Here is a 57,051-nt window from a genome sequence, read left to right on the forward strand (position 1 = left end):
GCGTGCTGGTCTCGCTCGCAGCGCTCGCTGTGCTGCCCTGGCTGCTGCCGTCGCAGGCGCTCGCCGTCAACGTCCTGATCTACGGCGTCGTGGTGATGGGCTACAATCTCCTGTTCGGCTACACCGGGCTGCTGTCGTTCGGCCACGCCGCCTTCTTCGGCACTGGCGCGTATCTGACCGGCATCGCCATCGGCCGCTGGGGATTGCCCTGGTTCGCCGCCGTGCCGCTCGCCATCATGGCGAGCACCATGCTCGCCGCGCTGATCGGAACGATCTCGACGCGCACCCGCGGCATCTATTTCTCGATGGTCACGCTCGCGCTGGCCCAGCTCGTCTATTACGTCGCGTTGCAGGCGTCGTCCTTCACCGGCGGCGAGAACGGACTGCGCGGCTTCACCGTCGACCGCATCAATCTGCTCGGCTGGCAGATCAACTTCCTCGATCCGGTCAACAAATACTACGTCCTGATGGCGTTTGCGGCGTTGGCGCTCTGGGTGCAGTCCCGGATCCTCAACTCGCCGTTCGGCGCCGTTATCGAGGCGATCCGGGAGAACGAGCAGCGGGCGCGGGCCTGCGGCTATGACGTCGAGCGCTGCAAGCTGATCGTGTTCATGCTGTCCGGCGCGATCTCGGCGATCGGCGGCTGCATGTCGGCATTGCATCTGTCGATCGTCCCGCTGGATATCCTGCACTACCAGACCTCCGGCATGATCGTGATGATGGTGCTGCTCGGCGGCGCCCGCAGCTTCTTCGGGCCGTTCATCGGCGCGGCGACCTTCCTGATCCTGGAGGATGTCGTGTCGCTGTGGACGCCGCATTGGCAGATCGTGGTCGGCGCCATCTTCGTGGTGTTCGTGCTGTTCCTGCCGAAGGGCATCTGGGGCACGCTGCTGGACGTCCTGCCGTTCGCGAGGGAGCGGCGATGAGCACCGCACTGCTGCAGGCCGAGGGCATCGGGCGCCGCTTCGGCGGCTTCACTGCGCTGGAGGGCATCTCGGTGTCGTTCGCCAAGGGCGAACTGACCTCGATCATCGGGCCGAACGGCGCCGGCAAGAGCACGTTCTTCAACATCCTCTCCGGCACGCTGTCGCCGAGCATGGGCACGTTGAGGTTCAAGGGCCGCGAGCTGACCGGATTGCCGCAGCACCGCTTCGTGCACCAGGGCATCTCGCGCTCGTACCAGATCACCAACATCTTTCCGGACCTGTCGGTGCACGAGAACGTCCGGGTCGCCGCGCAGGCGATGCGCGTGAGCTATGACATCTGGCGCCGGCGCGCCGATCTCGTCGAGCTGAGCGAACGCGCCGATGCGGCGCTGACGTCGGTCGGCTTGATCGGCAAGCGCGGCGAGCAGGCCAAGTATCTCGCCCATGGCCAGCAGCGCGCGCTGGAGATCGCGATCGCGCTGGTGTCCGAGCCGGAGCTTTTGCTGCTCGACGAGCCGACCGCCGGCATGGGGCCGGAGGAGACCAAGGAGATGGTCGCGCTGCTGGAGCGGCTGGCCGAAAAGCGCACGGTGCTGCTGGTCGAGCACAAGATGAAGATGGTGCTCGGCCTGAGCCAGCGCGTGATCGTGCTGCATCACGGCCGGCTGCTGGCCGACGGCAAGCCGGAGGACATCCGCAGCAATTCCGACGTGCGCCGGGTCTATCTGGGACAGAGTGAAGGCTATGGCTGAGACCGCATTGCTCGAGCTCGATCGTGTCCAGGCCTGGTATGGCGCCAGCCACGTCCTGCACGGCATCTCGCTGCGCGTGAACGAGGGCGAGGTGGTCGCGCTGGTCGGCCGCAATGGCGCCGGCAAGACCACGACCTTGCGCACGGTGATGGGACTGATGCCGAAGGCCGAGGGCCGCGTGCGCTTCGCCGGCCAGGACCTGCTGCCGTTGCCGGCGCATCGCCGCTTTCATCTCGGCCTCGCTTACGTGCCGGAGGAGCGGCGCATCGTGCCGGGCCTGTCGGTGCGCGAGAATCTGCGGCTCGGGCTCGTCGCGGCCAAGGCCGGCATCGATGAGCGCGCGGCGATCGCCGAGATCGCCGAGACCTTTCCGCGCCTGCGCGAGCGGCTCGACCAGGAGGGCGTCACCTTGTCCGGCGGCGAGCAGCAGATGCTGGCGATCGCGCGCGCCTTGATCGCGCAACCGCGCATGGTGCTGCTCGACGAGCCGTCGGAAGGCATCATGCCGGTGCTGGTCGAGGAGATGGGCGTGCTGTTCCGGCGGCTGCGCGACCAGGGCAAGACCTTGCTGCTGGTCGAGCAGAACGTCGAATGGGCGCTGCGACTGGCCGATCGCGCCGTCATCATCGACCAGGGCGAGGTCGTGCATGAGAGCAGTGCGGCGGCGCTGCTCGCGGACAAGGACATCCAGGACCGCTACTGCGCGGTGTGAGTCAGCGCTCCTCGGGCGGGGGCAGTTGCGGCAGGCGCGCGAGGCTGACACCCGCAGCTTGATGCTGGAACATGCGCGCGAGCAGGTTCGCGGCTTGCTTGGCGGCATCGGCGGGCGGCAGGCCGCCTTGCCTGACGTTGGAGATGCAGTTGCGCTCGGAATCGACGCGGCCGCGGCGCGGTAGCCACGTGAGATAGAGGCCGAGCGAGTCGGCGGCGCTGAGGCCCGGGCGTTCGCCGATCAGGATGATCGAGGCCGACGCGCCGAACAGCTCGCCGACGTGGTCCGCGAGCGCGACGCGGCCTTGCGACGCCACGATGACGGGCGACAGCCGCCGGCCTGTCGCCGCGAGCAGCGGCAGCAATATCTCGAGCACGGGCAGGGCGTTGACCTGCACCGCGCGGCTGCTCAGCCCGTCGGCGACGACGATCGCGATATCGGCCGGCGGGCGCGGCTCGGAGAGCAACGCTTCCGAGGCGGACGAGAGCAGGCGGCCTTCGTCGGGGCGCTGCAGATAAGTGGCGCGGTCCGTCGCGCGGCTGTGCACGGCGAGCGCGGGCCAGCCGCGCGCGGCGATCTCCGCCGTGAATTGCTCGGCATCGAACGGCTTGAGCACGGCATCGCGTGCCTCGGCGTGCGCGGCCTGAAAGGCGAGATGCGCCGATGTCGGCAGGCCGGGGCCACAGCGTCCGAGGGCGATGCGCGCCTCGGTGTAACGCGACAGCCAGGTCCAGTCGTCGGATGACGATGTCGCGAGCGTCTTGTCGTCCGTGCCGCTCATCACTTGGCTCCCAGCAGCGGCAGCGCCGGCATCAGACGCGCCGGCTCGAAACGCAGCTCGCCTCGTGCATCGCTGATGCCGGTCGCCGCCAGCCAGGCCTCGAACTCCGGCGCGGCGCGCTTGCCGAGCACCTTCCGCACATAGAGCGCATCATGGAACGAGGTGCTCTGATAGTTCAGCATGATGTCGTCGGCGCCGGGCACGCCCATGATGTAGGTGCAGCCGGCGACGCCGAGCAGCGTCAGCAGCGCGTCCATGTCGTCCTGGTCGGCCTCGGCGTGGTTGGTGTAGCAGACGTCGCAGCCCATCGGCAGTCCGAGCAGCTTGCCGCAGAAATGGTCCTCCAGGCCGGCGCGCATGATCTGCTTGCCGTCGTAGAGATATTCCGGGCCGATGAAGCCGACCACGGTGTTGACCAGCAGTGGCCGGTAGCGCCGCGCCACCGCATAGCAGCGCGCTTCCAGGGTCTGCTGATCGACGCCGCAATGGCCCGATGAGGACAACTCGCTGCCTTGCCCGGTCTCGAAATACATCACGTTGCCGCCGGCGGGGTAGCGCCCGAGGCTTTCGGCCGCGGCGTACGCCTCGTCGAGCAGCGCCAGCGTGATGCCGAAGCCGCGATTGGCCTCCTCGGTGCCGGCGAGCGACTGGAACACGAGGTCGACCGGTGCGCGGCGCTCGATCGCCTTCAGCGCGGTCGTGACGTGGGCGAGCACGCAGGACTGGATCGGTGCGTTGGAGGCCAATCGCAACGTCTCGATCATGTCGAGCAGCCGCATCATCGTGTCGGCATCGTCGCTCGCGGGATTGATGCCGATGGTGGCATCGCCGACGCCATACATCAGCCCGTCCAGGATCGAGGCCGCGACGCCCTTGGGATCGTCGAGCGGATGGTTGGGCTGCAGCCGCGTCGACATCGTTCCCGGCAGGCCGATGGTGCAGCGGAAGCGGGTCACGACCTCGCATTTGGCTGAGACGGTGACGAGGTCCTGCAGCCGCATGATCTTGCAGACGGCAGCGACCATTTCAGGCGTGAGCCCACGCGACACGGCAGCGAGCATCGCCGCATCGGTCGCATCCGACAGCAGCCATTCGCGGAAGGCGCCGACCGTCAGACTCGCGACAGCAGCGAAGGCGGCGTTGTCATGCTGGTCGACGATCAGCCGCGTGACCTCGTCGCTCTCATAGGGAATGACGGCCTCGTTGAGGAAATGCCGCAGCGGCAGATCGGCAAGCGCCATCCGCGCGGCGACACGCTCGGCCGCATCCTGCGCCGCGAGCCCGGCGAGCACGTCGCCCGAGCGCAACGGCGTTGCCTTCGCAAGCAAAGTGCGAAGGTCGCCGAAGCGATAGGTCGTGCCGCCCAGCGTGTGTGAAAAACCCATGAGCCTTCTGTCCTGTGTCCTCACGCCGTCCGGTCATTATCAGCGGCAAATGTCGTCATCACAAACCGCGTGCTGCCATCCCACACCTGTAAGCACCAAGCGCGCGAAGGGGAGCATGTGCTCAAGCAATCTGCCTTTCTCGTAGGCATCTGCTGATTTGCACGACATATGCGCAATCAACGTAGACGCGGTTCCACAAATTTGCAAATAATCACTCAAATCCACAATCGGACGCGCGGGATCTAGCCCGCGCCGCAGCTTATGAGGGCATGACGATGTTGCAGCTGTTGAAGGGTGTTTCCGCAAGTCTTGCTCTGCTCATGTTGAGCGCGGTCGCGCAGGCAGGGACGGTGACGGTCTACACCGCGCTCGAAGAGGACGAGATCGCCGACTACGTGAAAGCGGCCAAGACGGCGCTGCCCGATGTCGACCTCAAGGTGCTCAGGCTGTCGACCGGCGATCTCGGCGCGCGCATCATCGCCGAGTCCGGCAATCCGCAGCATGATGTGATCTGGGGCTGGGCCGTCACCAACATGCTCGATCCGCGCATCACGGCGCTGCTCGAACCCTATGAGGTGAAGGGCGCCGACAAGCTGCCGGCCTCCGCCAAGGGCACTGATGCCAGCTGGTTCGCCGCGACCGGCTATGTCACCGCGTTCTGCGTCAACACGGAGGTGTTGAAGGCGAAGAATCTGCCGATGCCGACGTCGTGGAAGGATCTCACCAACCCCGTCTACAAGGGCGAGGTGGTGCTGCCGAACCCCGTCTCCTCGGGCACCGGCTACATGCAGATCGCCGGCATCCTGCAGTCGCAGGGCGAGGACAAAGGCTGGCAGTTCCTGAAGGCGCTCGACGGCAACGTCGCCCAATACATCAAGTCCGGCTCGCGGCCGTGCAAGGCGGCGCGCGGCGGCGAGTTCGCGATCGGCGGCTCGCTGGCCTTCGCTGCGATCAAATCGATCGAGGAGGGCTTTCCGATCAAGATGGTGATCCCGACCGACGGCGCCGGATACGAGCTCGAGGCGTCCGGGTTGATGAAGTCGGCCAAGAACAAGGCCGATGCCAAGCGCTTCCTCGACTGGACCTTGTCGCCGGAGGCGGCTGCGCTCTACACCAGCTACAAGGAGCTCGTGACCATCTCCGGCACCGCGCCGTCGAAAGCCGCGCAGACCGCAGGCTTCCCCGCCGACGTCGCCAAGGCGGTGTATCCGATCGACTTCGCCCGCTCGGCCAGGGAGCGCGACGGCATCCTGAAAAACTGGCAGACCAGCATCGGCCGCTGAGCGGGTGATCCTATGACGCTTGAGCTCGACCGGCTGCACAAGACGTTCGACGATTTCACAGCGCTCGACCGCATCTCGCTGAAGGTCGAGGGCAGCGAGTTCGTCTGCCTGCTCGGGCCGAGCGGCTGCGGCAAGACCACGCTGTTGCGGATCATTGCCGGGCTGCTGACCCAGGACAGCGGCCGGCTGCTGCTCGACGGCCAGGATCTCAGCGCGGTGCCGGCGCGCGAGCGCGGTTTTGGCATCGTGTTCCAGTCGTACTCGCTGTTCCCCAACATGACCGTGGCCGAGAACATCGGGTACGGCATGCGCATCCGGAAAGTGGAGCGCGGCAAGATCGCCGCACGCGTCGCCGAGCTGCTGGAGCTCATCAAGCTGCCGCATCTGGCTGACCGGCTGCCGTATCAGCTCTCCGGCGGACAGCAGCAGCGGGTGGCGCTGGCCCGCGCGGTGGCCGTGGATCCGCGGCTGATCCTGCTCGACGAGCCGCTGTCCGCGCTCGACGCCAAGGTGCGCGCCGATTTGCGCGTCGAGATCCGCGAGCTGCAGCGCAGGCTCGGCATCCCCACCATCATGGTCACCCACGACCAGGAGGAGGCGATGATGCTGTCCGACCGGATCGTGTGCATGAATGCCGGCCGCATCGAGCAGGTCGGCGCGCCGCAGGAGCTCTACCTCAAGCCGGCGACGAAGTTCGTTGCCGACTTCATGGGCAGCAGCAACCTGCTGCCGACCGACTGGGTGCGCGACGCCATGCCGGCGCTGCTGGCCTCGCGTCCCCAAGGCGCCGATGCGGATTTCCTCGCGTGCCTGCGACCCGAGCATGTCCGGCTTCAACCTCTCGCGTCCGGTGAGGCGCGGGTGGTCGACGTCACCTTCCTCGGCAACATCAGCCGCACCCGCGTCGCCTGGAAAGGCCGTGAGCTGATGGTGCAGACCGCTCCTGTCGACGGCGTAACGCCGGGCGCCGCGGTCGCCGTGTCGGCCGATGCCGCCGGCTGCGGCTGGGTGCGCGCGTGAGCATCGCCGCCGTCGAGGTGGCCGAGCGCGCCGGCTTTCGCCTGCGGCGTTCCGGCAATGACCATCTGCTGATCGCCGCCGCCATCGCGCTGCCATGCCTGGCGCTGCTCATCTTCTTCGTCTTTCCGCTGGCGATGATGTTGTGGCGCAGCCTCGTCGCCGATGACGGCACGATCGGCTTTGCCAACTATCTCGCGCTCGCACGCACGCCCGGCATCCTCAAGGCGACGCTCAACAGCCTGACGCTCGGCCTTGCGACGACGGCGGTCTGTCTCAGCCTCGGCTTCGTGCTGGCCTATACGATGACCCGCACCCGCGTTCCCGGCGCGCGCATCGTCTCCGCGGTGCTGGCGCTCCCGATGCTGGCGCCGTCGCTGGTGCTCGGCCTCGGGCTGATCTTCCTGCTCGGCCGCAACGGGCTGATCAGCGGCATGCTGGGCAAGCGCATCGACATCTACGGCTTTCCGGGCCTGCTGATCGCCGACGTGCTCTACGCGCTGCCGCAGGCGGTGCTGATCCTCAAAGCGGCGCTCGCCCATGCCGATGCGCGCTACTACGATGCCGCAGAGGTGATGGGGGCCGGGCGCTGGCGCCAGTTTGTCGACGTCACGCTGCCGAACGTGAAGTTCGGCCTGCTCAGCGCCGGCTTCGTCGTGTTCACGGTCACCATCACCGATTTCGGCAATGCCGCGGTCATCGGTGGTGACTATGCGGTGCTGGCGACCGAGATCTACAACCAGGTCACCGGGCAGATGAAGTTCGGCATCGGCGCCGTCGTCGGTCTCCTGTTGCTCGCGCCGACCGGCATCGCCGTCTATATCGAGCGGGTCGCGGCGCAGCGCCAGTTCGGTGGCGGCGCGGAAGGTGCCGTGCCGCCGCAACTGAGCTTTGTCCCGGCGCGCGACATCCCGCTGTCGATTGTGACAGGCCTCGCGACCTTGTCCGTGCTCGCCGTGATCGGCGTCGTCATCTATGCGAGCTTCATGCGTCTCTGGCCGTATCGGCTGACGTTCACGCTCAAGCATTACGACATCACGCTGAGCGGCGGCTATGCGCCGCTGTGGACGTCGCTGCTGGTGTCGCTGTTCGCTGCGGGCCTCGGCACGTGTCTCCTGTTTGCACTGGTCTATGGCATCCGCCGGCTGCCGTCGTGGCCCGCCAAGATCGTCTATCTCGTCGCTGTCATGCCGGTCGGCGTGCCCGGCCTCGTGCTCGGCCTGTCCTACATCTTCGCCTTCAACATCGCGGGATCGCCGCTGTCGGTGCTATACGGCTCGACCTTGCTGCTCGCGCTGTGCAACTTCTATCACTACCACACCCAGGGCTTCCTCACGATGGTCACCGGCATGCGCGCGGTGCCGCCGGCGCTGGAGGAGGCCGCGACCTGCCTCGGCAGCGGCGCTGCGCAGGTGCTCGCCAACGTCATCATTCCTGCGATGTCGCCCACGCTGGTCTCCGTCTTCTTCTTCCTGTTCATGCGCTCGATGGTGACGTTGTCGGCCGTCATCTTCCTGGTGACGCCGTCTCTCGGCATCGCCGCCGTGTCGGTGATGCGGCTCGACGAGGCCGGCTTCGTCTCGCAGGCCGCGGCGTTCTCGACCTGCATCATGGCGGTCGTCTGTACCGCGGCGCTCGTCATGCAGCTCGCGCTGAAACGGCTGGCGCGCGGCGGGCGCCGATGATGCTCCAGGAGGACCGCCACCAGCGCATCCGCGCGCTGCTCGCCACCGTCGGCCGCGCCACCACCGACCGCATCGCGACCGACCTTGGCGTCTCCCGCGAGACCGTACGCCGCGACGTGCTGGCGCTGGAGGCGCGCGGCGAGCTGCGCCGCGTCCATGGCGGCGTCGCCGCGATTGCGCCGGAGGCGGAGCCGCCGATCACGGTGCGCGCCCGCGTGCGACTGGCCGAGAAGACGCGGATCGCGCAGGCCGCGGCGCGCATGGTCAGCCCGGGTCAGACGCTGTTTCTCGACGTCGGCTCGACGGTCTCGATCCTCGCCCGCGAGCTCGCGACCTTGTCGGGGCTCACCATCGTCACCAACTCGTTCGAGGTCGCGACCATCATCGGCAGTCCTCCGGGCGAGCGCAGCAACCGGGTGATCGTGCTCGGCGGTGAGCTCGGCAGCACCTTGCCGGCGACGTTCGGCTCCACGACGGTCGCCGAAATCCAGCGCTGGCAGGCCGATGTCGCGCTGCTGTCGCCGGTCGGCATCGACCATCGCTACGGCGCGACGAGCTTCGACATCGAGGAGGCGAACGTCGCCCGCGCGATGGCGGCCGCCGCCAAGCGCGTGCTGATCCTCGCCGACCACAGCAAGATCGGCCAGACCAGCCGCGTCGCCTATTGTGCGCCCGACCGTATCGACAGCCTGATCACCGACGCGCGCGCCGCCGATGAGCCCGCGCTCGGCGCACTGCGTGGGGTGGTCGGCGAGGTCGTGATTGCCTGAGGCGCGCTGCCTGGGTGTCGCGTCGGTTGCGCTTGGTGCTGATGGCGCTAAGGTCGCGCGCCGAACGATCCAAGCCAGCCGAGAGGGAACACAATGGCGCGCATTCGCTGTATCACCGAGATGGGCATGGGCGTCGACGTCCACGGCCGCGACGCCACCAAGGCGGCGAAGCGCGCGGTGTCGGATGCGATCCGCCACTCCAGCCTCGGCTTCTTCCGCATGGTCGGCAAGACGCCGCAGGACATGCTGGTCGACGTGACCATCGCCGTTCCCAATCCCGAGGCGGTCGACACGGCTGCGGTCGCCAAGGAGCTGCCTTATGGCACGGTGACCGTCACCGCCGTGAAGGGCGGGCTGGAGATTCCCGCCGAGGCCGGCAGTGACGCCATCATCATCGCCAATGCCGCGGTGCTGGTGCATCTCGACGACGGCAAGTGAGCTTTCGCGCATCATCATGTGCGTGTCGTTCTGATGTGAATGTCAGACAGCGGAGCATGTCGTCGCGTTTCCGCGATGCCAGGCCATCCGGGGCATGTCCGGACGCTGGCCCTCTCTTGAACGGAGGGGGCAGGGAAGAGCGGGTATCCGCTGGACCCCGCGGACCCCGTGCGTGAAGACGTGCACGGGCGTCGCTCCAACATTGTCGTCGCTTGCTATTTGTCGAACTCATTCCATCAAATTTTTGCCAGTTTCAGACGCCCGCGACCGGGCTTTGTCTTGGCAGGGTCCTGTCAGGGTCTTGGCAGCGGAGTGCGGCTCCGCCGCGATTTCGCCTCTCGGTTTCCAAGAGGTGAATGAATTCAGTTGATCTGGCGGAGATCAGCCGGAAACGGCGATGCTGACGCATTGAACAGCTTGCAAACGGTGCAGGAGCCGTCGTCGCTGCTTGCCGGTATCACAACCTTGAGATGTGCAAAAACAACTAATAACTCATAGGATGTTGTCGTCTCCGAGGCATTCGGCTGGAGGCAAACGCAGGACACGAGAGGCTGGAGGAGATCAAGGTCTCTTGATGGCCCTATCGTTCACGAAAGGAGACATGGTCATGTGCTTAAGCTCCGCGATCCACATCGGTCGTCGCCAAGTCATCGGGACTTTGATCGGGCTTGGTGTCATTGCAACGAGTGCCGATGCGGCCTTTGCCGTCGACTTGGCATTCAGCCCTGATTGCCGGACGTTCTCGGCGATCAATGTCACGGCGCCGAACACCGGAATAACTTTCCGGAAGAATCCGAATAGTCCCACGACGCGTGCTGCCACCGCGACAGTGTTTCGAATCAATACCGCAAGCAATATCGTTATCCCCGCGGGTGGGGCGTCGTGCTTCTATGCCGTCGTGGGCAACGACAGCTATTGCTTTCTTGCTCGCAGCTCGCCCGCCATCGCCAACGTCAATGCGGTCCCAGGCACCAACGTTGCGGCAGCCCCCGCGTGTCAGTGATCCCGGCTGATGCGGTCGGACACAAAGAGGGGATCGTCGCAGCCATGACCCGCACGGCGCGGCAGACGAGTGCGGGACTAAGTCGACGAGCGGTCGGTCTCGGCCTTGGAAGGCCGTGCCGGCCGCTGTCCATGGCCGCTTTCAATTGGTCCTCGAGCCACAAGCGAATGGCGCGGGTGTCAGGTTCGCAATGAGCGGCAGATGCTCTTGGCGCCGCATCGCTCGGCGTTGTTTCCTGCGGGAAAAGGTTCCGGCTGATGATCGGTGCGGACCGCGCACGAACGATGAGCGGATTTGCCCGCCGTACAACCAAAAGAAGTATTAAAGAAGAATGATTGGATATAGGTTGGTGCACCAGGTTGTTGTTGCCTCCGGGATTGTTGCGGCTGGAGGCGACCTTGGGAAATTATCGGCGGAGAGAAGATCAACATGACCACCATTACGATCAATGTCATTAATGAGAGCCCCGAGCTGCAGAACTTTTTCATCTTTCAGCAGCCGGCGGTGGAGACGGTTGGACAGCAGGTCTATGCGAATAGTCTCGATAGCCAGGCTGTGTCGCCCCACACCACGTCGGACGCTCATCTCACATTCTTGATCGGGGATGTCGACTGCGAGCAGGTCATGATCTTCTACGTCCAGACAGGGACATATTCCGCCGGGACCGTCGTGAACGTCACGGACGCGTCGATCAATGCGGCGGTGTGCGATGCGACGTCCGGAGACACGACGTTCGACGTGACCTACAATGCCGATGGAAGCTGGAGTGTGCGGGCCATGCCTGTGGGAGAGGCGGCCAACAGTGCGTAAGGCTGGCGCGTGAAGGCGGGGCCGTGCACAACCGTCGGAGTGACATGATATCGCGCGCCGACATTGAGAGGCAGAACGCCTATCTCCTGCGACAGCAGCACGACTTCCGCCGCGCGGCTGACATCGTGACCGATGCGCTGGCCGCGTTCGAGGAGATCGCGGTGATCGGCTCGGTTGCCAAGCCGCGGTGGAAGCGACGCGGTGCCCGTCGCGTGCAGCCGCGTCAACCTCATTGGCTGCCCTCACTGATCCACCGCGCCAGTCCCTCCGCCAGCCCATCGAACATCGCGCGGATCGGCGGGAGGTCCTTCTGGTCCTCGTGCACGGCGAGCCAGCAGTCGAGCTTGAAGGCGACCTGGTCGGCGAGCACCGGCACCAGTGCTGGCTTGCGCTTCGCCATCGCCGTCTGCATGCCGCCGATGCCGAGGCCGGCCTCGATCGCGGTGACCTGGGCGACATCGGAATCGGTGCGGTAGGAGAAGAGCTCGCGCGAGAGCGGCAGTTGGGAGCTGGCGACCGAGCGCGCCGAATGATCGTCGCGGTCGAAGCCGATGACGTGATGCGCCTTGAGCGTCTCGATCGTGTCGGGCAGGCCGAAGCGGGCGATGTAGTCGCGGTGGGCGTAGAGGCGAAGCGGGATGCGGCCGAGCTTGCGCGCGACGAGGCCGTCCTGTTTCGGCCGGATCATGCGCACCGCGATGTCGGCGTCGCGCCTGAGCAGATCGTCGGTGCGGTTGTTCAGGACGAGCTCGATAACGATCTCGGGATAGCGCTTGCGGATGCCGGCCAGGATCGGCGGCAGCACGAAGGTTCCGACGATCTCGCTCGCCGAGATCCTGACCACGCCGCGCGGCTGCCCTGCATCGCCGCCGGTCCTGGCCGCGCGCACCAGCGCCGCGAACGCCGCTTCCATCGCCTCGGCATACGGCACCAGGGTCGCCGCCGCTTCGGTCGGCAGCAGGCCGGCCTGGGAGCGGGTGAACAGCGCGACGCCGAGACCGGCTTCGAGCTCGTCGATGTGGCGGCCGATGGTCGGCTGCGTCGACCCGGTCGCCCGCGCGGCCGCGGACAGGCTGCCCCGCCTGACGACGGCGAGGAACGAACGCAGCAGGCTCCAGTCCGAGGGTTCGATCATATAAAAATGTATAGCATCTCAAGAATGTTTGGCAATTTTCGTTTTGGGACAATCGGAGGAGATTGCAGGGACAGCAGGAGATCGATCCATGTCCCACGACACCAATGTCCCCACCGTCCTCATCCTCGGCCTAACCGGCGCGATCGGCGGCGCCGTCGCCAGCGCGCTGGCCCGGCGCGGCTTCACCATCCGTGCGCTGACGCGCCGGCCGCCGGCCGAACGGCCGTCCTTTGCCTTCCCGGTCGACTGGCGCGACGGCGATGCGCGCGATGCGGCCTCCGTGCTTGCGGCTGCCGAGGGCGCCAGCCTGATCGTGCACGGCGTCAATCCGCCGGGCTATGCGCGCTGGCGCGAGGATGCGCTGCCGATGCTTGCCAACACCATCGCGGCGGCGAAGGCGGCCGGGGCGACGATCGTGTTTCCGGGCAACGTCTACGTCTACTCATCAGCGTCGCCGGCGGTGGTCAGTGAAACGACGCCGCGGCAGCCGACGACACGGAAGGGGCAGGTGCGGCTGGAGATGGAGGAGATGCTGGAGCAGGCGGCGCGCGACCATGGCGTCCGCGTCATCGCCGTCAGGGCGGGCGACTTCTTCGGCCCCGGCGTGACCAACTCCTGGTTCGCACAGGCGCTGGCGAAGGGCGGCATGCAGGCAACGTCGGTGCAGCGCCTGACGCGGCCGGGCATCGGCCATGCCTGGGCGTACGTGCCCGATCTCGCGGAGACGTTCGCGCGCCTCGTCGACATCAGCGCCGAGCTGCCGGCCTACACGATGCTGAATTTCACCGGGCACTACGATGCGACAGGGCATGACATGACCGACGCAGTCCGCCGCGTGCGCGAAAAGCCCGACCTGCCGGTGAAGCCGTTCCCCTGGATCATCCTCTGGCTCGCCGCGCCCTTCATAGGCTTCATGCGCGAGGCGATCGAGATGCGCTGGCTGTGGAAGCAGAGTCTTGCGCTGGATAACGGCGGGCTGGTCGGGCTGCTGGGACAGGAGCCGCATACGCCGCTGGATGAGGCGGTGAAGGCGGCGCTCGGGAAGTCCGGCTGAACGGACTGTCGTGTTGGTCACGGGCGGACTCCGGGAAAGCCGTTAACGGACCGCGTTGCTTGCTGCGAACCGCTACGGCGGTGACACGTGCTTCCTCGATCTCGCGGCGCCCACGGCGTCCGAGCTATGCGGGTCGTTTCACCCTCGAAATGCCGAGGGCGCAGGGAATGCCGGGCGCTGGCCGCACCCATGGCCCGCCAGCGAAAGAAAATGCTGGCGGCAGGTACCACAGGTTCAGCCGAGACATCCCGGCATTCCCCGCGCGACGGTTTTACGGCTTATACGTCCTCTCCCCGGGGACCGGCTGTCTTGCCCCCGTCACGAATGGATCATCGTCACCATCCGCTTGGCCTCAGCACCGGGAGGCCAGGACCCTACGATTTCGCCGACGCACAGTCTCGTTCGTCCGCATGACCAGCATGCTGCGAGACCCGCGCGCCCATCGCATCCCACCCCGCGTGTCGTGACGATCGCGAAACGCCCCTCGTGCCGAGGCGGGACGGGCACATACAATCATGATTTTCGGAAAAGCGGAAGCGCGATATTTTTCGCGGCGGGACTGGACACGGGTGATGTCGTTGCCGCATCGCGCTAAATGAGATTTTCCGAGCACGAGCGCCCGGCGCTGATCTCGCGGCCATAGGACCAGCCCTGGGAGGCCAAGTCGCCCGTCGGGTCGCACCGCTTGTCCTTGGGATGGCCGCCCTTCGAAGGATTGACGCCGGCGGTAAAAATGCGGAAACACGCATCAGGACGCATGGTTTGGTTTATTCGCTCGACAAGTGAATTGCAGGGGTGGGGACGGGGCATTGACCAGCTTCTATGAGCGGCCGATTCTCAATTCGCCGTATGCTGCGCCGCAGTGGCACCATCCGATGGACGATCACGGCCAGCCACTCGATGGGCCGCCGCGGCCGGGGCGCCGGCCGTCGCGGTTCATCGTTCCCGTGCCCGCGGCGCGGAAGAAGGCGGCTAGCGCGCAAGCGTCGCTGGAGCTCGAGACCTACAGCGAGAATGCGCTGATCAACGAGATCCGCGGTCACGTCGATTCCTGGCGCAGCTTGCGCAATCCGGCCGATTGGGGCGTGACGTCGGCGACGCAGCGGCTGCTCGAACATTGGCGGCACCACGAGTTCGTCGGTCCGCGACCGTTCTTCTGTCAGATCGAGGCGGCCGAGACCATCATCTGGTTCACCGAGGTCGCGCCGAAGCGGGCCGCCACCCGGAAATTCCTCGATGAACTGCGCAAGGCCAATGACGAGGCCAACCCGGAGCTGTTCAGGCTGGCGCTGAAGATGGCGACGGGCACCGGCAAGACCACGGTCATGGCGATGCTGATCGCCTGGCAGACTGTCAACGCCGTGCGCAGGGATTCCAAGGACTTCTCCCGCGCCTTCCTGATCGTGGCACCGGGCATCACCATCCGCGACCGGCTGCGCGTGCTGATGCCGAGCGAGCCGGACAATTACTACGAGACGCGCGAGATCGTGCCGCCGGAGATGCTTCCGGACATCCGTCGCGCCGAGATCGTCATCACCAACTATCACGCCTTCCAGCACCGCGAGACGCTGTCGCTGAGCAAGGTCGCGCGCAGCTTTCTGACGGGCAACGCGCCGGAGCCGATCAAGACCACCGAGACCGATGCCGAGATGCTGAAGCGCGCTTGCGAGAAGCTGCTGAGCTTCGAGCGGGTCAATGTCATCAACGACGAGGCGCATCATTGCTATAGGCACAAGCAGGGCGAGGACGAGGAGGGCGGCCTCACCGGTGAGGACAAGAAGGAGGCGGCCGAGAACGAGGAGGCGGCCAGGCTGTGGATCAGCGGCATCGAGGCGCTGAACCGCAAGCTCGCGAAGGGTGTCCGCGCGGTCTATGATCTCTCGGCGACGCCGTTCTTCCTGCGCGGCTCCGGCTATCGCGAGGGCGTGCTGTTTCCCTGGGTGGTCTCCGACTTCAGCCTGATGGACGCGATCGAGAGCGGCATCGTCAAGTTGCCGCGCGTCCCAGTCACGGACAATCTGGTGCAGACCGATGCGGTGGTGTACCGCGATCTTTGGAAGCATGTCGGCAAGGAATTGCCGAAGACCGCCGCTGGTGCCAGCAAGCTCAGTCCGCTCGACCTGCCGAACATGATGAAGACGGCGCTCCATGCGCTGTACAGTCACTATGTAGGCGAGTTCAGGCGGTGGGAAGCTGCTGGCATCGGCGTGCCGCCGGTCTTCATCGTGGTCTGCCAGAATACCGCGATCTCGAAATTGGTCTTTGAATATGTCGCCGGTTTCGAGCGAGACATCGAGGATAGCGAGCGGTCGGCTTTCCAGCCCGGAGAATTGAAGCTCTTCAGCAATTACGACGATCAGGGCACGCGTTTGCCGAAGCCCCGCACTTTGCTCATCGACTCCCGGCAGCTCGAATCCGGCGAGGCGCTCGACAAGGGGTTCCGCGAGGCAGCCGGTCCGGAGATCGAGCAGTTCAAGCGCGAGCGCGCGGGTCGCGAGGGCGCGGGCGGGCAGGGTGAGGTCAGCGACAGCGAGATCCTCCGAGAGGTCATGAACACGGTCGGCCGCAAGGACCGGCTCGGCGAGCAGATCCGCTGCGTGGTCTCGGTGTCGATGCTGACCGAGGGCTGGGATACGAACACCGTCACGCATATTTTCGGGATACGCGCGTTCGGCACCCAGCTTTTGTGCGAGCAGGTGGTCGGCCGCGGCCTGCGCCGGCAGTCCTATGAGCTCAATCCCAAGACCGGCCTGTTCGACGTCGAATATGCCGACATCATGGGAATTCCGTTCGACTTTGCTTCGTCCCCGCAGGAGACTAAGCCGACCGCGCCAAAGCCGGTGACGCGGGTCCATGCGATCAAGGAGCGCTCCAGCCTGGAGATCGTATTTCCTCGCGTGAGCGGCTATCGCCGTGATTTGCCGTCCGAGAAGCTGCAAGCCGAGTTTACCGCAGACAGCCGGCTGGAGATCACGCCGCAGGACATCGGCCCGACCAAGGTGGTGATGGAGGGCATCGTCGGTGCTGGTGTCACGATCGAGCCCGACGAATTGAAGGCGCTGCGCTCGTCGGAGATCAGCTTCAACCTCGCCAAGCATCTGCTCTACACGCATTTCCGGGATGATGACGGCTTCCCCAAGCAGCATCTGTTTCCGCAGATCCAGCGTATCGCCCGCCGCTGGATCGACGAGGGCTATCTGGTGACGAGAGGCGTGCCGATCGGCGCCATCCTCTACAAGGACCAGCTCGCGCGCGCGGCCGAGAAGATCAACATCGCCTGCACCCGCGGCAGCGCCGGGCGGCTGCTCGCGGTGCTCGATCCCTACAATCCCAAGGGCTCAACGCGCTTCGTCAACTTCATCACCTCCAAGCCGGTGTGGAAGACCGGCGCGCAGCCGCCGAAATGCCAGATCAGCCACGTCGTTGTTGACAGCGACTGGGAGGAGCAGCTCGCGCTGACGCTGGAAGGTCATCCGCGCGTGCTCGCCTATGCCAAGAACCAGGCGCTCGGCTTCGACATTCCCTATCTCGATGCCGGCGTGATGCGCCGCTACATCCCGGATTTCCTGGTCCGACTCGATGTCGGCGCGGAGGAGCCGCTCAACCTCGTGCTCGAAGTGAAGGGCCAGCGTGACGAGAGCGACAAGGCCAAGGCGCAGACTGCGCGCGATCTCTGGGCCCCCGGCGTCACCGCCCTCGGTGGCTTCGGCCGCTGGGCGTATGCGGAATTCCGCGACTGGGCGTCCATGGAGGAGGATTTTGCCAAGCTGGTCGACCGGCTGATGTCGGAATCCGCATCTGCGACCGCGCAGGTGCCGGCATGATCGACGAGAACAAGAGAGATTGCCCCCTTGGGGCACGTCATGGCCGGGCTTGTCCCGGCCATCCACGTCGTCCGGCGATGTGGATGGACGTGGATGCCCGGGACAAGCCCGGGCATGACGAGGATAGAGTTGCGTGCATCTCTGCGCGTCGCATCTGACGCTGCTTAGCTTACCGAGACTGAATGATGGCCCGTTCGCCGAAATCTCCCAAGCCCTCCAAATCCACCAAGCAGGTCGATGCGCTCAAGCACGAGGCGGCGTCGCGGCGGAACATTCCGACGGCGGAGATGGAGAGCTTCTTCCGGCGCGACGAGGATGCCTCGCCGCTGCCGCCGAAGCACTATCCGCGGGCGCGGCCGTTGCCGGAGGGTACCACGCGCACGCCGGAGGAGCCGAGCCAGCCGGAGCTGATCTGGAACGGCATGCGCATCACCATCACCGAGGCGCAGAAGCAGGAACTGGCAGAGACCGGCAAGCTGACTCTGTCGGATGCGCAACTGGTCTGGCGCGGCAAGGACCGGCAGGACTGGTCCGACCTCGTCGTCAACGTGCCGCCGCTCTACATCCAGGAGAAGATCCATCCCAAGGCCATCATCGACGACCTGAAGCGTGAGACCGCCGAGCGGCGCGAGGCCGGCAGCGACGCGCCCGATCTGTTCGCCGACTTCAACGGCATCGAACCGGACCAGCGCGCCGAGTTCTACCAGCACGACCAGCACTGGTCGAACCGCATGATCCTCGGCGACAGTCTTCAGGTGATGGCGAGCCTCGCCGAGCGCGAGGCGCTGCGCGGCAAGGTGCAGTGCATCTATTTTGACCCGCCCTATGGCATCAAGTTCAACTCGAACTGGCAGGTCTCGACCCAGTCACCTGATGTCAAGGACGGCAAGCAGACCGACATCAGCCGCGAGCCGGAGCAGGTCAAGGCGTTCCGGGATACGTGGAAGGATGGGATACACAGCTACCTCGCGTATTTGCGTGATCGACTGACCGTAGTCCGCGATCTCCTGACTGAAAGCGGATCGGTCTTTGTACAGATCGGCGACGAGAATGTGCATCGAGTTCGCGCGGTCATGGACGAGGTGTTTGGAGCTGGGAACTGCGTTAGCGAGATTATCGTTCAGAAAACTTATGGATTTTCCTCGGACGCGATTTCAAATGTGTCAGATTACATTCTTTGGTATGCCCGACATCGTCCGTCGCTAAAGTGGCGTAGCTTGTATGAGGCTAAGCCATTCGTGCTTGGTGAAGGAAATGCCAAGTGGCTTATGTTTCCCGATTTTACGTATCGTGGCGTATCCGCTAGTGAAAAATCATCTCAAGTGATACCTGAAGGCGCGAGACCATATAATCCCGATAACCTAATCTCTCAAGGGCGAGCATCAGATCGCCAGCCGCTGACGTATCGAGGTGTAACCTCTGATCCGTGGGAGAAAAATTCACACTGGAAGGCGAACTACCCTGAAGGTGTTAATCGCCTTGTACGGAGTGAGCGGCTGCATCTGGCAAGCAACAGCTTCCGCTATCGCCGTTTTCATAACGACTTTTCCTACCAGCCGTACTCAAACATTTGGACCGACACAGGCACAGGTAATTTTACCGAAAGTAAGATCTATATAGTTCAATCGGGCAGCAAGACTGTTGAACGCTGCATCTTGATGTCAACCGATCCCGGCGATCTTGTGCTCGACCCGACCTGCGGCTCTGGTACGACCGCTTACGTCTCGGAATATTGGGGGCGCCGTTGGGTCACCATCGATACCAGCCGCGTAGCGCTTGCGCTTGCGCGTGCTCGTTTGATGGCCGCTCGATATCCTTGGTTTCTCCTCGTCGATAGTGTGGAGGGGCGAGTAAAAGAGGCGGAGCTTACCCAGCGCGCACCACTAGGCGGGGGCATTCGCAACGATGTCCGTCAGGGCTTCGTCTACTATCGTGCTCCACACATTAGTCTGGGCGATATCGCAAGAAATAGTGCTGTGGACGACATCTGGGACAAGTGGCAGCAGATCCAGGAGCCGCTACGCGCGACGCTGAATGCGGCGATGAGCAAGAGCTGGGAGGAGTGGCAAATCCCACGCGAGCTGCCGGCCGATGCGCCGACGGAGGCAAAGGAGCCACACGCAAAATGGTGGGAGGCGCGGATCGCGCGGCAGCGCGAGATCGATGACTCGATCGCGGCGCGGGCCGAGGTCGAATATCTCTACGACAAGCCGTATCAGGACAATGGCCGTGTCCGCGTCGCCGGCCCGTTCACGGTCGAGAGCCTGTCGCCGCACCGCGCCGCGCCCGCGAGCGAGGAGGAACTGATCGACCTGATCGACGCCGCCGAGGGCAAGCGCGCGGCGGGAGATGCCGATCTCGCCGGACAGGACTTTGCGGCCATCGTGATCGACTATCTCAAGACCGAAGGCGTCAAGCAGCAGGCCAAGGGCGACCGCATCACCTTCGAGAGCCTGTCGCCTTGGCCGGGCAATTTCATCGGCGCCAGCGGCAGCTTCATTGAAGGCGACAACGGCCCGGAGCGCCGCGCCGCGATCCTGATCGGCCCGGAATACGGCACGGTCGGCCGGCAGGACATCGTCGCCGCCGCGCGCGAGGCGGTTGACGCCCGTTTCGATGTGCTGATCGCCTGCGCCTTCAATTTCGATGCGCATTCCTCGGAGCTGGGCAGCCTCGGCAGCCTGAAGATCCTGAAAGCGCGCATCAATCCCGACATGCACATGTCGGACGAGCTGAAGAACACCGGCCGCGGCAACATGTTCGTGGTGTTCGGCGAGCCCGACGTCGAGATCCTCGACGCGGGCGGGCCGGAGATCCGCGTCAAGGTCAACGGCGTCGACGTGTTCGATCCCAACACCGGCGACATCCGCTCCAATGATACCAAGGGCATCGCCGCCTGGTTCATCGACACCGACTACAACGAGGAAAGCTTCTTCGTCCGCCACGCCTATTTCCTCGGCGCCAACGATCCCTACAAGAGCCTCAAGACCGCCCTTCAGGCCGACATCGACGAGGACGCCTGGGCGACGCTCTATTCGGATACGTCACGGCCGTTCCCACGCCCGAAGAGCCGGCGCATCGCGGTCAAGGTGATCAACCATTTTGGCGATGAAGTGATGAAGGTGTTCGGGGTGTAGCGATGGCCGTGCTGATCGAAGCGATCTCCGTCGTCGTCAAACTGAGCTCGCTCTTCGAGCGTTCTCCGGCGGGATGGGAGGATCTCAAGACATCGGTGCCCAACAACACTCTTTGCTCGGATAATGAACTTGCGCGTGTCGGCTTCATGATGGCCGAAGATGTCCGACCGTTTGTGGAGAGTTTGACAGCTAGCTGCGGTCTCATTCACATTGCCGGTGGCGAAGCAGTGGACGTCGTGGTGGTCGATCAACTGGCGGGGCCAAAATCGAAATGTTCATGGATCGAGTACGGTCATCTGAATCTCGGTGGCAATCCGAAGATGCGTGTGGCAGCGTGTCGCCTTAAGGGCAGCAAGCTTACGCAAATCTTCACGCCGGAGGGCTGGGAATTCGAGCAGAGTCTGTCCCGTAGCTACGGCTTTGTTCCTGGCGGCTCTGAGGCGAAGTCATTGACCTTCCTACGAAGGCAAGACGGTGTTGATGTCTATCTCAATACCCTGACTGGTAAAGAGGTGTACGTCGGACGAACTTTTGGGGACCAAAGTTAAACTCATGAACTTCCTCCTCGCCGATACATTCACCGCCTCCTTCGCCCGACTCTCCGGCGCGGACCAGAAGGCTGTGAAGGCGAGCGTGTTCGACCTTCAGCTCGACCCTAGCGGCAACGGGTTGCAACTGCACCGGATCGACAACAGCAAGGACCGCAATTTCTGGTCGGCGCGGGTCAATCGCGATGTCAGGCTGATCCTCCACAAGACCGGCGATACCGTGCTCGTCGCCTATGTCGGCCATCACGATGAGGCCTATGCCTGGGCCGAGCGGCGCCGGATCGAAGCGCATCCGCGCACCGGGGCGATCCAGATCGTCGAGGTGCGCGAGCGGGTCGAGGAGGTGGCGCCTCCGGCGACGCTGGATCTGGTCGCGCCCGAGCAGGTGAAGGGCAGGGCGAGAGAGGCGGCGCCCCTGCTGTTCGCCGGGCTCGATGACGAGGCGCTGCTGTCGATCGGCGTGCCGGCGGACTGGCTCGCCGACGTCAGGGCGGCCGACGAGGACGGCTTCTTCACGCTGACGAAGCATCTGCCGGCCGAGGCGGCGGAGGCGCTGCTCGAATATGCCGCCACCGGCAAGCTGCCGGTCCCGGCGCCGGCCGCCGCCGATCCCTATGCACATCCCGATGCCCTGCGCCGCATCCGGCCCATTGCCGGACACGAGGAGCTGGAGCAGGCACTCGCCTACCCCTGGGAGAAGTGGGGCGTCTTCCTGCATCCCTCGCAGCGCGCGCTGGTCGAGCGCAGCTTTGCCGGGCCGGCGCGGGTCGCGGGCTCCGCCGGCACCGGCAAGACCATCGTCGCGATCCATCGCGCCGTCAGGCTCGCGCGCGACAATCCCAGCGCAAAAATCCTGCTGGCGAGTTTTTCGCAGCCGCTGGCGGATAGCCTCGCGCGAAAACTGCGCGTGCTGGCGCCGGAGACCGGCGGCGTGGTGCCGCGCATCACCACCGCCTCGTTCAAGGGTATCGCCGAGCAGATGTATCAGCTCGAACATGGCGTTCGGCCGCGCATCGCCTCCGAGCAGGTGCTGCGCGAGCGGCTGCGCGCGGCGGCGGCCGACCTCAAGGGGTTTTCCGAGCGCTTCCTGCTGTCGGAATGGATCAACGTCGTCGATGCCTGGGGACTCGCCTCGCTCGACGCCTATTCCACGGTGCAGCGGATGGGGCGCAAGAGCCGGCTCGGCCCCAACCAGCGCGCGCGGCTGTGGCCGGTGTTCGCCGCGGTGCGCGCGGCGCTCGCGGCCGAGCGCTACACGACCTGGGCCAACGTCTTCACCGACCTGGCTACGGCGCTCGACGGCCGGGCGATCAAGCCGTTCGATCATGTCGTGATCGACGAAGCGCAGGACCTCGCGCCGGCCGAACTGCGCTTCTTTGCAGGCTTGGCGCCGAAAGCGAATGACGGGCTGTTCCTGGCCGGCGACGCCGGGCAGCGCATCTTCCAGCATCCGTATTCCTGGGCGAGCCTCGGCGTCGACGTGCGCGGCCGCTCGTTCACCTTGAAGGTCTGTTATCGCACCTCGCAGCAGATCAGGCGCGCCGCTGACCGGCTGCTGCCGACGGTCTTACGCGATTCCGACGGGCTGGAGGACGAGCGGCGCGGCATCATCTCGGTGTTCGAGGGGCCGCCGCCGGAGGTCAGGGCGTTCGCCGATGTCGCGGCGGAAGGCGCGCATGTCGGCGCGACCATTGCGGGATGGCTCGCTGACGGCATCGCGCCGCAGGAGATCGGTGTGTTCGTGCGCACCGAGGCGCTGGTCGCGCGGGCGCGGGATGCGTTGGCCGGGATTGCCGGTGCGGAGGCGATCACCACGGGCGCGATGAGCCTCGCCAAGGGGCTGGAGTTTCGCGCCGTCGTCGTGATGGCCTGCGACGAGGGCATCCTGCCGCTCGACGAGCGCGTCGAGGACGCCGCCGACGAGGCCGAGCTCGACGATATCTACGAGACCGAGCGGCGGCTGCTCTATGTCGCCTGCACGCGTGCGCGCGAGCATCTGCTGCTGACCGGCACGACCCCGGCGTCGGCCTATCTGGCCGATTTCATGCAGTGAGGTCTTATCGCCCTCACTCCACCGCATCCTTCTTCGCGATCCGATGCAATTGCTCGAACAGATCGGCCTGCTCACTGGTGCATAGACACACACCCTGCGCCGAATCCGCCTCGCCCGCGTTCAGGTAGGCGTGGCCCATGGTGCTGTCGAGGTACATGCCGTCGCCTTCGTGCAGGATCTCCGGCGCGTAGAACTCGGTGTGGACGGCGATGGTGCCGCGGGTGACCAGGAAGTATTCCTCGCCGCTGTGGCGGAGCAGGGGGCCGAACTCTTCCAATGTGCGGGCGCGCACCTCGGTGATCATCGGCACCATGCGTTTGCCGATCAGGTCGGTGCATTGATAGGTGTAGGTGTAGAACTTGGTGTTCACGACCTGGCCCTGGCCGGCGCGGCTGATGCTGCGGCGGGCGGTCACGGCGCGGCCGGGCTCGGGGCGCGGCGCGGCCGGGCTGAACAGCTCGGCGATGTCCATCTGCAGGCCTGAGGTGAGCTGCAGCAGCTTGTCATAGGTCAGCGACATCAGGCCGTTCTCGACCTTCGACAAGGTCGACAGCGCCATGCCGGTCTTTTCGGCCACCTGCTTGAGGGTCAGGCCGCGCGCCTGGCGGGCCGCCTTCAGGCACTGGCCGAGCTGGGAATGGGGGCCTTCGGCGGCGGTCTCGCTGACGACGGTGTCGGTCACTTCAGGGCTCCGGAAAATCCGTTAGCGGATCGGGTGGTCTGCGGCGCGGCGGCAGTCGGGCAATGTCGCGCGAAACCAGTCGACGAATCAATGGGCTGGACCGGCGCTTCACGGGCATGCGTGACGCGCGGTGGAACATTGCGTTTTCAAGTCGTGCATTCGATTTCTTATGTGCTAAATAGTTTTCCGAAACGGAAAAGAGAAGCCCTGTGGACTCGATTTGCGACAAGACGGCCGGCGAGCTGGTCAAGCTGCTGAAATCAAAGGCCATCTCGCCTGTGGCGCTGCTCGATTCGTGCCTGGAGCGGATCGCCGCGGTCAACCCGGCGGTCAATGCCGTGGTGACACTCGATGAGGCCGGCGCCCGGGCGGCCGCTGAGCGTGCCGAGGCCGAGCTCGCCAAGGGCGAGGACAAGGGCCCGCTGCACGGCCTGCCGGTGCTGATCAAGGACACCCAGGACACGGCCGGGATGCGCTCGACCTATGGCAGTCCGATCCTGGCGGACAATGTGCCGGCGATCGACCAGGCGTCGGTGGCGCGGCTGCGGGCCGCGGGCGCGGTCATCTTCGGCAAGACCAACACGCCGGAATGGGCTGCGGGCGGCAACACCCGTAATCCCGTGTTCGGCGCGACCGGCAATCCCTTCGACCCCTTGCGCTCGGCGGCCGGCTCCTCCGGCGGCTCGGCTGCTGCGCTGGCCTGCGGGATGGCGCCGCTCGCCTCGGGCTCCGACACCGGTGGGTCATTGCGCAATCCGGCCGGGTTCTGCGGCATCGTCGGCATGCGGCCGTCCTATGGTCTGGTGGCGAGCGAGAAGCGCGCGCATGGCTGGTCGTGTTTGTCGACCGACGGGCCGATGGCGCGCAGTGTCGCGGATACGGCGCTGATGCTGTCGGTGATGGCGAGCGACGACGCGCGGGATCCGCTCGCCTACACGTTGCCGGGCGAGGCGGTGCGCGGGCAACCCGCGCGCTGGGCCGCGCTGCCGCAGGCGGACTTGCGCAAGCTCAAGCTCGCCTTCACCGAGGATTTTGGCTTCGCGCCGACCGAGCGGCTGATCCGCCGCGCCTTCCGCGCGCGGGTGACGCGCATCGCGCCGTTGTTTGCGGAGGCAGCCGAAGCGACGCCGGATTGCAGCGGCGCCGACGAGACCTTCGCGGTGCTGCGCGCCTCGCTGTTCCTCACCCAGCACGGCAAGAATTATCGCGAGCGGCCTGAGATGATCGGGCCGAACGTGCGCGCCAATGTCGAGGAGGGGTTGTCCTACAGCCTCGAGGATTTTTCGCGCGCGGCCGCCAACCAGACTCGCATCTATCGCGCCTATCAGAGCTTCTTCGCCCGGCACGACGTGCTGATCAGCCCGACCATCACGCTCAGCCCGCGGCCTTGGGCGGAGCTGTACCCGGCCGAGATCGACGGCGTGCCGACCAAGTCCTACTTCCATTGGCTGGCGCTGGCCTATGCGGTGACGCTTGCCGGACATCCCGCGCTCAGCCTGCCGCTCGGCGTCGACGAGAACGGGCTGCCGTTCGGCCTGCAGATTGTCGGTCCGCGCGGCGGCGATGCGCTCGTGCTCGGCGTCGCCGCGGCCCTGGAGCTGGCCTTTGCCGGCGATGCCGAGCTGCGCCGGCCGCAGCCTGATCTCGCAAAGCTTGCCGCGCTGCCGCCGCTGGCGCAGACGCCCGGTTTCATGGCCTGGGACTAGAGCGGGCCTCAATGATCACCATCTTCCGGAGCTGACAATGTCCGACGCAAACTCATGGCCGTTCTCGCTGGTGCGCCGCGCCGGCGGCCTCGTCTTCCTGTCGGGCGAAGTCCCGGTCGCCGATGACGGCAGCATTCCCGAGGGCATCACGGCGCAGACCGAGCTCGTGTTCAAGCACATCTCGGAGACGCTGGCGGGCGAGGGACTGACGCTCGACGACATCGTGTCCTGCATGGTGCATCTCGCCGACAAGGTTGATTTCGCCGAATACAACGAAGCCTATCGCAAGCATTTCAAGGATCCGCTGCCGGTGCGCACCACGGTGCAGGCGCAGATGATCGCGGACGTTCGGCTGGAGGTCACCGTCGTCGCGGCGGCGCGGACCTGATGGGAGTAATGACGATGCGGAGCGCAATCGTTCTCGGGGGCGGCATGGTCGGCGTCGGCACGGCGCTGCATCTGCAGAGCAGGGGCTGGTCGGTGGCGCTGGTCGATCGCCGCGAGCCCGGCCGCGAGACCAGCTACGGCAATGCCGGCATCATTCAGAGTGAAGCCGTCCGGCCGTATGCGATGCCCTATGATCTTGCCGGCGTGCTCGACATTGCGCTCGCGCGGACCAACGACGTGCACTACCGGCTGATGGCCTTGCCCCATCACGTCAAGCCGTTGCTGCGTTACTGGTGGAATTCGTTTCCCGCCCGCCATGAGGTGCTGACGCGGACCTACGCGCAGCTGATCGCGCGTGCCGCGCCCGAGCACGAGCCGCTGATCCAGGCCGCCGGTGCCGGTAATCTCGTGCGCCGCGACGGCTTCCGCGTGCTGCACCGGACGCAGGCGCAGTTCGACAAGGAAGCGAAGGAGGCCGAGGCGGTCGGCAGGGCGTTCGGCGTCAAGTTCAAGCTGCTCAGCGCCAGCGAGCTGGCGAAGGCGGAGCCCGGCCTCACGGACAGCGGCATCGGCGGCCTGCATTGGCAGGAGCCGTGGACGGTGTCCGATCCCGGCAGCCTGGTGACGTCCTACGCGGACTTGTTCGTGAAGCGCGGCGGCAAGCTGCTGGTCGGCGATGCGACGACGCTCGTGCAACAGGGCAGCGGCTGGGCGGTGACGACGCAGGAGGGCCGCATCGAGGCCGAGGCCGCGGTGGTCGCGCTCGGGCCGTGGTCGCCGGAGTTCCTCAAGCGCTTCGGCTACGACATCCCGATGGTGCGCAAGCGCGGCTATCACCGGCACTACTCGGGCGGCGCGCCGCTCGATCTGCCGCTGCGCGATGCGGCGTTCGGCTATCTGATGAACCCGATGGCCAAGGGCGTGCGCATCACCACCGGCGCGGAGCTGTCATCGCCGGCTGCGAAGCCAACGCCGGTTCAGCTCGGCAAGGCCGAGGCGGCCGCGCGCCAGCTGATCGATCTCGGCAAGCCGGTCGAGCCCGAGCCGTGGGTCGGCACGCGACCCTGCATGCCGGACATGCTGCCGGTCGTCGGCCCAGCCGCGCGGCACAAGGGCCTGTGGCTCCATTTTGGGCATGGTCATCAGGGCTTCACGCTCGGACCGGCGACCGGACGCATCCTCGCCGAGCTGATGAGCGGCGAGGCGCCCGACGTCGACGTCGCGGCCTGCGCGCCGGCCCGTTTCGGCGCGTGAGCTGTCAGTCTTGCGCGACCGCACGAGGGGGTGATCCGGGAAGGCTGCAAGCGAAGGCTGCAAAGTGCAGTCAGTCGTTTACCACGCGAGCCATTCCGGACCCCGGAAAACCCACGCTTCACCAAATCGCAAGCCCCGCTCTCCTAGCGTGGCGGTGCCGGTTGGGGTCAGGACACTGGGGCGAACGCGGTTCGTGAGTTCTGCCGTCGGCCAGCGATCCGAGCATCGTGTGGGGGAGCAGATGAACTTCGCGGGCCTAGCCTACCGCTTCGTGTCCAATTTCGTATTTCTCGCGGCTGTGTTTCTCAGCCTGAACTACATCGAGAAATACCAGAACCGCGCCGTGCTGGCGCTGATGGTGCTGATCTACGCCGGCATGCGCGCGGTGACGGTGGTGCGTACCTTCCACTTCTTCGGACGCATCGAGAAGATGGAGACGGACGTTCGCCGGCTGGCCGGCATGCTGGGCGAAGGGCCGGTCGGCCAGGTCGTCAGCAAGCAGGTGATCGCCGACGTCGGCTCGCTGCGCAAGGACGGCGAGAAGAAGTCCTATATGGACCTGTTCTTCCTGGCCGCCGCCGTCATTCTCTGCGTCAGCAAGCTGATCTCCAACTGACGCGGCGGAGAGCGCATCAGGGACGAGGCCATCGAGATCACCGAGTCAAAAAGGGGCGCGTTCGCGCCCCTTTCTCGTTTCTATGACCTGCGCTTTGATCGTCAGCGCCTGCGCAAGGCTGCGAGGCGAACAGGGCGGCTGGCCGGCTTTGTGGCGGCCTGGCCCTCGACCCGGACGACCTGATGCCGGCGCGCCGAGAGCGGCGCCACCGGAGGCCAGGTGAACAGCTCGGCCGACGGAGCAGGAAGCGCCGGCGCCGTGGCGAGCCGCTGCTTGACCAGGGGGCGCGGCCATGCCGGCTTCGGCAGCGTGCGCGACGCCGTGGGCGGCACATCCAGATTGCCGAAATCGTCCAACGCCGCACGCGCGCGCGTATCGGCCCCAGCGAGATCGGCCGGCGTGATCGCCGGCCAATGCGCGACCGGCGTCTCGTCCGACGGACGGTGCACCAGCCAGTCCTCGGGCTCGGTCGGCGTCGCTGGCCGGTCCGGCGTTGCGGCCACGACATGCACGATGCGGTAGTTCTTCGCCTTGAGATCGGCCAGGATCTTCGGCAGCGCCGCGACGGTGCGCGCCTGGATGTCGTGCAGCAGCAGGATGCCCTTGCCGCGCGCCTCCAGCCGTTTCATCGCGAGCTCATGGACCTTGGCGCCGGAGATGCTGCGCCAGTCGTCGGCGAGGAAATCCGCGCTCCACACCTGCAGCCCGAGCGAGGCCGCGTAGCTCTCGACGGCGTCACCGCGCAGCAGGCCGGGCACGCGGAAGAACGGCGACAGCGCCGACGGATCGGTCAGCGCCGCCTTGGTCCAGGCGATGCCCTGATCGACCTCCGGCTGCACCTGCTCGAGCGTCATCCGGTTCATGCTCAGCGGATGGTTCTGGCTGTGCGTGCCGATGGTGTGACCGGCGGCCGCCAGCTTGCGCACGCCTTCAGGGTCGGCCTTGGCCTGGCGCCCGATGGTGAAGAACGTCGCCTTGACGCACTGGTCGGCGAGGATCTGCAGCACCTGGTTGCTGTATTTCGGCAGCGGCCCGTCATCGAAGGTGATGACCACCTCGTGATCCCGAAGCGGCAGCGTCTCCTTGTACTGCATCGCCCCGAGGCGCGGATGCTCACGCGGATCGACCACGAGAACGCGAGAGGTGCCGAGCGCGTTGGGATTGCCGGGGCAATCCGCGGCCCATGCGCCTGACGATCCCAGGCTCAAGGCCATTCCGGCGACGGTCCCCAGCAGCACTGCGAGCCATGTGGGCCGTCCGACGCAAGCAGACTTACGATCACGCATCACGCTGCTCGATTCCCTTCACCGGGCCGGATCCTTCAGGCCGGCTCCTCGATGGTCCATGATAGGTCGCAGCCCTGCTGGCAAGCTCCCACCGAGACATAGCAGGGATGTTGCGCCGTCGCGACATCACATCGTCCTGAGTTCCGGTTTGCCGGTAGCTGTTGCCGGATTGCAATCGGCTGGAATCACCGACGCTGCGACAGTCAAGCGTAAACCACGGCGCTGAACGGCGGATTAACCACCGCCATGCGGCTCGGCAGGCGGAGGGCTGCCGCTGTGCTGCTCACTGTGAGGTTCCGCCGCTGCCTCGGACTTCGCCGGCACGATGTGGACCACGCGATAGCCGTGATCTTTCAGATAGCGCAGGAACGCCGGCAGCATCGCCACCGTGCGCGGCTGGGGATCGTGCAGCAGGATGATGCCCTTGCGCGCCAGGTTCAAACGTTTGATCAGCAGCTTGAAGGTCTGCTGCGGCGACATCGCGGTCCAGTCGCTGGCCCAGAGGTCGGCGCCGAACACGGCGATGCCGCGCGACTGCAGCAGGTCGAGGGTCGCCGGCGTCGATTCGAAGTAGGGGAAGCGGAAGAACGGTGTCGACGGGGTCGTCGTCTCCAGGCCGTTGAGCGCCTTCTCATCGGCGGCAATGCCGCGGTCGATCTCTTCGACGGCCTGTTCCGGCGAGATGTGCGCCAGATGTGCGTGCGTGTAGGTGTGATGGCCGACCGTGTGGCCTTCGGCTGCGATCCTCCGCACCAGTTCAGCGCGGCCCGACGCGGGCTGGCCGACCAGAAAGAAGGTCGCGCGCACGCATTCCCTGGCGAGCGCCGCGAGCACCTTGTTGGTCATCGGCGGCGACGGGCCATCGTCGAATGTCAGGACCACCTCGCCGTCTTCCAGCGGCAGGGTATCGGGGAAGCTCTTCAGGCCGACGCGGGGATAGTTCTTCGGGTTCACGCTCAGCACGCGTGAGGTGCCGAGCGTGCCCTCGCGTGGACAGGGAGCAGGCTCGGCGCAGGCGCCGTGCATCACCAGCAGCGCGGCCAGCGCGCCGGCTGCGTTTATCCATCCCGCCATCCACCGCGCCTGAGACATCTTTTCCCGTTGCGCTCGCTGTTGCCGATTATGTAATGCGTGAAAGCACAAATCAGACCATTTGTCTGAATAAGAACGCGTGAGGCACGTCATGAACGATACATTGGACGTTGCCCCTGCCGATGCAACTCTAGCCGATCGCGCGGCGATGCGCACCGAATCCGGTGAAATTCGCGCTGAATTCATCGCGGCCATGACCGCCGCGATCGCGGCGGAAGACGAGGGGTTCCTCCGCGCGGAGGTCGCCGAGCTGCACGAAGCCGATCTCGGCGATCTGATCGCAGCACTCGCGCCCGACGACCGCGTCAGGCTGGTCGAGCTGACCGGCACCGATTTCGACTTTTCGGCATTGAACGAGGTCGATGACGCCGTTCGCGAGGAGATCCTCGAAGAGCTGGAGCCGGCCACCGTCGCCGAAGGCGTCCGCGAGCTCGAATCCGACGACGCCGTCGAGCTGCTGGAGAGCCTCGACGAGGAGGACAAGGAGGAGATCCTCGAGCGGCTGCCGCCGTCCGAGCGCGACGTCCTCGAGCGCAGCCTCGATTATCCCGAAGGTTCCGCGGGGCGCCGCATGCAGACCGAGTTCATCGCGGTTCCGCCGGCGTGGACCGTCGGCGAGGCGATCGACTACATGCGCGAGACGCCGGACCTGCCGGAGCGCTTCTACGAGATCTATGCCGTCGACGAGGCGCGGCATTGGCAGGGCGCGGTGTCGCTCGATGCGCTGCTGCGCGCCCGCCGCCCGGTGCCGCTCGCCGAGCTGATCGACGAGGACCGGCGGCGCGTCACCGTCACCGACGATCTCGCCGAGGTGGCGCGGCTGTTCGGCAAGTACAATCTGGTTGCAGCCCCCGTGGTCGATGCCGACAACCGTGTGGTCGGGGTCATCACGATCGACGACGTCGTCGACGTGATCGAGGAGGAGGCCGACGAGGACTTCAAGGCGCTCGGCGGCGTGTCCGGCGACGAGGAGCTCTCGGACAGCGTCTGGACCATCGCCAAGGGCCGCTTCAACTGGCTGCTGATCAATCTCGCCACCGCGTTCCTCGCATCCTCCGTGCTCGGCCTGTTCGAGGGCCAGCTGCAGCAGATGGTGGCGCTTGCCGTGCTCGCGCCGATCGTGGCGAGCCAGGGCGGCAATGCCGCCACCCAGACCATGACAGTTGCCGTGCGCGCACTGGCGACGCGCGAGCTCGGGCCCAACAATGCGCTGCGCGTGGTGATGCGCGAGGCCACGGTCGGGCTGGTCAACGGGCTCGCTTTCGCGCTCGTCACCGGCGTCGCCGCAGTGGCCTGGTTCAAGACGCCTGGCCTCGGCATCGTGATCGGGCTGGCGATGGTCTCCAATCTCGTCGCCGGCGCGCTTGGCGGCATCCTGATCCCGATGGTGCTCGAGCGCGTCCGCGCCGATCCGGCCGTCGCCTCCGGAACCTTCGTCACGACGGTGACCGACGTGGTCGGTTTCTTCTCGTTTCTGGGCATCGCGACGCTCTGGTTCGGCTTGAAATAAGCCCGGCGCCTGAACGACTTATATCGTTAATCCGGCCTTAACGCGGCTCGGCGACACTCGGTATCGAGATGGAGTCGGACCATGCAACAACGCTTGCGGCTGAAGGCAGACGGACGGATCGTGGAACTGCGCGACGGCGGGGAGTTTCCGCTGGCGCCGTCGACGGCCGCGCCGGCAAGCCCGCTGGAGGTGCGCGATCTCCGGCGGCGAGTGCAGCTGACGCAGCAGGAGTTCGCCGCCAAGCTCGGCGTGCCCGTCGAGACCATTCGCAACTGGGAGCAGGGCAAGCGCATGCCGCGCGGCCCGGCGCGCGCGCTGCTGACCGTGATCGCGCATGCGCCCGATACCGTGTTCGCGGCCTTAGCTAAGACTTAAGCTAAAAACCGGTCGCGCGTTGGCAACCACTTCTGTGTGCCTACATAATCCAGCACGCGTCTGGAGTGCACGGCCATGCTGACGATCGAGGCCAATGGTGCAAGGATTCCCGCTCTGGGTCTCGGGACCTGGGAATTGCGAGGGCGGACCTGCGCCCGTATCGTCGAGCAGGCGCTGACGCTGGGCTATCGGCACATCGACACCGCCCAGGTCTACGAGAACGAGACCGAAGTCGGGGAGGGGCTGCGCGCCTCACGCGTCCGCCGCAACGAGGTGTTCCTGACCACCAAAGTGTGGACGACGCATTTCGCGCCGAATGACCTGGAGCGCTCAACCAAGGAGAGCCTGGTCCGCTTGCGGGTCTCCGAGGTCGACCTGCTGCTGCTGCACTGGCCGAATTCGCATGTGCCGCTGGCCGAGACGCTCGGCGCGCTGGCGCATGCCAAGACGCTCGGTCTGGCGCGGCACATCGGCGTGTCGAACTTCACGGTGGCGCTGCTCGACGAGGCGGTGGCGCTGTCGACGGAGCCTTTGGTGTGCGACCAGGTCGAATATCATCCCTATCTCGACCAGACCAAGGTTCGCGAGGCCTGCGCGCGGCACGGCATGGCCGTGGTCGCCTACAGCCCGATCGCCAAGGGCAAGATCAAGAACGATCCGACCCTGACGCGGATCGGCCGCGACCATGGCAAGAGCCCGGCGCAGATCTGCCTGCGCTGGCTGCTGCAGCAGAACGTCGTGGCGATCCCGCGGACCTCGAAGATCGAACGGCTGTCCGAGAATCTCGAACTGTTCGATTTCGAGCTGTCCGAGCAGGAGATGGCGGACATCTTCGCGATGGGCAGCCCGGAAGGGCGGATGACCAACTTCGCCTTCGCCCCCAAATGGGATTGAGGGCGCAGCCTTCGCGTTTATGCTAAAGCCCGAGATGACAGGGGGAGCGGCCGGCGGGCCGCGCGGCAGGTGGCGCCGCACTCCCGGTCGATGATCGGAGCGAATGCGCGCGCATCCGCTCGTGCGCGGGCGTCGTGAGCAGCATGGAACGTTGGCAGTTCATCCGTTGGGGCATTGCCGCGTCCGTGCTCGCGCATGTCCTGCTGGTCAGCGGGGTCGTGGTCTCGACCTCGGTCCGGCCTTATGAGCTGCCGAAAAGCGACGAGGTTCCGGTGGATATCGTCGATGCCGACGAGCCGAAGAAAACCCCGGAGCCGGTCGTCACCCCATCGCCGTCCCCGACGCCTGAGCTGACCTTGCCGCAGCCGGCCCCGAGCGCCTCGCCGGCGGCCGCCGCGCCGCCTCCGGCCCCCGAGCCGTCGCAGACGCTCCAGCGCGAGGCCAAGGAGCCGGCAAAGCCGCCGCAGCCTTCAGCGTCGCCGTCGCCGTCGCCAAAATCCGCGGCGAAACCGGCGGCTAAATCTGAAGCCAGGCCGGAGTCGAAATCAGAGGCGAAGTCGGCCGCCAAGCCGCCGTCTGCAACCACGCCGAGCTACGTGCAACCCGAGCCGGACCTCACCGTGAAATACGGCGTCATGCTCGGTCTGCCGGCGCCGCTGCCGCCCGTCTCGCCGCTGCCGCCGGCGAACGCCCCGGAGGACGGCCAGGAGACCGGAGCGATGGCAACGACGAATCTCGCGGCCAATCTCGAGACGGCGCTCCGCCAGCGGGTCAGGAGCTGCGCGCATCTCGCGTCATCGATGTCGCCCAGTGATCGCGTCCTGGTCAGACTGCGCTTCGCGATGACCCCCGACGGCAGGCTGGCCACGGAGCCGGAGGTGAGGGAGGTCATTGCGCCGCTGAAGGCTGCGCAGCTGAAGGAGAGCGCAGTCCAGGCGCTGAACGCGTGCCAGCCTTATACGATGCTGCCGCCCGATCGATACGACGAGTGGAAGGTGATCGAGATGTCGTTCACGCCGCAGGATTTCAGCCGCTGATCGTGCGCCCGTTCAGGTCGCCCATGGAGGCTGACAAGATCGCAGGACGTCGCTCGACGCAGCCGGCGATCATCCTGTATGCGTGCCGGACGGCAAGGCTGCCCATCGGCCGCCGCTGTGCGGTCAATGCGCAGCCTTTAATGGCCTTGGATCGCTTGAACACGGAGACGGTGCGACATGACCCTGAAGCTGGTGATCGGCAACAAGAACTATTCCTCATGGTCGATGCGGCCGTGGCTCGCGCTGCGCGGCGCCGACATCGCCTTCGAGGAGATCGTGATCCCGCTCTACACCGATGATCCCGCCGACAAGGCTCGCATCCTCGAACATTCGCCGGCCGGCAAGGTGCCGATCCTGATCGATGGTTCGGTCACCGTGTGGGATTCGCTGGCGATCATCGAGTATCTCGCCGAGCGCTTTCCCGCGGCCGGCGTGTGGCCTGCCGATGTCGCCGCGCGCGCTCATGCGCGCTCCGTTTCCGCCGAGATGCATTCCGGCTTCCAGGCATTGCGCAACGAGTGTCCGATGAACCTGCACCGCCCGGTGCGAGCGGTGGAACTCTCCGCCGATGCCAAGGCCAACATCGCCCGGATCGAGGACATCTGGCGCGACTGCCGCTCCCGTCACGGCGCCGGGGGCCCGTTCCTGTTCGGTCGCTTCAGCGGGGCGGATGCGATGTTCGCGCCGGTGGTCACGCGGTTCCATACCTTCGCGGTTCCGGTCGCGGCGGACACCAAGGCCTACATGGACGCGATGACGGCGATGCCGGCCTTCGCTGCATGGGTCAAGGACGGGCTGGCGGAAAGCTGGATCATCGACCGGGTCGAGAAGGTCTGACCCTGTCTCGCCGCTCGCCATGGGCAGCGGTGCTCCTTGTTAGTCCAGGAGTACCGCTCCAGCCGCCATCTCGTTGAAGAAACTCGCAATATCAGTGTTCGCCATGTTGCGAGGCCGCTGGCCAGGGCGGGCGGCGGCGTGCTATAGAGCGCTATCTATAAAGACACGCCGGCCCGGGCAGCGGGACCAGGGGCTCTTGCCGGCATGCGAGCAGGAGAGGGCGTTGAAACACAAGTTCCCCATTGGGTCGACGGTCTATTTTACCGCGAGCAATGTCTCGCGGCCGGCGGCCAGCGGTACCTACGAGATCATCCGGCAACTTCCGACGGAAGGGGATGACTGCCAGTACCGGATCAAAAGCTCGACGGAAGCCTTTGAGCGGGTTGCAAGAGAAAGCCAATTGGCCTTGTCTTGAGCTGCTCGGCGTCAGGACGTCAGGCTGTGCGCGTCGGCGGACGCGGCCGCCGATCGGAGGAGGAGAGACCCGGCAGATGTCACGGGGCTGAAAGCCGCGGCCCGAAGGTCTTACGAAGGCTGCGCAATCCCTCTTGGGGATAGTGGGTAGCTCCACACCATCCGGCACCCCTCGGTGCATGGAATCGTCTTATTGTCAGGGCGTGGGGCCGCGACGGATTTGGGTGATCGTTTGAATTTGGTGATCGTTTCACGGCCGTCCCATGTCGGGGCGCCATCGGGGCCGTTTTGGTTGGCCCGCGTCAGGAATCAGCGCGCATGAACTCGACCTGGCCCTCATCACTCGACCAGCTCTTGAACTCGCCGTCGTTCCCAATGTGGCTCACGGTGGCCGCGGCAGGCTTCTTCGCGCTGATTGTCCTGGTCACGCTGCTGCGGGCCGAGAAGTCAGTCGCCAATGGTGCTCTGACCGTGATCACGCTGCTGGCCGTCGGGATTGCCGTTGCCTCCATGATGCGCAGCCAGGATCCGTCGCAGCGGGGTGGCAATGGCGATCCCACGACGACGGCGTCGGCCGGCCTGTCGCCGCCAGCCTTGGCCTGCATCGATGACATGGCCGGCGATCTCGTGCTGTCGAACTGTGAGAAGAGCCTGTTCGGGGCGGCTGATATGACGGCTGCGGCCGTCAGCTATGCGGCGGGCATGCTCAGCCGGCTCTCGCAGGCCGGCGACCTCGCCAGCGCCAACAAGGTGATGACCGCCGAATTGCTGGCGCTGCGGCGGGCGGTGGAGCGCGACCGCTATGGGCTGATGGCCTATGTGCTGCTGACGCGCGACCGCTGCACGCCGAACGATTGCGTGATGTTCCGCGCCGTCGGCGATCGCCAGCAACTGGTCAACAACATGGAGGGGCGGACCTATGAGGGGCTGGTGACGCGCTACGCCTCGCAGTGGAACGCAACGCCGGCGGCCCCGGGCCAGCCGGTCGTGGGAACCTTCGCCGGCCTCGCGCCGTCGGCGCCCACCGGCAAGCCGACGACCGCGGAGTTTCCGAGCTCGGCCAACACGCCGCCCGTCAGCATCATGAACCCCGAGCCCACGGCCTCGACCCGCTCGGTCGCGCCCGCCGCGGCGGCCAAGCCGCAGCCGCCGACCCAGCTCGCACCAGCAGCGGCGGCGCCGCCCACCGTTGCCGCTAGCCATGCCCAGGCGCCGCCGGCGGCCAAGAAGGCCGCGCCGAAGCCCAAGCCGGCGGCGGCCGCGCCGCAGGGGGCGCCTGACGCCGCCGAGCCGGCCGCCAAGGACGAATAAGGACGAAGAGAGCCGTCGATCGAAGCGCCATCATGCCCCTGCATCTGATCAAGCTGGCCGTCGGCTGCGAGTCGGTCAAAGAGCTCAAGGAATGGATCGCCGAGCGCATGCTCGCGGCCAAGAAGAAGGGCCTGCCGCAGCAGCACGTCCATGTCACGCGGATGACGCCGAAGCGGGTCGAGGACATCCTCGGCGGCGGCTCGCTGTACTGGGTGATTCGCGGCGAGGTCGCCGCGCGCGAGAAGATCACAGGCATCGAGCCGTTCCGCGACGGCGACGGCATCGGCCGCTGCCGCATCATCATGCAGCCGAAGGTGATCGCGGTGTCGCCGCGGCCGATGCGCCCGTTCCAGGGCTGGCGCTATCTGACCGCCGAGGACGCGCCGGCCGATCTCGGCAAGGCCAGCGCCGCCGGCGTGGAGGCCATGCCCGAGCCGCTGCGCCGCGAGCTGCGGGATCTGGGGCTGTTGTAGGGATTCGAGTTGCGCGTGAGCGCCGCGAGCCACGCCGACACTCAGCTTCGACGGGAAGCTCAGCGCATCCATCCGCTCGGCGGTGCCAGTTGTTGCGCCCTCTCCCCGTGCGGGAGAGGGCATCACCGGCCCATCCTCGCCTAAGGTTGGGTGAGGGGTATCTCTCGGGGAGCAACGCTTGCGGAGACATACCCCTCGCCCCACCGAGTTTGCCGTACTGTCCTACATGCCCTCTCCCGCAAGGGGAGAGGGCGCAGTCACGGGCACCGCGTAAATGGTGTCATCCGGCTAGTGCTGGTTTCGACGGCCGTGACGCTTTCTCTCGCGAGCCTCACGCCGCGATGTTGTCGATCAGTCGCGTGGTTCCGAGCTTGGCGGCGACCAGGATGCGCTTCGGTCCGGACTCCTTTGGACCGATGGGCGCCAGGGTCTCGGCGTGGCGGACCTCGAGATAGTCCAATGCGAAACCGGCGTCGGTGATTGTCGCAGCGCCGTCACCAACCGCGGCCAGCATGTCGTCGCCGGCGCGCAGCCGCGTCGCGATCTGCTTCAGCACCCGGTGCAGCGTCGGGGCCACACGCCGCTCGTCTGCACTGAGATAGACATTGCGTGAGGACATCGCGAGCCCGTCGCGTTCGCGCACCGTACGGGATCCGACGACGCGGACGCCGAGATCGAGGTCGCGGGCCATCTGCGACACCACGCGGAGCTGCTGATAGTCCTTCTCGCCGAAAACAGCGACGTCGGGCCGGACTTGCGTGAACAGCTTTGCGACCACGGTCGCGACGCCGCCGAAGAAGTGCGGACGGAAGCGATCCTCCAAGCCCGCGAGCGCCGGGCCGTCGGGAACGATCCGCGTGGCGAAGCCGTCCGGATACATGGCCTTCGCGTCGGGGTGCCAGATCAGATCGACGCGTTCGGCTTCGAGCTTTGCAACATCCTCCTTCCAGGTACGCGGGTATGAGCCGAAATCCTCTGTCGGCGCGAACTGAGTCGGGTTGACGAAGATCGACACCGCGACCTTGTCGGCGCGCCGCTTCGCCAGGCGGACGAGCGAGATGTGGCCGTCGTGCAAGGCGCCCATGGTCGGCACGAGCGCGACGCTGGCTTTTCGCGTGCGCAAGCTGTCGAGCTCGCGGCGGAGGACGGAGAGGGTGCGGGCGACGCGCGGCGTTCGTGACATTTTTGCTCGATCTCACGGTGAAAAAACGCAGTTTTCCTGTTCGGCCTTGACGCTTCTGCGACCGCCTTTAACAAGGAGTCCCACAAGCCGCTCAGCCTACTTGAATACGTCTGTTAGCACGTCTGCGCATCACATGCGGAGTTGGTAAACGCTGACGTCAAGTAGTAGCGGAGGATGCGACCCCCGTGGATTCACGATGATGCTGCATTTCACTTGACCACGGACGAGCGTGACTCGAAGATGATCGTAAGGGGTCGAAAACATGCTGGTGCAGACTAGCCAAGGACAATCGGGCTCGGCCCACGTGGTTGTGCTTGGAAACGAGAAGGGCGGGTCAGGCAAGTCGACCACCGCCCTGCACATCGCCGTGGCACTTCTGAAGGCGGGCCAGCGCGTCGCCACCATCGATCTGGACTGCCGCCAACAGAGCTTCACCCACTACATCAACAACCGCAGCGCCTGGGCGCGCCGGACCGGCCTGCGCCTGGAGCTGCCGACTCACTACTGCATCAAGCTCGGCCAGACGCTGCAGATCGACGAGAACGAGAACACCGAATTCCAGCAGTTCATGGAGGCGGTGACCGCGGTCGAACATGCGTTCGATTTCATCGTGATCGATACGCCGGGCAATGACAGCTATCTGATGCGCCTGGCGCACTCGATGGCCGACACGCTGGTCACCCCCATCAACGACAGCTTCCTGGATTTCGACGTGCTGGGAACCGTTGATGCCGCGACCTATGCCGTCACGGGTGAGAGTCACTACGCCGAGATGGTGCGCGACGTCAGGCGCAAGCGCCGCCAGATCGACGGCGCGATGACCGACTGGATCGTGGTCCGCAATCGCTTGTCGATGCTCGGCTCGCGCAACAAGCAACTGGTGGCCGAGGGCCTGAAGGACCTGTCGCTGCGGCTCGGCTTCCGCGCCATCGACGGCTTTGCCGAGCGCGTCGTCTATCGCGAGTTCTTCCCGCGCGGGCTGACCGCGCTCGACGACATCGACGAGGCGACGCTCGGCACGCGGCCCAATCTCGGCCATGTCACGGCGCGGGAGGAGGTCACCAGCCTGCTGCGTCAGCTCAAGCTGCCGCTCGACGAGCGCGGACGCCGCCGGGCCGCCAACCGGGCCGAATGGTTTGCCCAGGTCGACAAGCCGCTCGACCTGCACGACATCATCAGCGCCTGAGCCTCATCGAGGCCGCGGACTACGTCCTGCTACATGCTGATGAGGGGGCCGCCGGGCGCGTCTTGTGGTCCAAGGAAGCGGCGCGCCGGCCTGAGACATTGTGCGCCTTGTAGGCGTCATCTCGACTTCGCTATCAATTGCTGGCGGGCCCGCGACGGGACGTTCCGGGTGTTTTTTGGCCCGGATTGTCTCAGGTCAAGGCCGGAGTGCCAATTTTGGCTAGATTACCGTCAAATTCGCGACTGATTTGAACCTGACGTTCAGGGTTCAAGTCACAAAGGAAGCACAGGCTGGCGCTCATGTTGCACAGCAACTAGGTGCGCCGCACAACGAACGGGCGATGGATACACAACATTTAGTCTTCCTGTCACAGCGCCGTTACATATACTGAACAGAACGGGTCACGAGAGTCTTGCAGGTTTTGGACTACCTTTGATTGTAGCTCCCGAGGGACGAACATGAAGCGTGGAATAACCGTCCTGTTGTCCGTCAGCGTGTTGGCGGCCGTCGGCTACTTCACCGCCAGCAAGTGGGCGATCCGCCACGAGACCGTCCGGTTCTATGATGCCTCCCGCGGCAACCGCCTCGTCGAGGTCGCCGTCGCCGTCCGTCGCGACAAGGAGATGCAGGCCGAAGCCGGCATGATCAAGCTGCCGGTCGCGATCCTCAACCACGGCAACACCGTCAAGTTCACCGAGTATTCGTTCGTCGCCAACGTGTTTGCTGCGCGCGGCTACATGGCCGTCAGCATCCAGCACGACCTGCCGACCGATCCGCCGATGGTCACCAAGGTCGGCGAGCCCTATGTCGGCCGCCTGCCGCAGATCCAGCGCGGCGTCGCCAACATCCGCTTCGCCGTCGAGCAGATGCGTCAGCTGCAGCCGAATGCCGATTATGATCATTTGACCATGGTCGGCCATTCCATGGGCGGCGACATCTCGATGTACTTCGCCAAGCAGTACCCGGACGATGTCCGCAAGGTCGTCACGCTCGACAATCTGCGCGTCCCGTTCGTGACCGAAGGCAAGTTCAAGATCCTGTCCTTCCGCTCCAAGGATCCGCAGTTCAAGACCGACCCGGGCGTGATCCCGGACAACGAGATCTGCGAGAAGGAGGGTATCACTGTCGTGAACACCGACTTCCAGCACAACGACATGCGTGACACGGGGCCCGACGAGGCCAAATCGTCGATCCAGGCCATGCTGGACAAGTTCCTGGCCGATAGCGACAGCACCAGCGACATCGGCCCGGTGAAGACCAAGACGCCGCTGCTCGATCCCGGCCCGGTTGCGCCCTATGCGCCGGTCGGCAAGACGGCGACCCCGGCCAAGCCGCTGACCCACTGATCTCCGGACGGATCGTACGGTCCCGTTGACGCCTTACGCCCGCATGCACGAGCGGGCGTCGATGGTTGCGACGGCGCTCATTGCAGCCGCAGCCTGGGCTGCCCACATCATGCTGATCCCAAGCAGGTGTGTGCATGGTCGATCGTCCCTCCCGATCCCGTTCCGGTCCGGTCACCGCATCTGACGCCCGCACGGGCGGCGAGCGGTTGCCGGAGGCAGAGCGTTCCACGGCCGACGCCATTGCAGCCTTTGTGACGCAGGCGAAGGCCATGGCGCCGATGGCCCAGGGCACGCAAGGCCGCCTCGTCTTTGCCCTCGACGCCACCTTGAGCCGCCAGCCGACCTGGGACATGGCCTGCGCGCTCCAGGCCGACATGTTTCGCGAGGCCGCCGCCCTGGGCAGCCTCGACATCCGGCTGGTCTACTATCGTGGCTTCAACGAGTGCCGCGCCACCGGATGGATCTCCGACAGCGCCGAGCTGGCGCGCCTGATGGGCAAGATCGATTGCCGCGGCGGCAAGACCCAGATCAGCAAGGTTCTCGCCGAGGCGCGCCGCCACGCCACATCGGCCGGGATTCGTGCGGTCGTGTTCGTCGGTGACGCCATGGAGGAGAGCGTCGACGAGCTCTGTGCCAAGGCCGGTGAGCTCGGGCTGTTGAAGGTCCCATTGTTCATGTTCCAGGAAGGCAACGATGCGGTCGCGGAGCAGGCGTTTCGCGAGATGGCGCGATTATCCGGCGGCGCGTGGTGCCGCTTCGATCCAGGCGCCGCGGCGCAGTTGCGTGAGCTTCTGCGCGCCGCCGCGGCCTATGCCGCCGGCGGACGTGAGGCGCTGCTGCGCCTGGCCGCATTCGAAGGCGCGGCTGCGCATCTGCTCGGCCAGCTCAAATGAGGATCGGTTGCTGATCGCGGGGCTCACGGGCGCAGCCTGGCGATCATGCATTTTGTCCCGACAGGCTCTATATTCGCGCCATGACCCTGATCGCTGGCGCCGTTGCCGTCATTACCCTGTATCTTCTGCTGCAGATGTTCCGCGCCGCGAATCCGGCCCTGCTGGCCCGCGCCATCAAGATGGCCGGCGGTGTCGGCTGTCTCGCGATCGCCGCCTTCACCGGCATCCGCGGCGAGCTGGTGGTCGCGATCCCGATCGGGCTGTTCGGGGCAGGGCTGCTCGGCTGGTCGCCGGGCGGGCTCGGCCAGCTCGGCGGCATGTTCGGGATCGGCGGAGCACGATCGCAGGGGCAGAATTCGCGGGTGCGCTCGCAGTTCATCGAGATGATGCTCGATCACGACAGCGGCCAGCTGCAGGGCCGCTTCGTGGCCGGGCCCCATGCCGGCCGGTCGCTCGATCAGTTCGATCTGCCGCAGCTTGCGGCGATGATCCCGAGCCTGGATGCCGACAGCACGGCGCTACTTGAAACTTATCTGGACCGCCGGTTTCCCGCCTGGCGTCAGCACGCGCAAGGCGATGCGGCAGGGGGGCAGCGCCGCGCGGCGTCGAGCTCCAAAATGACGGAAGAGGAGGCCTATCAGATCCTTGGCCTGCAGCCGGGCGCGGGGCGCGACGAGATCGGGCGTGCCCACCGTGCGCTCATGAAGAAACTGCATCCCGACCAAGGGGGGTCGACGTATCTCGCCGCCCGGGTGAACGAGGCCAAGGATACTCTGCTTCGTACGCATCACGGCTAACTCCGGCAACGCCACCAACGCCACAACACCGAACCTGCTTCCATCACAGTCACGTCGACATCAGCGGCTCTCGGCTCTGTGAGGCGCGATCGTTCGACATGGTGAAAAAGTTCTAGCGGCAATTCCTTGACGAGTGGTTTGCGCGAGAGCCCTCGCTGCCGTGTCGTGCATGCGCAAAGAAAAAGGCCCGCGCGTGTGTCGCGCGGGCCTCATGTGCAGGGGATGTCGATCAGGTTAGTTGTGCACGGTCATGCAGGAGATGTCGGCGCGCTTCAGCTTCTTGCACACCGCTTCGGCCTGATCGCGATCGAGGCCGGCGAAGCGGGCGCGGATCAGCCTCTTGTCGCCTTTCGACACCGTCTCGGTGAAAGGATCGGCTTTGCTCAGCAGGCCCTGCGCCGAGCTGCGCGCGGCCTCGATGCGCTTCTGCGCCTCGGCCTCGCTGTCGAGCGCGCCGACCTGGATGATCCAGCCGCTGCGCGCCACGGCGGGGCGGGCCGGCAGTTCCTGGGCAGGGCTCGCCGAAGCGAGCTGGGTCGGCGCCGGCGATGATGGCTGAGCAGCAGGCGCTGCATAGGCCATCGCCTGGGACGAGGCGGGCGGCAGGCTCGAGGCCGGCAGCACGCCGAGAATGCCGTTGCCGGTGCCATGGCCCGCCGGCTGCGGCGGCATCTCAGGGCGGACGGCCTCGGCGCGAGCCATCGGCGGTGCCGGCTCGATCGCCTCGACGCGTTGCGCGAACGGCGCGGGAGCAGGGGCCACCGGCTGCGGGGCGGCCGTGGCGAGCTTGACGGCGCCGGCCTTGACCTGAACGGTCCTGACCTTCACCGGCTTCATCGGCTCGGTCGAGCCGGGAACGATCGACATCGGCTGGGTCTGGATCACGCCCGACGTCATCGGCGCGGGCTCGACCTTGGCCTCTTTCGGCGCCGCCGGCGGCAGCGCCGCGGTGGCTTCCGAGAGGGTCGAGATCAGCTTGGCAGCGCGGCTCGGGGCCGGAGTCTCCGGCGCGGCCGAGGCGAGCTGGACCGTGCCCTGGTCGTCGCCGGCGTCGGAATTGCCGCGCTCGCCGATCGCAGCGACAGTGCGCTTGGTCGCGCCCTTCTCGAGGTTCTCAGCCAGCAAATTGCGCATGATTGCGTCGCGCGAACCGCCACTGCGGCCGCCCAACACGACGCCGATCAGATGGCGGTTGCCGCGGCGCAGCGAGGTCACGAGATTGAACCCGGATGCGCGCGTGTAGCCGGTCTTGATGCCGTCGACGCCCTCGACGCTGCCGAGCAGGTGATTGTGGTTGCGGATCGACTGGCCGCGGAAATTGAAGACCTCGGTCGAGAAGTAGCGATAATAGCGGGGGAAGCGGTCCTGGATCGCGCGGCCGAGGATCGACTGGTCGCGCGCCGTCGTGATCTGCTCGTCGGCGGGTAGCCCTGAGGCATTGACGTAGGTGGTGCGGCTCATGCCCAACGAGCGCGCCTTGCGCGTCATCAGCTTGGCGAAATCGTCTTCGTCGCCGCCGATCGCCTCGGCGATGACCACCGCGGCGTCGTTGGCCGAGCGCGTCACCAGGCCCTTGATCGCGTCCTCGACGCGGATGGTCTGGCCGGGCCGAAGGCCGAGCTTGGTCGGCGACTGCTCTGAGGCATGCTCGGACACCGGCATTTCGGTGTCGAGCTTCATCTTGCCGGACTCCAGGCGCTCGAACAGCAGATAGAGCGTCATGATCTTGGTGAGCGAGGCAGGGTGCCGCAGCGCGTCCGGGTTGGTCGCGGTCAGGGTCGCGCCCGAATTGCCGTCGACGATGATCGAGGCGAATGCCGGGCTGTAGCTGCCCTCGTCGGCATGGGGAGAGTGACGCGCGTGGTGGTGCCGATGACGCCGGCGCGCTTCTGCGCTGTCCACCGTGACGACTGCCGCCACCGTGAGGGTGAGCAGCCCATAGACGCCAACCCGCAGCAGGCGCGAGGAAGCCAGGTTTTTGCGAAGCATGAAATCCCCGTCCAATTTCTGACGTGATCACCGGGAGTTGAGGCGAAATTGTGCCAAAACGCCCCCGTGATCTTTGCCTGTCGGACCTCCAGTTTGCGCCTCGACGCGGTCATGCATCGAAAGGCCCCAACTGAGGTTTTGTTAAGACGCTGTTTTAGAACAGCTTTACGGTTCGGCCGACGCTGGCCGGGACCCCAGGAGAGGTTAGGACGGTCGAGTTGCCAAAGGATTAAAGAAACCTTGCGCCGATGGCGGGGATTTCGGTCGAACTGGCCCGACTTGAAGCGATCCGAGGCTTTAGCAGATTGGGGCGCGCCTTAATGCCCGCGATGGTGCATTGCACAAGATTCTTGCTTCTTATTGTGCAGTGCATTATATTGGGACTGCGTCAGGGAGCCCGGCCTCCCTGGGGGTGATAAGTCAGGGAAAGGAATGCCACATGTTTAAGGTTGAAGACTTCCAGAATTACGGCAAGGAGCAGTTCGAGACCGTCGTGAATTCCGCGACCACGGTGCAGAACGGCCTCCATGCGATCGCCACCGCCTATGGCGACTACACCAAGAAATCCTTCGAGGACACCAAGTCGTTCGTCGAGAAGCTGCAGGGCGTGAAGTCGCTCGACAAGGTGCTCGAGGTCCAGACCGAGTTCGCCAAGTCCGCCTACGAGACCTTCGTCGCCGATTCGCAGAAGATCGCCGGCCTGTATTCGGATCTCGCCAAGCACGCGTTCAAGCCGCTCGAAGGCCTTGCTGCCAAGTTCACCCCGCCGGCCGCGCATTGATCGCAGCCACCGCGAGGTGACAGTCGAAAGCCCGGCTCGCGCCGGGCTTTTTTGTTGGGCGAAAATGATCGATGGCGTGAGTGCCGCCTTTATTTGGCGACGCGCAGCTTGGACAGCGAGGTTCCGATCGAGTTGAAGGTGGTCACGATCTGGGTCGAGCTCGTCAGCATGAAGAACTTGTCGGGGCTTGAGGCGCAGTTCTGCAGCACGGTCGACGTTGGATCGGCGGGCGACGAAGTGTTCACCTGGATCGTGTAGATCGTGTACATCGAATTGCCTTTGGCATCCTTGGTGTTCTTCAGGTTGGAGCACAGCAGGGCCTGCCGCGCGTCGATCGGGTTGCCGGAGGCCTGGCTCGAGCCGTTGCCGTATTCCGGCCAGCGATCTTCCGTGTTCAGGCCGTCCGACAGCAGGATGATGACGCGATTATACGTCGTGCTCGCGGCTTCCGCCGGAGCGCCCAGGACGCCGTTCGGGATCAGCGACTGCACGGCCCAGGCGAGGCCGATGGCCTGGTTGGTGCCGCCGGTCGGCTGCATCGCATTCACCGCGGTCTTCAGCGAGCTCCAATTGTAGCTGAGCGGAACGATCTGCGCGAGCTTGGTCGAGGCGCTGCTGCTGCAGTACTGGGTGTTGTTCTCCATGTGCTGGTTGGCCGGGAACAGCGTGGTCACGTCAGACGTGGACGGGGAGACTGCATTCGCGTCGTTCGGCTGGGTGCGGTCGGCGACGCAGCCCGTCCAGGTGCTCTTGGCATTGGCGACCCAGGTCTTGTTGTAGGTGTTCACCTTGCAGGTGTAGCCGCTCGTGCCTGACGTGCCCGTGCAGCTGCAGCTTTCATTGGCGCCGTTGCTGCACCTGCAGCTCGAGCCGGTGCAGTAGGTGACCACGGTCGAGGTCTTGGCGGTCGTCCAGCAGCCATTGTAGTAGCTGTGCGAGGCTGAATCGTAGCCCGGGCAGATCTGGCCCGCATTGGCGTCGCCGGTCTTCGGGATCGTCGAGACGCTGGAGCTGCCCGTGGTCGGGCCGCTGACGCAGCCAAAATAGGAGAAGCCGTTGCTGGATTTGAACGGGCAGGAGGATCCTGGTCCGATCATGTCCCACTGCGCCTGCGAGAAGCTGCCGTTCGGAATTGCGGCCTGATAGGAGCCGTTAGCGGGCTGAACGGTGGGCGGATTTTGCCAGTCGGTCCAATCCAGCCAGTTCTGGGAGTAATTGCTGTCGCCGACGTTGACGACCTTGGCGAAGGGAACGACCGAGATGTAGACGTCGCCGGGCGCCTTGGCGAGCGCGCTGAGCTGGTCGATCAGGCCGCCGCTGCCGGCGACCGCGTTCTGCAGGGCGGTCATCTTGTTGCTGGAGGCCATCGAGCCGGTGTTGTCGAGGGCGAGCGCGACGCGCATCTTCACGTCGCCCCAGGTCGTCGTCGCCTTGGTGCTGAAGTCCATCGTCGGGAAGCCGGCGAGCTTCATGAACTGGGTGACGATCTGCCCCGAGGCGGTCAGCTGGATGTTGGACGCCGTGGTGGTGGTCGGGGCGGTATAGCTGACGTTCACGGCGATGCCCTTGGCATCCGCACTGGTGTACAGCGCCTTGAAATAGGCCGATGCCTTCGTTGCAATGTCGGTCGAGCTGATCGTTCCCTGGGCCAGATCGCGCGACAGCATCAGCGCGGTCGAATCCAGCGCGGCCTGCATCGACGATCTCGCGGCGTTCGCCCGGCTGTAGTCGATGCCGGCGCCGACGAAGGCCAGAATCGGCAGCAGCGCGATCGCGAAGGTCACGGCGATATTGCCGCTGGTGTCGCGGACGAAGCGTCGCACGGTCTTGCGGCAGAAGCGGACGAAGGTCTCGGCGGTCATGTCGCTCACCAATGATGATTTTCCGCGGGCCATTTCGGGGCGGGTTCGTCAAGGGTGGGTAAATCGAAAGCTCGAAAAACCGAGCGAATACCGCGGTATGGCCGTCGCGCCGCCGCCGCCGCAGGTTCCCTGTCAATGCCCGGTGAATGGGCTTTGTAAAATGCGACCGGTTTGTTTAACCTTCGGCCTCATCGCCGGGGCAGGGAATCGGTCCTGCCGGAGCGTCCGTCCATTGATCGGATGCGCTTGCGGCAAACCGGCCGCTGACCCATATTCCTGGTGTCGGTCCAACCGGACCGGTCGGCTGGGACAGGCGATCTGGAACGCAGGACCGGGTGGCGGAAGCGGCCCGGTAGGGGACAGTGCGAGAAACCCTTTATTGGGAGCCTCGCAGCATTATCTAACGCGTGCAAGATGTCGCAGCCAAATTCCAGATTGAACCGATCCGCGCCTAGGATGAGCAATAACGACAATAAATCCGGTGGCACCGGCGGTCCGGCCACGTCCGTGATCACGAAGGTCAAGCCGAAGACCAAGCGCCCCAATCTCTATCGGGTCCTGATCCTCAACGACGATTACACGCCGATGGAGTTCGTCGTGCACGTCCTGGAGAAGTTCTTCAACAAGGACGTCGAGGCGGCGACCAAGATCATGCTCCACGTGCATCATCACGGCATCGGGGAGTGCGGCGTTTTCACCTACGAGATCGCCGAGACCAAGGTGACGCAGGTGATGGATTTCGCCCGCAAGCACCAGCATCCGCTGCAGTGTGTGATGGAAAAGAAATAGGGCGACGGTCGCAGGACGGGAGCCGGCAGGTCCCATGCTCTCCGCTGTCCGACCGGGACGGCTTGCTCTGCGCCATCGACTGAAACGCACAGGCGGAAACGTCGGGACGGGCGTTCCGGCCGGCAACCACCGGGGCAGCGGTCGCCCGGAGAACTACGGCCGGATCCCGCGCGTTTGAAAAGGTCTGCCGTTCGGTTGCCGAAGCCGGGTTTGCCGCAATCGGAACGGGTTTTGCATTGACGATCCGGTGAACCCGTAATCGAGACGCTCGGCCGGTCTTTTGTCGCACTCGGTTATAACTATATTTGACAAAGGTTGTTGTTGCCTGACCGGGCGGCGGCGATCATGATGGCAGGGGGCCACAGAGGACGCGCATGCCGACTTTTTCTCAAAGCCTTGAACAATCCCTGCATCGCGCGCTGGCGATCGCCAACGAGCGTCATCATCAATACGCGACATTGGAACATCTCCTTCTGTCCTTGATTGATGACAGCGACGCAGCGGCCGTGATGCGCGCGTGCAGCGTCGACCTCGACAAGCTGCGCGGCAGTCTCGTCAATTATCTCGAAACCGAGTTTGAAAATCTGGTCACGGACGGCAGCGACGACGCCAAGCCGACCGCAGGTTTCCAGCGCGTGATCCAGCGCGCGGTGATTCACGTTCAGTCGTCGGGCCGCGAAGAGGTGACCGGCGCCAACGTGCTGATCGCGATCTTCGCCGAGCGCGAGAGCCACGCTGCCTATTTCCTGCAAGAGCAGGACATGACGCGCTACGACGCCGTGAACTACATCAGCCACGGCATCGCCAAGCGCCCTGGTGTCTCCGAAGCCCGCCCGGTGCGCGGCGTCGACGAAGAGACCGAGACCAAGGGCAACGAGGACTCCAAGAAAAAGGGCGAGGCGCTGGAAACCTATTGCGTCAATCTCAACAAGAAGGCCCGCGACGGCAAGATCGATCCGGTCATCGGCCGCAACTCTGAAATCAACCGCGCGATCCAGGTGCTGTGTCGCCGGCAGAAGAACAACCCGCTGTTCGTCGGCGAAGCCGGTGTCGGCAAGACGGCCATCGCCGAAGGTCTCGCCAAGCGCATCGTCGACAGCGATGTGCCGGAGGTGCTGTCGGCTGCCACCGTGTTCTCGCTGGACATGGGCACCTTGCTCGCGGGCACGCGCTATCGCGGCGACTTCGAGGAGCGCCTGAAGCAGGTGCTGAAGGAGCTCGAGGCGCATCCGAACGCGATCCTGTTCATCGACGAGATCCACACCGTCATCGGTGCGGGTGCGACGTCGGGCGGGGCGATGGATGCTTCGAACCTGCTGAAGCCGGCGCTGGCCTCGGGCTCGATCCGCTGCATGGGCTCGACGACCTACAAGGAATATCGCCAGCACTTCGAGAAGGACCGTGCGCTGGTTCGCCGGTTCCAGAAGATCGACGTCAACGAGCCGTCGGTGGAAGATGCGATCGCGATCCTGAAGGGCCTGAAGCCTTACTTCGAGGACTATCACCGCCTGAAGTACACCAACGAGGCCATCGAGGCCGCGGTGCAGCTGTCGTCGCGCTACATCCACGACCGCAAGCTGCCGGACAAGGCGATCGACGTGATCGACGAGTCGGGCGCTGCGCAGATGCTGCTCGCCGAGAACAAGCGCAAGAAGACGATCGGCATCAAGGAGATCGAGACCACGATCGCCACGATGGCGCGCATCCCGCCGAAGAGCGTGTCGAAGGACGACGCCGAGGTGCTCAAGCATCTCGAGCAGACCCTGAAGCGCGTCGTGTTCGGCCAGGACAAGGCGATCGACTCGCTGTCGGCCTCGATCAAGCTGGCGCGTGCCGGCCTGCGCGAGCCGGAGAAGCCGATCGGCTGCTACCTGTTCTCGGGACCCACCGGCGTCGGCAAGACCGAGGTGGCCAAGCAGCTCGCCGCGACGCTCGGTGTCGAACTCCTGCGCTTCGACATGTCGGAGTACATGGAGCGGCACACGGTGTCGCGGCTGATCGGCGCACCTCCCGGCTATGTCGGCTTCGACCAGGGCGGCCTGCTGACCGATGGCGTCGACCAGCATCCGCATTGCGTGGTGCTGCTGGACGAGATCGAGAAGGCGCATCCTGATCTGTACAATGTGCTGCTGCAGATCATGGATCACGGCCGGCTCACCGACCACAACGGCAAGCAGGTCAACTTCCGCAACGTCATCCTGATCATGACGACGAATGCGGGTGCGGCTGATCTCGCCAAGCAGGCGTTCGGCTTCCACCGCTCGAAGCGGGAAGGCGACGACCACGAGGCGATCAACCGGCAGTTCGCGCCGGAATTCCGCAACCGCCTCGATGCCATCGTCTCGTTCGGCCACCTCTCGGTCGACGTGATCGGCATGGTCGTCGAGAAGTTCGTGCTGCAGCTCGAGGCCCAGTTGGCCGACCGCGACGTCACGATCGAGCTGTCGGAGCCCGCCAAGGCCTGGCTGATCCAGCACGGCTATGACGAGCAGATGGGTGCGCGACCGATGGGCCGCGTGATCCAGGAGCACATCAAGAAGCCGCTGGCCGACGAGGTGCTGTTCGGCAAGCTGAAGAGCGGCGGCCACGTCCGCGTGGTGCTCGTCAAGGACGAGTCGGGTGTGGACGAGAAGATCGGCTTCGAGTTCGTCGACGGCCCGGTCTCGCCGAAGTCGGAAGTGCCGGCCGCGCGCAAGCGCAAGCCGAAGTCCGGCGGCAGCGGCCCGAAGGGCCCGGCCCCGAAGGGACCGCTGGTCAAGGCGTAGCGCCTGGACCCTGGTCATGAATGTGAAAGGCCGGCCTCGTGCCGGCCTTTTCTTTTTGGGCGTTTTCTTTTGGGCCGTTTTGTTTCGGGGCGTTGTCTTCGCGGGCGTTTCTCGTTGATCGAGAGGCTCGCGCGCTTCGTCCGGCTTACGACGAAGGAGAGAAAGCGCGAACGCCGATCGCTTCGATCTCGATCAGGTAGCCGTGATGGAGTCCGGGCACGGGGATCACCGTGCGGGCCGGCTTCGCTTCTCCCAACATGTCGGCGTAGATCCGGTTGAAGGCTGGCCAGTGCTCGACGCCGGCGATGTAAGCGGTCATCCGCAGGACCCGTTCAGGCGGGCAGCCGGCCTCGGCCAGGATGGCCAGCGCGTTGGCGAGCGCCTGACGCACCTGCACCTCGAACGGCTGGCCGGCGGTGTGCGTGCCGTCGGGGCGCGCCCCGAGCTGGCCGGAGACAAACACCAGATCGCGCCACGCTGTGGCCTGAGCGTAATGCCCGGCCGGTGCCGGCGCGGCAGGGGTCGAAATGCGCGCGATGGGTTCGTTCGCGGAAATGGGGTCGTTCATGAAAGACTCTCCTCCCAGCCGTTGATGCGCGACCACACCGCGCCGACGCGGCCGGAGGCATCAAGAACGTGATAGCGGTCGTGCTGAGCGCCGGTGGCGCAGGCATGGTTCGGCAGGATGCGCACACGTGATCCGAGCGGCAGATCCGGCAGCGGAGCGTTCGAGCCGCGCCGCAGGGCGATGATGCCGTGCTCCTGGTTGGCATCGGCGACGATGAGATCCGGGTAGGGCTGTCCCGTGAGGTCGCAGACCACACCGTAGCCCTGGTCAACGGCCTGCTTGGCCGTGCCGCGATCGCGCGACATCGCCATCCAGCCGGCATCGATGATGATCCAGCCTTTGCGGCGTTGATGCCCGATCACGGTGGCGAGGACAGACAGCGCGATGTCCTCCATCGCGACGGCACCAACGCCCGCCTGATAGAGGTCGCCGAGCATGAAGACCCCGGCGCGTACCTCGGTCACTCCGGTGAGATCGCGGGCGTAGCGTGCGGTCGGGGTGGAGCCGACGCTGACCACGGGACAAGGCAGCCCCGCCGCGCGCAGGGCGTTCGCTGCCGTCACCGCTGCGAGGCGCTCGGCGTCTGCAGCGGATGTGAGCGCCGCAGGATCGTTCAGATTGTAGCTGTCGCCGGCGTGAAGCAGCACACCGCGCAAGACCGCGCCGCCGGACGTCACGCATCGCCCGATCGCCACGAGCATGTCGGTGTCTTCAGGCGCGACGCCGCTGCGGTGGCCGTCCGCGTCCACCTCGATCAGGACAGGAATCGCGTCGCCCATGCTGCGTGCATGCGCTGCGACGGCCTCCGCCTGTTCGAGACTGTCGATGATGACAGCGAGATCGACACCGCCGGCGCGGATCGCAGAAACGCGGGGAAGCTTCGCCGGGGCGATGCCCACCCCGTAGATCATGTCTCGGACGCCGCCTGCGGCGAAGTACTCGGCCTCGCGCAGCGTCGAGACCATCGCGGGTCCTTCCGGGGTCGTCATGGCGATGCGGGCGACATCGAGCGATTTCGCGGTCTTGAGGTGCGGCCGAAGGCCGACACCGAGACGCGTCAGGTGGTTGCGCATCCGGTCGATATTGGCCCGAACCTTGGCCTCGTCGAGCAGCAGGCAGGGCGTCTGCAGGGTCTCCAGCGTCACCTTCGTAGGGAGCGTAGGCGCGGTGGCGGCGGGGGCGTCCGCGATCATGTTGGTCCTTTCCGGGCGGGTGCTTGAGCCACAAAGCCACGGAGGGAGACAAATTGCCATTAACGAAAGCTGTTCTCTACGTTAAGCTTAGACTTAATGCTGACCACAGACGATCTGCGCTTCTTTGCTGCCGTCGCGGCCGCACCGTCGCTGGCGGCGGCGGCGCGCCACCTCAACGTGTCACCGCCTGCAGTGACCCAGCGGCTGCGCGCGCTGGAAGCGCGGCTGGGCGTGCGTCTGATGGACCGCACGGGACGCCGCATCATACTGACGGACGAGGGCGAACTGCTGGCCGAGCGCGGGCGCGACGTTCTCGATGGCCTGAGCGAGCTCGACGACGCGTTCGCCGAGCGACGCGGGCAGGTTACAGGGCATCTGCGTGTGATCGCGCCGCTCGGCTTTGGCCGCCGTCACGTGGCCCCGGTCGCCGCAGCGTTCCAGGCGGCGCATCCCCAGGTCAAGATCGACCTAGTCCTGTCGGACCGTCTGAGCGGCGTGCCTGCCAGCAGCTGGGACCTCGCCGTCCATGTCGGTGAGACGCAGATGGTGTCACCCAGCCTGATCGTGCGCAGCCTTGCCGCCAACGAGCGGATCCTCTGCGCGGCGCCAGCCTATCTCGATGGGCGTGGCATGCCGTCCACGCCGAGCGAGTTGCGGGCCCATGCCTGCATCGCGCTGCGCGAGAATGACGAGGACGTGACGCTGTGGCGCTTTCGACCACTCAATGGCGACGCAGAGGAACGCGTCCGCGTCGAGCCGAACCTGGCCAGCAACGACGGCGAGGTGATCCGCGGCTGGGCGCTGGCGGGCCGGGGGATCATCGTGCGTTCGGAATGGGACGTGGCCGCCGACCTCCGGGAGGGGAGGCTGATCCGGCTTCTGGAAGGATACGCGCTGCCTGCAGCCCCCGTCGTCGCACTGTTCGGATCGCGGCATCGGCAAGCGCGCGCCGCGCGGACCGGCCGGTTCTTCGACGCGCTCAGGAAAGCGCTGGACCCGATCCCATGGCGGAGCTTCGACGCGCCGACCCCGCCGTGAACTCCGCGATGGGAATGTAATCGAGAGGTCCGCCCTCTCAAGCCGGCTTGATGAAGAAGTACACCGTCAATCCGCAGCCGACCGCGATGATGAAGCGGCGCACATAGGCCGGTGGAATGATCTGACTGAGCCGGGCGCCGACGAAGCCGCCGAGCATGCCCGTGCACATCATCGTCAGCGTCTCCATCCAATGCACGCGGCCCGAAAACGCGAAGATGATCGAGGCCATGATGTTCATCAGCGCGGCCAGCCAGATCTTCAGGCCGTTCATGGCGCGGATGTCGCGCATCCCGTAGAACACCAGCGCTGCGAGCATCAGGATGCCGATGCCGCCGCCGAAATAGCCGCCATAGATCGCGATCACGAACTGTACGGCCTGGATGGTCAGCGGCCCGAGCCAGGGCTTGCCGTCCTTCGGTGTGAAGCGCATGCCGAAGGCGAACACGACCGTGGCGAACAGCAGCAGCCACGGCACGAGGCGGCTGAACGCCGCCGAAGGTGTCACCAGCAGCAGCACCGCGCCCAGCGTGCCGCCGATCAGGCTGATGACCGACAGCCGCACCAGATCGCGCCGCCACGACGCTTCGGCATCTCCCAGGATCTCACGGGAGGCAAATGCACTGACGAACTGACCGGGACAGAGCGCCACGGTACTGGAGGCGTTGGCGTCGATCGCGGGGATGCCGGCGGCGAGCAGGGTCGGGAAGGTCAGGAACGCGCCGCCGCCGGCGAGCGCATTGACGATTCCCGAGCCGAAAGCGGCAAGCGCGAGCAGAGCGAGCATGGTCCAATCGATCGTCACTGCCGCTACTCGCCCTTCAGTCGCTGGCCGTCATGGATGCGGACATGCTCGGCGCCGCGGGCGCCGGCCGGCGACAGCCTGAGCATGCTGAGGAAGGCGCCGACCAGCGCGAAGCCGACGCCGGTCAGCAGCGACAGCCGCGTGCCGCCGGAGGGATCGATCGCCAGGAACATCGCGACCAGCGCCGCGCCCGTGGTCTGGCCGAGCAGGCGGGCGGTGCCGAGCATGCCGCTGGCGCCGCCGGCGCGCTCGCGCGGCGCGGCTGCGATCATGGTGCGGTTGTTTGGGGTCTGGAACAGGCCGAAGCCGCAGCCCGCCAGCGCCATCCGCCACACGACGTCCCATGACGAGGGTTGCTGCGGCAGCAGGCCGAGCGCGCACAGGCCGGCCGCAAAGATCACGAGACCGATGCCGCCGAGCAGGCCGGCGGGAACGCGCTCCACGAGCCGTCCCGCGATCGGCGCGGTCAGTCCGACCGCGATCGGCCAGGGCGTGATCAGCAGGCCCATCTGCACCGGCGAGTAGCCGAAATGGCTTTCGAGATAGAACGGGATCGCGACGAAGGCGAGCATCTGGCCGCAGAACGAGGAGATCGAGGTCGCAATCGACAATGCGAAGACGGGGATGCGCAGCAGGTCGAGCGGCAGCAGCGGCGAGGCCATGTGGGTCTGGCGATAGACCAGCCACACCCCGGCGATGACGGCGACGACGAACTCGATGGCGCAGGTGACCAGCGCCTCGCCATGGCCGAGGCTGTCGACAGCCGCGATCAGAAAGCCGAACGTGACCGCGCTGAGCGCGGCGCTCTGCCAGTCGAACATGTGCGGCGCGCGCGGCGTATGCGGCAGGAAGCGGAAGCCGAACACGAAAGTGACGATGCCGAGCGGCACGTTGATCGCGAACAGCCAGGGCCAGCTGCCGACCGCGAGGATGCCGGCGGCGATGGTCGGCCCGACCGCCGCGGAGACCGCGACCACCATCGCATTGATGCCGATGCCGCGGCCGAGCAGCGCCTGCGGATAGGTGAAGCGAACCAGCGCCGAGTTCACGCTGAGAATGCCGGCGGCGCCGAAACCCTGCAGGATGCGTGCGAGCGTCAGCAGCAAGAGGTTGTCGGCCAGCGCACAGAACAAGGAGGCGGCCGTGAACAGCACGAGGCCGGCGAGATAGACGCGGCGATAGCCGATGATCTCGCCGAGCGAGGCCAGCGGCAGCAGCGAGATCGTGACCGCGAGCTGATAGCCGTTGACGATCCAGATCGAGAAAGCGGGGCTGGCGTTGAGATCGCGTGCGATGGTCGGCAGCGCCACATTGGCGATCGCGCCATCGACCACCGCGAGCACGATGCCCAGCGCGATCGTGACGATCGCCCAGGTCCGCTGCGGCAGCGGCAGGCCATCGGCATGCACCATCGTGGTCGTTGACGTCATCGCGGGAGCTCCAGCCGCAGCCGGGCCGCGGATGAGGGACGGGACCGGGCAACCGCGCCGCACAATCCGCGTTCCATGCCCTCGAGCGGAGCCAGCGCGTCACCGTCGCTTGGGACGGACCTGGATAGCCTTGAGATAATTGACCACGGCTTCGGCATCGGGCCGATCGAACTGGAAGCTCGGCATGTCCTTGTGGATCGTCGAGAGGCCGGTCTGTAGCCGCTGGGCGAAGTCTTCGTCGTAGAGCTTGCTGTCACCGAAGGTCCTGAACGGGGGCGCGTCGGGATGCGGGCTGGCGCCGGTGGGACCTATCGCATGGCATCGGCTGCAAAGGCTTTGCAAGAGCGCTTTTCCACGCCTCTGCTCGCTGTCCAGTGCATGGCTTGGCCAGGCAAGGGTGCACAGCAACACCAAAGCTAATCCTGCTCGCATCCTCATGGCGCCCGCTCATCCGCTCCCGGCTACCAGCGGCCGGTCGCCTTCCCATAGGCGTAAAGCGCGATCAGGCCAATGGTGACGAGCGAGGAGGCCATCAGCACGATGCGGTCCCAGCGCGGCGGATCGTCGTCGCGATTGAGCGTCAGCAGGGCGAACAGGGCCTTCAGGGCAAAGCGGCGCATCGCATCATCCGTACGGCCGGCGCGTGAGTCGGCCGCGTGACGGCGAGCTTAGCGCGTCACGGCGCTGCGCCGCCACTCGCGCGGCGTCATGCCGAACTGCTCCCGGAACACGCGGCCGAAATGCGAGAGGTCGTTGAAGCCCCAGGAAAAGGCGATCTCGCTGATCTGACGATGCGCCAGCGCCGGCGAGCCGATGTCGCGATGACATTGCTTCAGGCGCTCGGCCAGCACATGACGCTGAAACGACAGCTGCTCGTCAGAGAACAGGTCGTTGATGTAGCGCGTCGACAGGCCGAGCTCGCGGGCGACCTCCTGCAACGACAGATCCGAATCCGAGAGCCGCGTGCGGACATGCGCCTTGATGCGGTAGAGCAGCGCCGCGCGATGGCTGGAGGCGGGCAGGGGCTGTGTCCTCAGCCGTTCGGCCAAGGTCATCGCCAGCAGGTCGGCGGCCTGATCGGCGAGATGCTCGGCATTCTCGACGTTGATATGGTCAGCGCGCTCGCACAGCTTGATGATGAAATCGTAGGCCAGCGGCTGCAGCGGGCCGTCGGCGCCGAAGGTGATCGCCGTGACGGCCTCGGTGGCCCCGATCCTGCGCTGCAGCATCTCGCGCGGCAGC

General features: G+C 65.7%; 51 protein-coding genes (2 of these 51 cut by a window edge). 35 read left to right on the top strand and 16 right to left on the bottom strand.

All coding sequences use genetic code 11. The features are described from left to right. The 3 genes in view from NLR35_RS05350 to NLR35_RS05360 are tightly spaced (each overlapping or abutting the next) and all read left to right on the top strand, a layout consistent with a single transcriptional unit that may run on beyond the window. Positions 1-926 carry the 3' portion of a branched-chain amino acid ABC transporter permease gene (locus tag NLR35_RS05350; protein WP_257165512.1) on the top strand. It extends 76 nt beyond the left edge of the window, so only the last 926 of its 1,002 coding nucleotides appear in the window; its start codon lies beyond the left edge, outside the window; it ends in the stop codon at positions 924-926. Then, complete coding sequence (locus tag NLR35_RS05355; protein WP_257165513.1) at positions 923-1,678, top strand: ABC transporter ATP-binding protein; 756 nt, start codon at positions 923-925, stop codon at positions 1,676-1,678. Before NLR35_RS05350 ends, NLR35_RS05355 begins: the two co-directional genes overlap by 4 nt. Next, positions 1,671-2,390, top strand: a complete 720-nt coding sequence (locus NLR35_RS05360) for an ABC transporter ATP-binding protein (RefSeq protein ID WP_257165514.1) — start codon at positions 1,671-1,673, stop codon at positions 2,388-2,390. The genes NLR35_RS05355 and NLR35_RS05360 overlap by 8 nt, the downstream gene beginning before the upstream one ends. A gap of 1 nt (position 2,391) precedes the next feature. Here NLR35_RS05360 and eutC read toward each other — a convergent pair whose 3' ends face one another. Both eutC and NLR35_RS05370 read right to left on the bottom strand, forming a co-directional pair. Further along, positions 2,392-3,171: an ethanolamine ammonia-lyase subunit EutC gene (gene eutC / locus NLR35_RS05365; RefSeq protein WP_257165515.1), complete on the bottom strand. Its 780-nt coding sequence runs from the start codon at positions 3,169-3,171 to the stop codon at positions 2,392-2,394. After that, on the bottom strand, positions 3,171-4,556 hold the full coding sequence (locus NLR35_RS05370; RefSeq protein WP_257165516.1) for an ethanolamine ammonia-lyase subunit EutB: 1,386 nt from the start codon (positions 4,554-4,556) through the stop codon (positions 3,171-3,173). Before NLR35_RS05370 ends, eutC begins: the two co-directional genes overlap by 1 nt. A gap of 275 nt (positions 4,557-4,831) precedes the next feature. Here NLR35_RS05370 and NLR35_RS05375 point away from each other — a divergent pair, with 275 nt between their 5' ends. From NLR35_RS05375 to NLR35_RS05405, 7 genes are all read left to right on the top strand, one after another. After that, on the top strand, positions 4,832-5,839 hold the full coding sequence (locus NLR35_RS05375) for an ABC transporter substrate-binding protein (RefSeq protein WP_257165517.1): 1,008 nt from the start codon (positions 4,832-4,834) through the stop codon (positions 5,837-5,839). Between the two features lie 12 nt (positions 5,840-5,851). Next, positions 5,852-6,859, top strand: coding sequence for an ABC transporter ATP-binding protein (locus NLR35_RS05380; RefSeq protein WP_257165518.1), 1,008 nt, complete (start codon positions 5,852-5,854; stop codon positions 6,857-6,859). Next, positions 6,856-8,541, top strand: a complete 1,686-nt coding sequence (locus tag NLR35_RS05385; protein WP_257165519.1) for an ABC transporter permease subunit — start codon at positions 6,856-6,858, stop codon at positions 8,539-8,541. Before NLR35_RS05380 ends, NLR35_RS05385 begins: the two co-directional genes overlap by 4 nt. Beyond that, positions 8,538-9,311, top strand: a complete 774-nt coding sequence (locus NLR35_RS05390) for a DeoR/GlpR family DNA-binding transcription regulator (protein WP_257165520.1) — start codon at positions 8,538-8,540, stop codon at positions 9,309-9,311. Before NLR35_RS05385 ends, NLR35_RS05390 begins: the two co-directional genes overlap by 4 nt. A 93-nt stretch (positions 9,312-9,404) precedes the next feature. Beyond that, positions 9,405-9,749: a Lin0512 family protein gene (locus NLR35_RS05395; protein WP_257165521.1), complete on the top strand. Its 345-nt coding sequence runs from the start codon at positions 9,405-9,407 to the stop codon at positions 9,747-9,749. 574 nt (positions 9,750-10,323) lie between these two features. Further along, positions 10,324-10,752, top strand: coding sequence for a hypothetical protein (locus tag NLR35_RS05400; protein WP_257165522.1), 429 nt, complete (start codon positions 10,324-10,326; stop codon positions 10,750-10,752). Between the two features lie 429 nt (positions 10,753-11,181). Beyond that, a complete protein-coding gene (locus NLR35_RS05405; RefSeq protein WP_257165523.1) occupies positions 11,182-11,562 on the top strand; it encodes a hypothetical protein in 381 nt (126 codons plus the stop codon). 229 nt (positions 11,563-11,791) lie between these two features. Here the strand turns inward: NLR35_RS05405 and NLR35_RS05410 are convergent, their stop codons facing one another. Next, positions 11,792-12,697, bottom strand: coding sequence for a LysR family transcriptional regulator (locus NLR35_RS05410; protein ID WP_257165524.1), 906 nt, complete (start codon positions 12,695-12,697; stop codon positions 11,792-11,794). An 88-nt stretch (positions 12,698-12,785) separates the two neighbouring features. On the opposite strand from NLR35_RS05410, the gene NLR35_RS05415 reads away from it, so the two are divergent. From NLR35_RS05415 to NLR35_RS05435, 5 genes are all read left to right on the top strand, one after another. Next, the gene (locus NLR35_RS05415) at positions 12,786-13,751 is read left to right on the top strand and encodes an NAD-dependent epimerase/dehydratase family protein (RefSeq protein ID WP_257165525.1); all 966 of its coding nucleotides are present in this window, start codon (positions 12,786-12,788) and stop codon (positions 13,749-13,751) included. A gap of 809 nt (positions 13,752-14,560) precedes the next feature. Next, positions 14,561-17,575, top strand: coding sequence for a BPTD_3080 family restriction endonuclease (locus NLR35_RS05420; RefSeq protein WP_257165526.1), 3,015 nt, complete (start codon positions 14,561-14,563; stop codon positions 17,573-17,575). 182 nt (positions 17,576-17,757) lie between these two features. Beyond that, positions 17,758-20,712 (top strand): site-specific DNA-methyltransferase, encoded by a 2,955-nt coding sequence (locus NLR35_RS05425; RefSeq protein ID WP_257165527.1) that lies wholly within the window; start codon positions 17,758-17,760, stop codon positions 20,710-20,712. Between the two features lie 2 nt (positions 20,713-20,714). Beyond that, complete coding sequence (locus NLR35_RS05430) at positions 20,715-21,260, top strand: hypothetical protein (protein ID WP_257165528.1); 546 nt, start codon at positions 20,715-20,717, stop codon at positions 21,258-21,260. Between the two features lie 4 nt (positions 21,261-21,264). Next, positions 21,265-23,313: a UvrD-helicase domain-containing protein gene (locus NLR35_RS05435; protein WP_257165529.1), complete on the top strand. Its 2,049-nt coding sequence runs from the start codon at positions 21,265-21,267 to the stop codon at positions 23,311-23,313. Between the two features lie 13 nt (positions 23,314-23,326). Here NLR35_RS05435 and NLR35_RS05440 read toward each other — a convergent pair whose 3' ends face one another. Continuing rightward, positions 23,327-23,995, bottom strand: a complete 669-nt coding sequence (locus NLR35_RS05440) for an XRE family transcriptional regulator (protein WP_257165530.1) — start codon at positions 23,993-23,995, stop codon at positions 23,327-23,329. Positions 23,996-24,204: 209 nt separating this feature from the next. On the opposite strand from NLR35_RS05440, the gene NLR35_RS05445 reads away from it, so the two are divergent. From NLR35_RS05445 to NLR35_RS05460, 4 genes are all read left to right on the top strand, one after another. Further along, positions 24,205-25,701 carry an amidase gene (locus tag NLR35_RS05445; RefSeq protein ID WP_257165531.1) on the top strand — a complete coding sequence of 499 codons (1,497 nt, stop codon included), beginning with the start codon at positions 24,205-24,207 and terminating at the stop codon, positions 25,699-25,701. 37 nt (positions 25,702-25,738) lie between these two features. Next, the gene (locus NLR35_RS05450) at positions 25,739-26,089 is read left to right on the top strand and encodes a RidA family protein (RefSeq protein WP_257165532.1); all 351 of its coding nucleotides are present in this window, start codon (positions 25,739-25,741) and stop codon (positions 26,087-26,089) included. A 14-nt stretch (positions 26,090-26,103) separates the two neighbouring features. Beyond that, complete coding sequence (locus NLR35_RS05455) at positions 26,104-27,342, top strand: FAD-binding oxidoreductase (RefSeq protein WP_257165533.1); 1,239 nt, start codon at positions 26,104-26,106, stop codon at positions 27,340-27,342. 241 nt (positions 27,343-27,583) lie between these two features. Next, positions 27,584-27,958 carry a hypothetical protein gene (locus NLR35_RS05460; protein WP_257165778.1) on the top strand — a complete coding sequence of 125 codons (375 nt, stop codon included), beginning with the start codon at positions 27,584-27,586 and terminating at the stop codon, positions 27,956-27,958. A gap of 101 nt (positions 27,959-28,059) precedes the next feature. On the opposite strand, the gene NLR35_RS05465 is transcribed toward NLR35_RS05460, so the two are convergent. After that, a complete protein-coding gene (locus NLR35_RS05465) occupies positions 28,060-29,244 on the bottom strand; it encodes a polysaccharide deacetylase family protein (RefSeq protein WP_257165534.1) in 1,185 nt (394 codons plus the stop codon). Between the two features lie 234 nt (positions 29,245-29,478). Beyond that, a complete protein-coding gene (locus NLR35_RS05470; RefSeq protein WP_257165535.1) occupies positions 29,479-30,318 on the bottom strand; it encodes a polysaccharide deacetylase family protein in 840 nt (279 codons plus the stop codon). Positions 30,319-30,427: 109 nt separating this feature from the next. On the opposite strand from NLR35_RS05470, the gene mgtE reads away from it, so the two are divergent. From mgtE to NLR35_RS05510, 8 genes are all read left to right on the top strand, one after another. Further along, positions 30,428-31,846: a magnesium transporter gene (gene mgtE, locus NLR35_RS05475; protein ID WP_257165536.1), complete on the top strand. Its 1,419-nt coding sequence runs from the start codon at positions 30,428-30,430 to the stop codon at positions 31,844-31,846. Between the two features lie 81 nt (positions 31,847-31,927). After that, entirely contained in the window at positions 31,928-32,221 is a 294-nt protein-coding gene (locus tag NLR35_RS05480) for a DNA-binding transcriptional regulator (RefSeq protein WP_257165537.1), read from the top strand. A 75-nt stretch (positions 32,222-32,296) separates the two neighbouring features. Further along, a complete protein-coding gene (locus NLR35_RS05485; RefSeq protein ID WP_257165538.1) occupies positions 32,297-33,115 on the top strand; it encodes an aldo/keto reductase in 819 nt (272 codons plus the stop codon). 143 nt (positions 33,116-33,258) lie between these two features. After that, on the top strand, positions 33,259-34,152 hold the full coding sequence (locus tag NLR35_RS05490; protein ID WP_257165539.1) for a hypothetical protein: 894 nt from the start codon (positions 33,259-33,261) through the stop codon (positions 34,150-34,152). A gap of 177 nt (positions 34,153-34,329) precedes the next feature. Beyond that, positions 34,330-34,989 carry a glutathione S-transferase family protein gene (locus NLR35_RS05495; RefSeq protein WP_257165540.1) on the top strand — a complete coding sequence of 220 codons (660 nt, stop codon included), beginning with the start codon at positions 34,330-34,332 and terminating at the stop codon, positions 34,987-34,989. Between the two features lie 223 nt (positions 34,990-35,212). Next, positions 35,213-35,404 (top strand): hypothetical protein, encoded by a 192-nt coding sequence (locus tag NLR35_RS05500; protein ID WP_006609003.1) that lies wholly within the window; start codon positions 35,213-35,215, stop codon positions 35,402-35,404. A 317-nt stretch (positions 35,405-35,721) separates the two neighbouring features. Next, entirely contained in the window at positions 35,722-36,714 is a 993-nt protein-coding gene (locus NLR35_RS05505; protein WP_257165541.1) for a hypothetical protein, read from the top strand. A gap of 32 nt (positions 36,715-36,746) precedes the next feature. After that, positions 36,747-37,187, top strand: coding sequence for a DUF1489 family protein (locus tag NLR35_RS05510; RefSeq protein ID WP_257165542.1), 441 nt, complete (start codon positions 36,747-36,749; stop codon positions 37,185-37,187). A 331-nt stretch (positions 37,188-37,518) separates the two neighbouring features. Here the strand turns inward: NLR35_RS05510 and panC are convergent, their stop codons facing one another. After that, on the bottom strand, positions 37,519-38,370 hold the full coding sequence (panC, locus tag NLR35_RS05515; RefSeq protein ID WP_257165543.1) for a pantoate--beta-alanine ligase: 852 nt from the start codon (positions 38,368-38,370) through the stop codon (positions 37,519-37,521). Between the two features lie 262 nt (positions 38,371-38,632). Between panC and NLR35_RS05520 the strand changes: the two genes are divergently transcribed. The 4 genes from NLR35_RS05520 to NLR35_RS05535 all read left to right on the top strand — a co-directional run bounded on the left by NLR35_RS05520 (position 38,633) and on the right by NLR35_RS05535 (position 42,592). After that, on the top strand, positions 38,633-39,556 hold the full coding sequence (locus NLR35_RS05520) for a division plane positioning ATPase MipZ (RefSeq protein WP_257165544.1): 924 nt from the start codon (positions 38,633-38,635) through the stop codon (positions 39,554-39,556). Positions 39,557-40,014: 458 nt separating this feature from the next. Then, positions 40,015-40,902 carry a lysophospholipase gene (locus NLR35_RS05525; protein ID WP_257165545.1) on the top strand — a complete coding sequence of 296 codons (888 nt, stop codon included), beginning with the start codon at positions 40,015-40,017 and terminating at the stop codon, positions 40,900-40,902. 134 nt (positions 40,903-41,036) lie between these two features. Continuing rightward, positions 41,037-41,795, top strand: a complete 759-nt coding sequence (locus tag NLR35_RS05530) for a VWA domain-containing protein (protein WP_257165546.1) — start codon at positions 41,037-41,039, stop codon at positions 41,793-41,795. An 80-nt stretch (positions 41,796-41,875) separates the two neighbouring features. Continuing rightward, the gene (locus NLR35_RS05535) at positions 41,876-42,592 is read left to right on the top strand and encodes a DnaJ domain-containing protein (protein WP_257165547.1); all 717 of its coding nucleotides are present in this window, start codon (positions 41,876-41,878) and stop codon (positions 42,590-42,592) included. Between the two features lie 234 nt (positions 42,593-42,826). Here NLR35_RS05535 and NLR35_RS05540 read toward each other — a convergent pair whose 3' ends face one another. Continuing rightward, complete coding sequence (locus NLR35_RS05540) at positions 42,827-44,581, bottom strand: D-alanyl-D-alanine carboxypeptidase (protein ID WP_257165548.1); 1,755 nt, start codon at positions 44,579-44,581, stop codon at positions 42,827-42,829. Positions 44,582-45,020: 439 nt separating this feature from the next. Here NLR35_RS05540 and NLR35_RS05545 point away from each other — a divergent pair, with 439 nt between their 5' ends. Continuing rightward, positions 45,021-45,362 (top strand): phasin family protein, encoded by a 342-nt coding sequence (locus NLR35_RS05545; protein WP_006611277.1) that lies wholly within the window; start codon positions 45,021-45,023, stop codon positions 45,360-45,362. Positions 45,363-45,451: 89 nt separating this feature from the next. On the opposite strand, the gene NLR35_RS05550 is transcribed toward NLR35_RS05545, so the two are convergent. Beyond that, complete coding sequence (locus NLR35_RS05550; RefSeq protein WP_257165549.1) at positions 45,452-47,224, bottom strand: TadE/TadG family type IV pilus assembly protein; 1,773 nt, start codon at positions 47,222-47,224, stop codon at positions 45,452-45,454. A gap of 456 nt (positions 47,225-47,680) precedes the next feature. On the opposite strand from NLR35_RS05550, the gene clpS reads away from it, so the two are divergent. Together clpS and clpA are read left to right on the top strand one after the other, a co-directional pair. Then, a complete protein-coding gene (clpS, locus tag NLR35_RS05555) occupies positions 47,681-48,013 on the top strand; it encodes an ATP-dependent Clp protease adapter ClpS (protein WP_006611275.1) in 333 nt (110 codons plus the stop codon). A 374-nt stretch (positions 48,014-48,387) separates the two neighbouring features. Continuing rightward, the gene (gene clpA / locus NLR35_RS05560) at positions 48,388-50,778 is read left to right on the top strand and encodes an ATP-dependent Clp protease ATP-binding subunit ClpA (RefSeq protein ID WP_257165550.1); all 2,391 of its coding nucleotides are present in this window, start codon (positions 48,388-48,390) and stop codon (positions 50,776-50,778) included. A 145-nt stretch (positions 50,779-50,923) separates the two neighbouring features. Here the strand turns inward: clpA and NLR35_RS05565 are convergent, their stop codons facing one another. Then, positions 50,924-51,346 carry a RidA family protein gene (locus NLR35_RS05565; protein WP_257165551.1) on the bottom strand — a complete coding sequence of 141 codons (423 nt, stop codon included), beginning with the start codon at positions 51,344-51,346 and terminating at the stop codon, positions 50,924-50,926. Beyond that, entirely contained in the window at positions 51,343-52,539 is a 1,197-nt protein-coding gene (locus NLR35_RS05570) for a DSD1 family PLP-dependent enzyme (protein ID WP_257165552.1), read from the bottom strand. The genes NLR35_RS05565 and NLR35_RS05570 overlap by 4 nt, the downstream gene beginning before the upstream one ends. A 96-nt stretch (positions 52,540-52,635) precedes the next feature. Between NLR35_RS05570 and NLR35_RS05575 the strand changes: the two genes are divergently transcribed. Beyond that, positions 52,636-53,577 carry a LysR substrate-binding domain-containing protein gene (locus NLR35_RS05575; RefSeq protein ID WP_257165553.1) on the top strand — a complete coding sequence of 314 codons (942 nt, stop codon included), beginning with the start codon at positions 52,636-52,638 and terminating at the stop codon, positions 53,575-53,577. 37 nt (positions 53,578-53,614) lie between these two features. On the opposite strand, the gene NLR35_RS05580 is transcribed toward NLR35_RS05575, so the two are convergent. The 5 genes from NLR35_RS05580 to NLR35_RS05600 form a co-directional block, all read right to left on the bottom strand. Further along, positions 53,615-54,361 carry a sulfite exporter TauE/SafE family protein gene (locus NLR35_RS05580; RefSeq protein ID WP_306577283.1) on the bottom strand — a complete coding sequence of 249 codons (747 nt, stop codon included), beginning with the start codon at positions 54,359-54,361 and terminating at the stop codon, positions 53,615-53,617. A gap of 23 nt (positions 54,362-54,384) precedes the next feature. Further along, complete coding sequence (locus NLR35_RS05585) at positions 54,385-55,809, bottom strand: MFS transporter (RefSeq protein WP_257165555.1); 1,425 nt, start codon at positions 55,807-55,809, stop codon at positions 54,385-54,387. Positions 55,810-55,908: 99 nt separating this feature from the next. Further along, positions 55,909-56,247, bottom strand: a complete 339-nt coding sequence (locus NLR35_RS05590) for a cytochrome c (protein WP_257165556.1) — start codon at positions 56,245-56,247, stop codon at positions 55,909-55,911. Positions 56,248-56,270: 23 nt separating this feature from the next. Further along, entirely contained in the window at positions 56,271-56,429 is a 159-nt protein-coding gene (locus NLR35_RS05595) for a hypothetical protein (protein WP_257165557.1), read from the bottom strand. Between the two features lie 48 nt (positions 56,430-56,477). Next, positions 56,478-57,051, bottom strand: partial view of a helix-turn-helix domain-containing protein gene (locus NLR35_RS05600; RefSeq protein WP_257165558.1) — the 3' portion only. The gene runs 383 nt beyond the window's last position; the window shows 574 of its 957 coding nt (coding positions 384-957); its start codon lies beyond the right edge, outside the window — the gene reads right to left on this strand; the stop codon is at positions 56,478-56,480.

The sequence above is a fragment of the Bradyrhizobium sp. SRS-191 genome (genome assembly GCF_024586915.1).
Classification (GTDB): Bacteria; Pseudomonadota; Alphaproteobacteria; order Rhizobiales; family Xanthobacteraceae; genus Bradyrhizobium.

Bases quoted from the DNA above. Each gene is read 5' to 3' on its own strand.
- NLR35_RS05545 (WP_006611277.1), top strand. From the start codon at position 45,021: ATGTTTAAGGTTGAAGACTTCCAGAATTACGGCAAGGAGCAGTTCGAG.
- NLR35_RS05465 (WP_257165534.1), bottom strand. From the start codon at position 29,244: ATGCGTGATCGTAAGTCTGCTTGCGTCGGACGGCCCACATGGCTCGCA.
- NLR35_RS05525 (WP_257165545.1), top strand. From the start codon at position 40,015: ATGAAGCGTGGAATAACCGTCCTGTTGTCCGTCAGCGTGTTGGCGGCC.
- NLR35_RS05425 (WP_257165527.1), top strand. From the start codon at position 17,758: ATGATGGCCCGTTCGCCGAAATCTCCCAAGCCCTCCAAATCCACCAAG.
- NLR35_RS05590 (WP_257165556.1), bottom strand. From the start codon at position 56,247: ATGAGGATGCGAGCAGGATTAGCTTTGGTGTTGCTGTGCACCCTTGCC.
- NLR35_RS05460 (WP_257165778.1), top strand. From the start codon at position 27,584: ATGAACTTCGCGGGCCTAGCCTACCGCTTCGTGTCCAATTTCGTATTT.
- NLR35_RS05570 (WP_257165552.1), bottom strand. From the start codon at position 52,539: ATGATCGCGGACGCCCCCGCCGCCACCGCGCCTACGCTCCCTACGAAG.
- NLR35_RS05530 (WP_257165546.1), top strand. From the start codon at position 41,037: ATGGTCGATCGTCCCTCCCGATCCCGTTCCGGTCCGGTCACCGCATCT.
- NLR35_RS05485 (WP_257165538.1), top strand. From the start codon at position 32,297: ATGCTGACGATCGAGGCCAATGGTGCAAGGATTCCCGCTCTGGGTCTC.
- NLR35_RS05360 (WP_257165514.1), top strand. From the start codon at position 1,671: ATGGCTGAGACCGCATTGCTCGAGCTCGATCGTGTCCAGGCCTGGTAT.
- mgtE (WP_257165536.1), top strand. From the start codon at position 30,428: ATGAACGATACATTGGACGTTGCCCCTGCCGATGCAACTCTAGCCGAT.
- NLR35_RS05380 (WP_257165518.1), top strand. From the start codon at position 5,852: ATGACGCTTGAGCTCGACCGGCTGCACAAGACGTTCGACGATTTCACA.
- NLR35_RS05370 (WP_257165516.1), bottom strand. From the start codon at position 4,556: ATGGGTTTTTCACACACGCTGGGCGGCACGACCTATCGCTTCGGCGAC.
- NLR35_RS05575 (WP_257165553.1), top strand. From the start codon at position 52,636: ATGCTGACCACAGACGATCTGCGCTTCTTTGCTGCCGTCGCGGCCGCA.
- panC (WP_257165543.1), bottom strand. From the start codon at position 38,370: ATGTCACGAACGCCGCGCGTCGCCCGCACCCTCTCCGTCCTCCGCCGC.
- NLR35_RS05580 (WP_306577283.1), bottom strand. From the start codon at position 54,361: ATGCTCGCTCTGCTCGCGCTTGCCGCTTTCGGCTCGGGAATCGTCAAT.
- NLR35_RS05520 (WP_257165544.1), top strand. From the start codon at position 38,633: ATGCTGGTGCAGACTAGCCAAGGACAATCGGGCTCGGCCCACGTGGTT.
- NLR35_RS05595 (WP_257165557.1), bottom strand. From the start codon at position 56,429: ATGCGCCGCTTTGCCCTGAAGGCCCTGTTCGCCCTGCTGACGCTCAAT.
- NLR35_RS05415 (WP_257165525.1), top strand. From the start codon at position 12,786: ATGTCCCACGACACCAATGTCCCCACCGTCCTCATCCTCGGCCTAACC.
- NLR35_RS05400 (WP_257165522.1), top strand. From the start codon at position 10,324: ATGGCCCTATCGTTCACGAAAGGAGACATGGTCATGTGCTTAAGCTCC.
- NLR35_RS05510 (WP_257165542.1), top strand. From the start codon at position 36,747: ATGCCCCTGCATCTGATCAAGCTGGCCGTCGGCTGCGAGTCGGTCAAA.
- NLR35_RS05540 (WP_257165548.1), bottom strand. From the start codon at position 44,581: ATGCTTCGCAAAAACCTGGCTTCCTCGCGCCTGCTGCGGGTTGGCGTC.
- NLR35_RS05505 (WP_257165541.1), top strand. From the start codon at position 35,722: ATGAACTCGACCTGGCCCTCATCACTCGACCAGCTCTTGAACTCGCCG.
- NLR35_RS05395 (WP_257165521.1), top strand. From the start codon at position 9,405: ATGGCGCGCATTCGCTGTATCACCGAGATGGGCATGGGCGTCGACGTC.
- NLR35_RS05550 (WP_257165549.1), bottom strand. From the start codon at position 47,224: ATGACCGCCGAGACCTTCGTCCGCTTCTGCCGCAAGACCGTGCGACGC.
- clpA (WP_257165550.1), top strand. From the start codon at position 48,388: ATGCCGACTTTTTCTCAAAGCCTTGAACAATCCCTGCATCGCGCGCTG.
- NLR35_RS05435 (WP_257165529.1), top strand. From the start codon at position 21,265: ATGAACTTCCTCCTCGCCGATACATTCACCGCCTCCTTCGCCCGACTC.
- NLR35_RS05375 (WP_257165517.1), top strand. From the start codon at position 4,832: ATGTTGCAGCTGTTGAAGGGTGTTTCCGCAAGTCTTGCTCTGCTCATG.
- NLR35_RS05430 (WP_257165528.1), top strand. From the start codon at position 20,715: ATGGCCGTGCTGATCGAAGCGATCTCCGTCGTCGTCAAACTGAGCTCG.
- NLR35_RS05455 (WP_257165533.1), top strand. From the start codon at position 26,104: ATGCGGAGCGCAATCGTTCTCGGGGGCGGCATGGTCGGCGTCGGCACG.
- NLR35_RS05450 (WP_257165532.1), top strand. From the start codon at position 25,739: ATGTCCGACGCAAACTCATGGCCGTTCTCGCTGGTGCGCCGCGCCGGC.
- NLR35_RS05490 (WP_257165539.1), top strand. From the start codon at position 33,259: ATGGAACGTTGGCAGTTCATCCGTTGGGGCATTGCCGCGTCCGTGCTC.
- eutC (WP_257165515.1), bottom strand. From the start codon at position 3,171: ATGAGCGGCACGGACGACAAGACGCTCGCGACATCGTCATCCGACGAC.
- NLR35_RS05390 (WP_257165520.1), top strand. From the start codon at position 8,538: ATGATGCTCCAGGAGGACCGCCACCAGCGCATCCGCGCGCTGCTCGCC.
- NLR35_RS05585 (WP_257165555.1), bottom strand. From the start codon at position 55,809: ATGACGTCAACGACCACGATGGTGCATGCCGATGGCCTGCCGCTGCCG.
- NLR35_RS05355 (WP_257165513.1), top strand. From the start codon at position 923: ATGAGCACCGCACTGCTGCAGGCCGAGGGCATCGGGCGCCGCTTCGGC.
- NLR35_RS05535 (WP_257165547.1), top strand. From the start codon at position 41,876: ATGACCCTGATCGCTGGCGCCGTTGCCGTCATTACCCTGTATCTTCTG.
- NLR35_RS05495 (WP_257165540.1), top strand. From the start codon at position 34,330: ATGACCCTGAAGCTGGTGATCGGCAACAAGAACTATTCCTCATGGTCG.
- NLR35_RS05480 (WP_257165537.1), top strand. From the start codon at position 31,928: ATGCAACAACGCTTGCGGCTGAAGGCAGACGGACGGATCGTGGAACTG.
- clpS (WP_006611275.1), top strand. From the start codon at position 47,681: ATGAGCAATAACGACAATAAATCCGGTGGCACCGGCGGTCCGGCCACG.
- NLR35_RS05565 (WP_257165551.1), bottom strand. From the start codon at position 51,346: ATGAACGACCCCATTTCCGCGAACGAACCCATCGCGCGCATTTCGACC.
- NLR35_RS05470 (WP_257165535.1), bottom strand. From the start codon at position 30,318: ATGGCGGGATGGATAAACGCAGCCGGCGCGCTGGCCGCGCTGCTGGTG.
- NLR35_RS05405 (WP_257165523.1), top strand. From the start codon at position 11,182: ATGACCACCATTACGATCAATGTCATTAATGAGAGCCCCGAGCTGCAG.
- NLR35_RS05410 (WP_257165524.1), bottom strand. From the start codon at position 12,697: ATGATCGAACCCTCGGACTGGAGCCTGCTGCGTTCGTTCCTCGCCGTC.